The organism is Niabella yanshanensis (assembly GCF_034424215.1).
In the GTDB taxonomy this organism is placed as follows: domain Bacteria; phylum Bacteroidota; class Bacteroidia; order Chitinophagales; family Chitinophagaceae; genus Niabella; species Niabella yanshanensis.
The window spans coordinates 2,306,855-2,364,525 of the sequence record NZ_CP139960.1; the positions used below are offsets into that span (position 1 = coordinate 2,306,855).

Below are 57,671 nucleotides of genomic sequence, written 5' to 3' on the forward strand. Positions count from 1 at the left end.
GCCAGGGTGATATAGTTCCCAAAGGCTGAGCCAATAATACCAATAAAGGCACAAAAGCAAACATCAGCATAGCTTTCATGCGTGCTACGTAAGGATTCTGCCCGGTTTTTTTAATGATAATAGAAGGCAATTTCCCTCCGTAAATAGACAACATTGTTATAGCATACAAGGTAAAAATGAGCGCTACTCCTAACCCTTCGGAAGTTTTAATACCGAACTGTGTGCTCAAATAAGACGGCGTCCAAAACAGGAAGAACCACCATACCCCATCTGTCATAAACTTACCAAAAGCAAAAGCCCAGGTTTGCTTGTAATTGAAGCATTTAAGAAACGAGATCTTTTCTGTTTCAACTGTAGCAGCTACGCGCTCCGGTTGCACTTCATTCTCTCTATCAGAAAGTATATAAGCCAGCTCCTCTTTACTTACCTTTGGGTGCTCTTCAGGCTTTTTATACATGAAAACCCAGAAGCCCATCCATATGAAGCCTAACGCGCCAATAATAATAAACGACATTTCCCATCCGAATACGGCTGCTAAAGGTGGAATTGTTAAGGGCGCCAGCAATGCACCTACTGATGCACCTGCGTTAAAAATACTTGTAGCATAAGCGCGATCCTTTTTAGGGAAGTATTCGGCTGTAACTTTAATGGCAGCAGGAAAGTTACCTGCTTCACCTACTGCGAGCACAATACGGGCCACTATAAAAGCATACATACTCACGGTAGAGATGACTACAGCGGTATCGCCTGTAGCCTGCACTAATTCAGCTGCAGAACGAAGACCCACATACTGCTCAGTAATAACTCCGCACAGTGCATGTAAACAAGCACCTACCGACCAAACACCAATCGCCCACAAAAAGCCTTTCTTAGTGCCTAACCAGTCAACAAACCTTCCGGCAAAAAGCATCGATATCGCATATACGATAGAAAAGATCGAGGTAATGGTTCCATAGTGGTCCTCGTTCCAGTGAAACTCCGGTTTGATGAATTCGTCCCATGTGAGAGATAATACCTGCCTGTCGAGATAATTGATGGTAGTGGCTACAAAAAGGAGTATGACCATCGTCCATCGGTAATTGGTCATTTTTCCATTTCCATTGGCTTGCTGCATATCGTTAGTTTATTTTTTAATTGATTGAATAGTGGCAAAAACTTCTTTGGTAGCGCTTTCAATGGCAGCATAATCTTTGTTCGCCATCAGCTCTTTACTGATCAGCTTACTTCCCATACCTACAGCGCTTACACCCGCCTTAAACCAGCTTTCAATATTTTCTTTGGTTGTATCTACACCTCCTGTTGGCATAAAGATCAGATTAGGAAATACAGGCTTGATAGCTGATAAGTATTTAGCGCCTAATGTATCGCCCGGGAACAACTTGATAAATCTAACACCTGCAGTTTCAGCTGCAATGATCTCAGTCGGTGTCATACAACCCGGAGCATATAATACATCGTTGGCAACCGCATACTCGGCAACCTCTGCTACATAGCCGGGACTAACTAAAAAGTCTGCACCAACCGCCAGGTATTCTTTTACCTGTGTCAGATTTTTAACTGTTCCAATACCCAGTAAAAGGCCGGGCATTTCTGCATTACGCACTTCTACCATTTTGGTAAAGTTATTTAAAGCAGTTGCTCCGCGGCTGGTATATTCAATTGCTTTTACGCCCGCTTTATATACCGCACGTAAAATTTCTACGCTTACGGTTTCATCTGCATTAAAATACAGGGGCAGCATACCCTGCTCTACTATTGCGTCAATTGCCTGTTGTGTTGTAGCCATTTAAATTTAAGATTTAAGACCTGTCTGCCGACAGGCGGGTTTAAAGTTTAAGATTGTTCAAACCTTAAATGATGATTATTTTATTGTGTGCCTCTTACCAGTCAACTAATTTTTACTTTTATCACCATTTTCTTGATATTACCCTCGCCTACACCAATCATTGGAGCATGTACATCTTCGGGAAATAATATCACAAACTGGTTGTCGGTTAAGTTAAAGTACATATCTGGTTTTTCATCCCAGAACTGTACATCTTTCTCGTCGTTATACCCACCCTTATCCGTGTCGCACTTTTCAATAGGCTTCCAACCTATTTCTTCCACCCCGCTGATGCATACCTGGATATCGATATGCTTGCGGTGGCATTCAAACTTTTCCAAAGACTCTTCGCGGCTTTTGCCTTCTTTGTCAGATACGATGGCTTTTAGCTCATCACCCTGAATTTCGTACGTGCCTGGTTGCATAGTTGCCAAATCAGTGGTGGCAATATACTCAAATGCCTTAGCAAACAATGGATGAACACTGCTATATTTTGGTGCGTTCTTTAATGAATCAATGATCATGATTATATGTTTGATGTACCATTTAAGGTGTACTATGTCAGATGTACGCTGTAGGATGTACGAAATAATTTACTCCTTTCGTACATCCCGCACCTGATATCGTACATAATTATAATTAACGTTGCACTCTTCCGCTGGCGTCGCCTTTCATCAGCGTTTTTACATCGCTTAATGTAGCGTGGTTTAAGTCGCCCGGAATGGTGTGTTTTAGTGCAGAAGCAGCTACGCCAAACTCCGCAGCATCAGCCATGCTCATGCCGGTAACCAGACCATAGATAAGGCCGCTGGCAAAGCTATCACCACTACCTACACGGTCAACAATACGCACGTCATACTTACGGGTATGATAGAACTCGTTGCCATCGCTTACCAATGCGCTCCAGCCATTATCGCTTGCGCTATAGCTTTCGCGTAAAGAGGAGGCAATATATTTAAAACCGAATTTTTCTTTCATCTGGCGGATCACATCTTTATATCCATCCAGGTTCAACTCACCTTTGGTGATATCGCTATGTGCTGCTTTAAAACCCAAAGTTGTTTCAGCATCTTCTTCGTTACCGATGCACACGTCTACGTATTTGCACAGCTCAGTCATTACGGATTGCGCCTTTTCTTTGCTCCACAATTTTTTACGGTAGTTTAAGTCGATAGAAGTGGTAATGCCTCTTTCTTTAGCCGCTTTTAAAGCAGCTTCAGTAAGTGCAGCAGCTTTATCACTTAATGCAGGTGTGATACCTGTTGTATGGAACCAGTCTGCACCTTCGAAAATTGCATCCCAGTTAAACTCGCTGGCATCAACATCGGCGATTGAAGCACCTGCACGGTCGTAGATTACCTGCGAAGCACGCATAGAAGCACCCGTTTCCAAAAAGTAGATACCCAGTCTTTCGCCACCCAATGCCACATGTTGTGTATCAACACCATAACGACGTAAATGATTAATAGCAGATTGTCCTATCGCATTATCAGGCACTTTCGATACGAAAACACCATTTAAACCATAGTTGGATAAAGCTACCGCTACGTTGGCTTCTCCCCCACCATAGGTAACATCAAATGAATCTGACTGAACAAAACGTTGAAAGCCTGGTGTTGAAAGGCGCAACATTATTTCTCCGAGTGTAACAACTTTTTTTGACATGACTTCTTATTGAAAATTGAATATTGAAATTGAGTATCGATGCTTATTTTACTGTAGGTACGGGCGCAGGATCCATATCGCTGTAGACCAGGTTTTCGCCAGCCATACCCCATATAAAACCATAGTTAGTGGTACCGCATCCGAAGTGTGTGCTCCAGGGTGGAGAGATCACGGCTTCGTTATTGGCCATTACCATGTGGCGTGACTCTGCAGGATTGCCCATGAAATGGAACAGGCGCTGATCTGTTGGCAGGTCAAAGTAAAAATAGGCTTCCATACGACGGGTATGCGTATGTGGCGGAACTGAGTTCCATACGCTACCCGGAGCCAAAATGGTCAAGCCCATTACTAACTGACAACTTTGAAGACCTTCGAGATGAATATACTTATAAACGGTTCTTTTGTTTGATGTTTCTGCTGCGCCTAAATCTACCGGAGAAGCCTGCTCTTTAGTAAACACTGCATTGGGATATGTTGCATGTGCAGGAGCCGATAAAATATAGAAAACAGCCGGCGCTTTTTTGCTGGCTGAGGAGAAGCTTATTTTCTTAGTGCCTTTCCCTAAGTACAGGCAGGAAAGCTTTTCCAGGTCGAACTTCTGACCGTCTGCTGTTACCGTTCCTTTTCCACCTACATTAATAATTCCCATTTCGCGGCGCTCGAGGAAATACGCAGCACGCAACTCAGGATGATTACCCAAGGTTAATGTTTTGGTTGCCGGAACGGCGCCACCAATAATCACGCGGTCATAGTGAGAGTATACCAGTTTAATGGTATCGGCTACCATCAGGTCTTTCACCAGGAAATTATCGATCAGCTTCTGCGTGTCCATTGTCTTCGTTTCCTCAGGACCTACCGCAAAACGTATTTCCATATCACCATCCACAAAAGTGTTGGTTTTATAATCCTTGAGTGCAGGTGCCGCACTTATTTTTTTTGCCATCAATTATTATTTTTATGTAAGTGTCAGGCCTCGACATCCCAATCGCTATCGGGACAGCCTGATATTAAATCGTTACTGCTTATCGTCCCATCCAGCCACCATCTACAACCAGGATCTCTCCATTTACATAGTTACTGGCCTGCGACGCCAGGAAGACAGCAGGACCGGCAAAGTCTTCAGGAGTTCCCCATCTGCCTGCGGGGATACGACTTAAGATAGATTGACTACGATCCGGATCGTCGCGTAATGCCTGTGTATTGTCAGTAGCAATATAGCCTGGTGCAATACCATTTACATTAACGCCTTTGGAAGCCCATTCGTTGGACATGGCCTTGATAACACTGGCCAACGCCCCCTTGCTTGCAGCATAGCCAGGAACCGTAATACCCCCCTGAAACGTCAATAATGAGCAGGTAAAGATAATTTTACCACTCCCCTGCTCAATCATTTTCCGGCCAAACTCGCGAGCCAGGATAAAAGGCGTGTCCAGGTTGATGGCTAATACATTATCCCACCACTCATCCGGGTGTTCCGCAACCGGCTTGCGCATGATGGTACCGGCATTGTTTACCAATATATCGATACGCTCGTTTTCGCTCTGCACTTTTTTAATGAAAGCATATACGCTGTCCCTGTCAGAAGCATCGAGCTTGTAAAATTTAAAGCTGCGTCCAAGGGCTGTAACCTGTCGTTCAATTTCAGAACCTGCTTCAACTGTTCTGGAAGCAACAATAATATCAGCGCCAGCCTGCGCGAGGCCTAAAGCCATACCAGCCCCGATGCCTTTATTACCACCTGTTACCAACGCCGTTTTACCGGATAGATCGAAGAAATTTAAGCTCATTTATTTTGTTTTGAGAAGAGCGGCAATCGCCATTCCGCCGAAGCTACTATTTTAATTGTAAGTTGAAATAATTGTTGGCATTATTGAAACAGATATCCTGAATAACCTGACCAATCCATTCCATATTTACCGGCAACTCTCCATTTTCTACATCGTTACCAAAAAGGTTGCACAAAATTCTCCTGAAGTATTCATGCCTTGGGAAAGACAGGAAGCTTCTCGAATCTGTTAACATGCCCACAAACTTACTAAGCAATCCCATATTGGATAAAGCATTCATTTGTCTGATCATGCCATCTTTCTGATCGAGGAACCACCAGCCCGATCCCCACTGAATTTTACCAGGAGCAGAGCCGTCGTTGAAGTTGCCGATCATGGTAGCCATGAGCTCATTATCAGCAGGATTCAGGTTGTATAAAATAGTTTTGGTAAGCTTGTCCCTATCTATCAGGCCACCCAGGAATTTGGAAATAGCCCGTGCCTGCGGGAAGTCGCCGATAGAATCCCAGCCCGTATCCGGTCCTAATTCGCGCATAGCTTTTAAATTATTGTTCCTGATAGCGCCCAGGTGGAATTGCTGTACCCAGCCTTTTTCATGATCCCACTCTGCAAAATATACCAGCATGGCCGAACGGAACTTATTTTGTTCTTCCATATTCAGTTCATGGCCTCCATATACTTTATCGAAGATCTCGTGAATTTCATGCTCGGTGTAATCTTCCGCGTAGATCTGCTCTAATCCATGATCGGATACCGAACAGCCCATGGTTGCAAAAAAATCGTGACGCTTTTTTAGCGCATCCAGGAAATCTTTAAAGAAGACAATATGTACGCCGGAAGCGGCTTCCAGTTTTTTTGTATAGGTAACGAAGTTAGCCGCATTGGCTACGTTCATTGCATTGTCTGGTCTCCAGGCAGGAATAATCGGAATTTCAAAGCCGTCGTCTTTCACTTTTTGATGATGCTCTAACGAATCAACAGGATCATCGGTAGTACAAACCGTTTTTACATTCATTTTCCGTAAAAGATTCCTTACGCTGTATTCGGGCGTTTGCAACTTTGCAGTACATTCATCATATATCTTACGCGCTGTTGAAGCATCCAGGATATCATGCACATCAAAGTAGCGCTGCAACTCCATATGCGTCCAATGGTATAAAGGATTGCGCATCGTATAAGGTACCGTCTCTGCCCACTTTTCAAATTTTTCGTAATCACTTTTATTACCTGTGCAATAAGCTTCGTCTACACCATTCGTACGCATCGCACGCCATTTATAATGATCGCCATACAGCCAGATCTGTGTAAGATTTTCAAATTGCTTATCGTTTGCTATCTGGTCCGGAGGAAGATGACAATGATAATCGATAATGGGCATTTGCTTCGCATACTCATGATAGAGTGTTTGCGCCGTTTTAGTTTCCAGTAAAAAATTCTCGTCTAAAAATTGTTTTGCCATATTGCCTGTGTCAATTTTTTTTGATTTTACGAATACGCGGAAATATTTTTAATTGATTGCATCGTTTGAAAATATCGCGGAACCTGAAAAATAATTAGAAAATCTTGATTACTTTTAAGCGATCCTGCATATATCAATATTCAAACGTTTGAATTAAAAAACTATAAACTAACTCCACGTTTCCACGGAATAAAATCATCCTGGTTTAGTAATACCGCTTTAGGAATTACGTCGCCACTTGCTGCTTTGATACAATACTCCAGGATATCTTCACCCATTTCCTCAATTGTCTTCTCCCCTTCTACCACTGGTCCACAGTTGATATCGATGATATCATTCATTCTTTTAGTCAATATATTGTTCGTTGACACCTTAATAGTAGGACAAACCGGGTTACCGGTTGGCGTACCCAGGCCGGTGGTAAAAAGGATCAAAGTAGCTCCCGATGCCGCTTTACCTGTAGTTGCCTCTACATCATTACCAGGCGTACAAACCAGGCTCAGGCCCGGTTTAGTGGCTGGTTCTGTATAGTCCAACACATCTACTACCGGTGAGGTACCGCCCTTTTTAGCCGCACCTGTACTTTTGATCGCATCGGTGATAAGGCCATCCTTTATATTGCCCGGTGAAGGGTTCATATAAAAACCGGATCCTACCGCCTCTGCCTGGCTATTATAAGTAGTCATCAGGTGAATAAACTTCTTTGCTTTGTCTTCATCAATGGTCCTGTCGATGAGTTGTTGTTCCGCTCCGCAGAGCTCAGGAAATTCGGCCAGTAAAACCTTGCCGCCCAAAGCCGCTAACAAATCGCTGGTATAGCCAACCGACGGGTTGGCACTGATACCACTGAAACCATCGCTGCCACCACATTTTACTCCTAAAACCAGTTTCGACAGAGGTGCAGGCTGACGCTCCATTTTATTCGCTTCGATCAAACCGTTGAAGGTATCTTTAATGGCATCGCTGATCAATTGCTCCTCGCTCTGCGATTGTTGTTGTTCGTATACTAGTAAGGGCTTATCAAAATCCGGGTTGCGTAATCTGATTTCCTCCAATAATTGTTGGGTCTGCAGGTTTTGGCACCCCAGGCTTAATATGGTAACACCTGCTACATTTGGATGATCGGCGTAGGCTGCCAGTAATTTCCCTAAAACACCGGCATCCTGACGTGTACCACCGCAACCTCCCTGGTGATTTAAAAACTTAATACCATCAATGTTTTTAAATACCCTGTCGTTAGGGGTTGTTGGTGCAGCAGGCGCCAGATCCAGTGAGCCAATATCTTCTCCGTGCTTATACGCCTCTACCAGATGATGCGCATATCTCTTATACTTATCAGTAACGGCATAACCCAGTTCGTTGTGAAGCGCTTCACGGATCACATCCAGGTTACGGTTTTCACAAAATACGGTTGGCATAAACAGCCAGTAATTGGCCGTTCCCACGCGTCCGTCTTTACGATGATAGCCGTTAAAAGTCCGGCCTTCGAATTTAGACACATCAGGAGGCGTCCATTGATAATGATAAGGGCGATATTCGAAAGGATCAGCGGCATGTCTTGTGTTTTCCGTATTCATTACCCCACCTCTCGGGATAAAGTTTTGTGCTTTACCCACTAATACTCCATACATAATGATCTCATCTCCCGCCTGCATATCATTTGTAAAAAACTTATGCTTCGCATTCACATCATCCTGCAATACGAAATCCTCTCCTTTATATTGAACCGTTTGTCCCTTCTTGAGGTCTTTCAATGCAACGATCACATTATCGTCAGGGTGTACCTTTAAAACTAATTCAGCCATGGCAATATTTTTTTACAATGTTACACCCATTTTAAATATCGCGATTTCCTTAAATCCTGTAAGCTCATGTTTTAACTGTTTGCCACTGGCTACTTCTACGATAAAATCAGCAAATTCCTGTGTCACTTCGTCCTTATCTCTGCCTTCCAGCAAAACGCCGGCGTTAAAATCGATCCAGTTTTTCTTAAAATCGAACAAACGGGTGTTCGTAGAAATCTTCATAGTTGGAACAAAACTGCCAAACGGCGTACCACGACCTGTCGTAAATAATACGATCTGGCAACCCGATAGAGCCAGGGCTGTAGAAGCGACCAGGTCGTTACCTGGCGCATTCAACAGGTTGAGTCCTTTTACTTTCACAGGCTCTGCATAATCCAATACTGCTACTACCTCAGAGTTACCGCCTTTTTGCGTGCAGCCTAAAGATTTATCTTCCAGGGTGCTGATTCCGCCTTTTTTATTACCCGGTGACGGGTTCTCATAAATAGGCTGATCGTGCTTGCGGAAATAAGTTTTAAAATTATTGATCAATGCTACAGTGTCGTCGAATACCTGCTCGGTAGTGCAGCGATTCATTAAAATAGTTTCTGCGCCAAACATCTCGGGCACTTCAGTAAGAATGGTAGTTCCACCCTGTGCAATTAACCAATCGGAAAAACGACCCACCAGCGGATTGGCCGTGATACCGCTGAAACCGTCGCTACCACCGCATTTCAGGCCTACTTTCAAAAGAGATAATGGCAGATCTTCACGTTTGTCAGCCCTCATTTTCTCTACCAGCTCGCTCATCATTTCAAAGCCCGCTTCTACTTCATCAGCTACGTCCTGGGAGATCACAAATTTCACACGATCTTCATCGAAAGTGCCCATTGCTAATTTAAACTCATTTTGCTGGTTGTTTTCGCAGCCCAGGCTCATTACGAGTACACCACCAGCATTAGGATGCTTAGCCAAAGCCACCAATGCGTTTTTGGTATTCTCATGGTCATCCCCTAATTGAGAGCAACCATAATTATGAGAGAATACGCGGATATCATCGATATGACTCACATCCAACTCATTTTTAATACGGTTGATGATGGCCTGTGCCTGCCCGTTTACGCACCCTACAGTAGGTACAATCCACAGCTCATTTCTGATTCCTGCTTCGCCATTGTAACGCTTATATCCTTTAAAAGTCAGATTGCTTTGAGGGATATCCAGTTTGGCCCCTACCGGGTTATATTGGTATTCGAGATTATCGTGTAGGTTGGTTTTTACATTGTGTGTATGCACGTGCTCACCTGTTGCGATGTCAGACACTGCATGACCAATAGGATAACCGTACTTGATGATATCTTCACCTTCAGCAATTGGCCTGATAGCAAACTTGTGACCTGTTTCAATTGCATTCTTCGCAATGACAGCCTCTCCGTTTATAGCGAGTAAATCCCCTTCTGCAATAGCATCAATAGCTACGCAAACATTATCATGGGGGTGTATTTGCAGATATTTTTCCATTTCCGAATGTTTCCTTTTTTTGATTGTTTTCCGGGAGATCAACTGCTGTTGATTATTTATTGCAGCAAGTCTGTAACCGCTGCTTTCATTCCTTTACTTAAAATTGTTTCCACTAAAGCAGCCACTTCATCAGTAAAACCCGGCAAATTTTTTAATGGCGCTGTCCATATTTTATCGTTGCTAATAATACCGTTCACCCATCCTTTAATATCTTCCTTGTTGAAGGTAGATTGAATAAATTGAACAAATTCAGGGGTATCATTGGGTGTAAAGCTTACTTCAGACTGACCGCTGTATAATACCAACAATGCCGCTAACGAGAAAGTTGTCAATTTAGCCTGCTTGCCCAGTTTGTTGTAGTTATCTGCTACTGTGGGGAAGTCACGGGTTTCCCATTTAGACAGTGAGTTTAAAGAGATATCTTTCAGGTAGTGCTTCAGATAAGGATTATAAAAACGCTCCAGGATCTTAGCTGCAAAAGCTTTCAGCTCTTCAGGATCTTCTCCAATACCTGGCAATACTTCTTCAGCCACCATGCGGTTAATGAATTGCTCTACCTCCGGTGTGTTGAAAGCATCCATCACTGTCTCACAACCCAACTGTAAAGCAACAGGTACCATTGCAGTATGTGCACCATTCAATACCCTAACCTTCTTCGCTCTGAACGGGCGGATATCATCCATAAACAACACGTTTAAACCGGCTTTATCCAACGGCAATTTTTCTTTGATACTGCTGTCGCCGCCAATCGCCCAAACGTGAAAGTACTCTCCTTTTACCACCAGGTTATCTTCAAAACCGATTTCTTCCTGAATCTCTTTAATAGTTTCTTTAGGAAAGCCAGGAACAATACGGTCAACCAATGTATCGTAAAAATGATTGGCTGTTTTTACCCAGTTAATAAAGGCATCTCCCAGGTTATTGGCCTGTGCGTGTTTGATAACAAATTCTCTCAATGTAGATCCATTATCTTCAATCAGTTCGCAGCAAACAATTTGTAAGCCCTTTGCGGCGTCTCCATTAAATTTCTGAAAACGCTTATGCAACAAAGCCGTCATTTTTGCCGGGAAAGATTTAGGTGGTTCTGCATTCAGGTCATCGCCTTCTTCATAGCGGATACCGGCTTCAGTGGTATTAGAGAAGATGAGCTCTAATCCCTCATTTAAAAACAACTCCTCGTATTTCTTATACTCTGTGTAAGGATTGATAATATCTGTGATCGATTTGATTAAAGCCACTTCCTTTACCGGTTGCTTATCCTTAATCCCCTCCAGATACACATGGTACAAATTATCCTGTTTTTCGAAAATCTGCTTTACCACTTCACCTCCTCCGATCGGTTGAACCAGGGCAATACCATGATCCATAATGCCATCATTATTAGCTTTGTCTATCATCCAGTCTACAAAAGCTCTAAGGAAATTTCCTTCACCGAATTGCATAATCTTAACCGGGTATACCGGCTTTTCCACAGTGGTTTTATTTAACGGTTTCATATTCTATTTAGTATTCAGATTTTAGATAGTAGTATTCAGATGCGGGTACGATCTGTCAAACATAGTAGTTCGGCTATTTGCTGTTGTTTAACACCCATTTAACCAGGTCGCTCGCTGCATTGAAATTCTCGTATTTGGCTGGCAATTTTCTGCCGTCTACATATTCATTATAGATCCAGGGATCACCCAGTACAAACACTTTCCCCTTACCCAATTGAGCAACTGCCATTACATCAAAGTCTTTTGTTTTAACGATTGCTTTTGCCGGTGCTTTAACAGTCAATGAACTGATTTCTTTTATATATAAAGATTGTCCCGCTTTGAATATCGGATTACCTGCTTCCGTCTTTACTTCGCCCTGCTCATAGTTATTTCCTTTCACCATTAACTGATCATCGCCATTGAAGCGTACCCCAAATTTTTCGGCCAGCAGGTTGATATGCACCTGTTCTGCATTTACTGAGTTGTTACCTAATAAAACCAGAACACCACCCGCTTTCACCCAGTTGGCGATCGTAGTAGCATAAGCTTGGGTCATATAATTAGGCTTTGCTGTTTCTTTCTCTGTATCTGCATCTACAATAATGTATGCAGAGGCTTTTGAAAGATTAGAAACAGTAGGCGCTGCTTTCAAGGTCTGCAGTTTTGCGCCATATTGCTCAAATAAGTTTCCTAAAAACTGGTATCCGTTGTTGTCACGTTCTTCCCAAATATAGTGAAATGGGATCTGCGTGCCGGAAGGGCCCTTCTGCCACTCGTTATTAAAGAAGTTGTCCAATACTATCGCCTTACCTTTTCCGGTTGCCAGTTTAGGCATCATCTCAATTTCGTTAGCTGCCATTATGAATGCGCCCATTCCTTTAGGGTCATTTTTGATCACTTTTTCACGCATATAATAGTCGAAACTACCATCCCGGTAAGGCTTGCCGCCCAGGCCAGAAACAGAAACTGTTCCTTCCAGGTTCGTAAACCCGTCTTTATCTTTTGTCAATTGAAGCCTGGTTAATCCCTCAAAAGCCTTTTTGGCATTCGCCGCATAGCTGGGCGCGATATAGCCTTTCCTGGCACCTTTCGCCAAAGTATAGGAAAGCATAGCTGTGGCAGACGACTCCAGGTAATTAGGTTTCCTGTTAGGCAGGTCTACAATATCGTACCACATACCCGATTTTGCATCCTGTACTTTTACTACAGCTGTAGCAAAACGCTTTAAGATGTTAATGATCTGCTGACGGCCGGGGTGATTTGCTGGAAAATAATCCAGGGCATCTACCATAGCCACACCATACCAACCCAAAGCGCGCGCCCAGAAATGAGGAGACTTACCCGTCTTTTTATCCGCCCACTGTTGCACTCTTGACTCATCATAACCATGATATAACAGCCCCGTTCCAGGATCGCGGCTGTTTTTTTCCATCAGCACAAATTGTTTTGCCACATCGTTAAAAACGGTATCCTCACCAAATAGCTGTGCATATTCTGCATAAAAAGGCTGTCCCATATAAAGGCCATCCAGCCACATTTGCCAGGGATAAATCTGTTTATGCCAAAATCCACCTTCCTTAGTTCTCGGATGCACTAATAATTGCTTACGTAATAATTGCGCCGCTTTTTTATACTTCTCTTTACCCGTTACACGGTAAATAGTCAACAATACCTTACCGTTGTTTAAATGATCAATATTGTAATGACCCTGGTCATAATCTTTAATCGTTCCGTCTTCCCGCACAAAATGGTCCATACTATGCTCAATATATTCGAACCACTTCCCATCGCCGGTTGCCTGCCATATGCCCTCAATACCTTTTAATATCACTCCCTGGTCATAGCTCCATCTGGCTGCGCGCCCCGGTGTTACACTGAACGAATCAGGCCACATATGCATAGCAGTTAGCGCCATTTGCTGAGAATAGGGAATGTCCTGTGCCTGCGCCTGCAGCGATAAAAAACTAATAAAAACGTATAATATTTTCTTTATCATTTCGAACCCCGGTTTTTAGTGTTAATGATCAGGAAATAAGGATTACATTATTTGATCTGTACTGATTTTTCATTGGCCCCCAGTTCAGCCTTCGCCTTCACTTTGGTATTGCTGTAATTGGTTTGTTGCAACGTAACAGCTTTTGTTCTGTCTCCGGCAACCCGTATCAATAAATCTGTTTCTTTAGCATAATCAAATTTATTGATGAAGATATTATCACTATTAATGATATCAATAACAGGTTTCGTGTTTTTGCTGAACACTTTTACATTATTGAGTGTAATACCACTTGCCTCCTGTATATCTACTCCAATATCGGACTGAAATACAGAATTTTCTATTTTAATGTTTTTAACATGCATTTCCGGAAGGCCTCTTATGAAAATGGCTTTCTTGGCACCATTGCAGTATACATTGCTGATATTGATGTTCCTGAATTGCGGTGTTGTTTCATCTACCGGCAGCATTTGCACCTTAGGTAATTCTCTTTTTTCCCCTTCCATCGGCACGGGGTCATTGCCCATATAATACATATCGAATAAAACCGCATCGCCCGGTATATCTTTCATGTAGATGTCTTTAATGAAAATATTCTCTACGATACCGCCGCGGCCACGCGTTGTTTTAAAACGCAAACCAATATCTGAACCTACAAATGTACAATTGCTTACATAAATATTTTTAGCGCCGCCGCTCATTTCACTCCCTACCACAAAACCGCCGTGAGAAGCGTAAACTGTACAGCCCCGGATGATCACGTCCCGGGTGGGCATCGCACGGGCACGCCCGTCGGCATCACGGCCACTTTTGATACAAAGGCCATCATCTCCAACATCAAAAACGCTGTTTTCAATTAATACATTACGACAGCTCTCGAGGTCAATTCCATCCCCGTTTTGCGCATACCACGGGTTTTTCACCTGGATGTTTCTCACCGTGATATTACTGCTCATTAAAGGATGCAGGTTCCAGGCGGGTGAGTTTTGAAAAGTTACTCCTTCCAGTAATATTTTATCGCATTTAGTCAGAACCAGCAGGTTAGGACGCAGAAAGTCTTTGATCGATCGATAATGCGCTTCATCTCTATCCGGAGTGATCCTGCCCGGATCTTTCATATCCTGTCCTTTGGCAAAACCCTCGGAAGGCATCCATAAACGGCCATCTTTAGAAACGACGCCGCCTGAAGCCACCAGTTTCCTCCATTGAGATTCAGTTAATTTATCTTTTTTAACCATGCGCCATCCATCGCCATTCCCATCGATAATACCTTTACCCGTGATGGCAATATTGGTGGCACCCTCAGCCGAGATAGGTGATTGGTTGCGCATCTGGTCGTACCCTTCCCAATTGGCTTTTACCAATGGGTATTGCGTTTTATCTTTAGTAAATAATAAAGTAGCTCCAACAGACAGGTTCAGGTTTACATTACTTTTTAGCACAATCGGACCCGTTAACCACAATCCTGAGGGTACGAGAACAGTGCCTCCCCCCTTCTTACTACAATCGTCAATGGCATTCTGTATTGAACGGGTATTTAGCTGATGTCCGTCTGGAACAGCGCCATATTTAGTAATACTATAATTAACCGGCTTAAATTTTGTTGCTGCAACCCTGGGCAAGATCCAATTTGTTTGAGCAAAACCCACGCACGAACCAATAACAAGCAACAACGATACAACAAACTTTTTATACATCTGCAATCTATTAGAACGTACAAGGTACTCAGAATCCCTGTTGCCGAAACAATTACAATGTACTTTATTTACGCAAACGTTATCGGTTACAGGCATTTAGTAAAAAAAAACATCCCTGTTCAAAAAAAGTACATCAGGCTTCAAATAAAAAACCCGGCAAACAGTTTGCCGGGTTGATATATAGTTTACACCTGCGTATTACCAATCTTGCTTTGCAAGACCCGCTTTAATAGCCGCCAGTGCTTTTTCTTCTCCCAAAAGGGCTGTCAACTTATTGCCTTTGCCATCGTTGCCTTTTGCAATGTATCCGCCTTTTGCAGTTCTTGAAATCACGGCTTCCTGGATCGGTACATTCTTTTCTTTGGTTTTTACATTGTAAGCTGTAAGGGTTACATCTGCCATAGCTATTATTTTTTGATTAAGAAAAATTGAAATTAAGGGTTTTACTTAGAACTAATGCCATTTATTCGATGATTTACCTTTTTTTATAACTAATTTATTAGTTATATTGCAATTCTAAAAACCTTTGTAATGACCAAAAGACTACCACAACTTTTGCTTTTTTTATGCTGCTATTTCTCATCATTTTCTATGACCAGCAATGACAGTTTACAGTATTTCCTGCAAATAAGAGATTATGATAATGCTATTGAGTGGCTACTGGCTCATGAGCCGGAAGGTTACAGCCGTAATCATTATTTAACGCTGGGCTATTGTTACTATATGAACAACCAGGAGAGACAAGCGCTTCAGCCTTATCAAAAAGTTTACGACCAGGAGTCCCATGAACTGCAGGCCAATTTGTACCTAGGCCTTATTAACCAGCAAATAAGAGAATACGGCCGCGCACTATTATTCTTCAGAAATCTGACCATTCTCTACCCATCTAATTACAAATACTGGCTGTATACTGCTTCCGTATTTCAATCCCTGCAATTTAGTGATTCGTCATTCTTCTATTCCGAAAAGGCCTATATCATTAATCCCAAAGCTTCTGATGCAGCATTGCGTTATTGCCATGCCCTGCTATTATCCCAAAAACGAAATGAGGCAATAAAAGTTATTAATGATTTTCTCAAATCCGACTCTACTAAACCAGAAATCATCTCACAAAAAATAAACTTCAGTGACTACGATAAGAAACACAAAGAAGTTATCTTCTGGGGAGAGCGATTACTGCGGGATTCGGTAAAAAGCGCCCGCCCTTTAACCAGCCTGGCTTACGCATACCTGAATACGGAACAGCCAGATAAATGCCTGGAACTGTACAAATGGATGGAAAAAGAAAGTATCGGTAACGAATCGCTTACTTACTGTGCTTCCCAGGCCTACGCTCAAAGAAAGGATTATGTCGCCAGTAACCGTTTGCTGGACGAATGTCTCGCCCAGAATATTATGAGACCAGCCATAACTTATTTCAGGTCAAAAGCCGACAATTATGAAAACGTCAAACAATATAAAAAAGCTATCGCTCAATACGATAGCTCCTATTATATTTTTCACAGTCCCTTTGATCTGTATTATAAGGGCAGGGTCTATGATATATTTCTGAATGATAAAAAACAGGCTTCTGTCTTTTACAAAAAATTTCTTGCAGAAAAACAGAAGCCTGAAACACCTTTAGAGGAAAAACTATTTCATTATATCGGGGAATATCTCCAACCCTGATGTCCTTTAGATATCCAGTTTAGCGTATTTGGCATTGGTTTCGATAAATTCACGCCTGGGTGCTACTTCATCTCCCATCAGCATACTAAATATACGGTCAGCCTCAGCAGCGCTTTCAATAGTCACCTGCTTTAAAGTACGACGATCCGGATCCATGGTAGTTTCCCAAAGCTGCTCCGCATTCATCTCTCCCAAACCTTTGTACCGCTGAATATTTACCAAGTCTTCTTTACCGGCCCCTAATTTCGCAACTAACGCTTTTCTTTGTTCTTCGTTGTAAGCGTAAGCCGACTCTCTTCCCCTTTTTATCAGGTACAATGGTGGCTGGGCCAGATATACATAACCCTGTTCTACCAGCTCTTTCATGTAGCGATATACAAAAGTTAATATCAAAGTTGCAATATGGCTGCCATCCACATCGGCATCCGTCATGATAATCAGCTTGTGATAACGAAGTTTTGTAAGGTTCAATGCCTTAGGATCATCCGGCGTTCCAACAGTCACACCCAATGCCGTGTAAATATTGCGGATCTCCTCATTTTCGTAGATCTTGTGCTCCATAGCTTTCTCTACGTTGAGGATTTTACCCCTCAGCGGCAAAATAGCCTGGAAAGACCGGTCACGACCCGATTTTGCTGTACCTCCCGCCGAGTCCCCTTCCACCAGGTATAGTTCGCAACGCTCCGGATCACGATCAGAACAGTCGGCCAGCTTACCCGGTAAGCCGCCGCCGCTTAAAACCGATTTACGTTGAACCAGGTCGCGCGCTTTTCTCGCAGCCGCCCTGGCCTGCGCCGCCAGTATTACTTTATTGATGATGTTTCTGGCATCTTTCGGATTCTCTTCTAAAAATACTTCTAAAGCACGGGCCAGTGTGGTTTGCACCACGCCGCTTACCTCGCTGTTACCCAGCTTGGTTTTTGTTTGTCCCTCAAACTGAGGTTCTGGAACTTTCACCGAAATAATGGCGCTTAGCCCCTCGCGAAAATCATCGCCTTCTATACTCACTTTCGCTTTCTCAAACAAGCCGTTTTTATCGCCATAGGTTTTAAACACCCTGGTCAGAGCCTGTCTAAATCCGGTTACGTGCGTGCCTCCTTCAATGGTGTTGATGTTGTTTACGTAGGAATAAATATGCTCACTGTAAGAGTCGTTGTAAGTAAGGGCTACATCCACCGCCACGTTAGTGCCAGCATCATGTCCGTCAACGGTAATCACGTTAGGAATCAATGGCTTGCGCCCGGCAACCTCATCCAACATTTCAACAAACTCAGTAATACCACCTTCGCTGTAAAATACCTCCGAAAGTATTTCACCGTTATCATTCTTTTCACGTAAATCAGAAAGAGAAATGCGAATTCCTTTATTTAAATAAGAAAGCTCACGCAACCTGCTCTTCAGAATATCAAATTTATACTCAGTAACCGTAAAAATAGATTGGTCGGGCCAGAAATGCTGATGAGTACCGGTCTTATCGGATACTCCAATTTCTCTAACCGTGTATTGGGGTATACCGATATGATATTCCTGCTCAAATACTTTACCCTCACGGTGAACGGTAGTAATCATTTTAGTACTCAGTGCATTTACACAACTTACCCCTACACCGTGTAATCCCCCGGAAACCTTATAACTGTCTTTATCAAACTTACCTCCGGCGTGTAATACCGTCATTACGATTTCTAACGCCGACTTATTTTCCTTTTTGTTGATCCCCGTTGGAATACCCCGGCCATCATCCTGAACAGAGATGGAGTTATCCTCGTGAATATATACCTCGATATTCTTACAATGACCCGCCAGGGCCTCATCTATCGAGTTATCCACCACTTCATATACCAGGTGGTGCAAACCTTTGATACCAATATCGCCGATATACATCGCAGGACGTTTACGCACCGCTTCCAAACCTTCTAAAACCTGAATACTGTCGGCACCATAAGCGGGCTTTTCAACCGCTACCGCTTCGTTTATTTCTTCGCTCATAAATATTTAAAAAATGCATGAAAAACTTTAAAAGCTCCCGTTAATCCGGGGTCAAATAAAGAAGATCATGTGGCTAAAATCAATAATAGATTACACATTAACAGATGCCATGAGGCAACGGACAAATTTACGAAAAAATGAGCGTTTATTTGGCTTTTAATTGAAATGTGAATAGTTGGTGAACTATGGAAATTGCAGCACATTTTAAAGCCATAAATGGTCAGGCCGATTACCTGATTAGCTCAAAAAATCCCTACTGTTTATCAAAAGTAAGTGGATCAGCATTCGGCAATATCGTATGAAATTTTTTTATAGTAAGCGATTTCCCGCTACTGGCAAAGGTAATTTTATAAGGAGTATTCTTTGCACCCCCAGTGGATAGGTCAGAGATGTAAATTGAATCACCGGCATTATTGAAACGGTAATCAAAAAAATAAGTGGTTAATCCGTTATTTAGCCTCAGATTAGGCAGATTTTCGTCGCCGGCAGGCGGCGTGCTTACTACCAAAACAATTTCTTTAGCGCTATTTTCTATCCAGTTTCCCTGAAACCTCCCGTTTATACTATTATCATCATTCTCTTTTTTACAGGAAATAAAGCCGAATGCGATGGTCATGGCAACAAACACACTTGGTGATTTCAGATTCATAACAGTATTATTTCGAATATTACTAAATTAGCTAAAAATTTAAATGGCTGCACTTGGAACTAACGAACTTGTAATCATAGCGCTCCTATCAGTGATGTTCCTGATCCCCCTTTTAGCATTGATAGATATTTTGCGTAACCAGTTTAAAGATAGCTCTAATAAGATCATCTGGGCCCTGATTGTGCTTTTCTTTCCTATTCTGGGTGGTATTCTTTACTTTCTCTTCGGGGTAAAGCAAAAAGTGTCCAAAATTGATTTTTAACGTTTTACAATCTGGGCTACGAGGTCGGCTTCGCAACAAACCTTATTCCCCACATAGGTAGTTCCCTTCATTTCGCAAATCCCTCTCCTGATCGGTGCCGTCAGTTCCATTTTAAGAATCAGTGTATCTCCGGGCCTTACCATGTTTTTGAACTTACAATTATCTATTTTCAGGAAATAAGTATCGTATTGTCCCTCCGGACTCAGGTTGATGGCCAGCATTCCTCCACATTGGGCTAGCGCCTCTATTTGTAATACACCAGGGAAAACCGGGTTTTGGGGGAAATGTCCCTGGAAAAACCACTCATTAAAGGTTACATTTTTAATCCCTACAATTTTCTCATCCGTTAGCTCTATTACCTTATCTACCAGTAAAAAAGGAAAGCGGTGTGGCAATGTTTTTTCAATATGCTGGATATCGTAAACCGCAGGCGTGGTAGGATCGTAGCTGGGTACATCCTTGATATGCTTATTGGCCTTGATATGCTTTTTGATCATTTTTGCAAAAGCCACATTGGAGCTATGCCCCGGGCGATTTGCGATAACCCGTCCTTTTACGGGGTAGCCAATCAGCGCCAGATCGCCCACTATATCTAACAATTTATGCCTGGCCGGTTCATTGGGAAAGCGAAGTTCCAGGTTATTGAGGTACCCTTCACTTTTAACTTCGATGTCATCTTTCTTAAAAATTTTCTTCAGGCGATCTAACTCCGCATCGCCTACGGGTTTATCAACCACCACTATGGCATTGTTTACGTCACCTCCTTTAATGAGGTTGTGATCTAACAACATTTCCAGTTCATGCAGGAAACAGAAAGTACGGCAGGAAGAAATTTTATCTTTAAAATTCCGCATGGTTTTTAATTCTGCATGCTGGGTGCCTAAAACCGGTGAATTAAAATCGATCAACGTGGTTATCTGATATTCCCGGGCAGGCATGATCACCATTTCAACCCGCTTATCTTCATCAGTAAGATAAAGATTTTCGTCAATTGAATACCATGCTTTTGCTGCATTTTGCTCTTCCACTCCTGCTTCTTCAATAATTTCTATATAGGGCATAGAGCTGCCATCCATTATCGGCACTTCCGGACCATTTATTTCAATCAGGCAGTTATCAATTCCCATGCCTACCAAAGCCGCCAGCAGGTGTTCTACCGTACTCACTTTGGCGCCATTAGCCTCCAGGGTTGTACCCCGGCTTGTGTCTGTAACCAGATCACAATCCGCTTTAATAATGGGCTTATTGGGCAAATCAACCCTTTGAAACTGGAATCCAAAACCAGCATTGGCCGGTTTCAGCGTTACATCAGCCAATATACCGGTATGCAAACCCGTGCCACTTATATTCACTGATTTTTTTAACGTGTGTTGTTTATCAGGATTGAAATTACTGCCCATAGTCATTATTGAATTTGGCAAATATAATAATCTTGCTACATCTGCCATATTTATTAGATTAATAGCTCAAAAATCATCTCTCTGCATGCGCGCTTCCGTCATGTTTTTCTTCACCAGGCGGACTGAGATTTGTATTTTGATAACAATCTGTAATCAAAAAACTTTGTACATTTCGCTTGTATATTGATGCTTTGATCCATTCGCATTCCTCATCTGCATAATTTTGAACAAAAACAAATGGTACTGGCTGGAATTTTGACATTATGAATATTGAACTAAAAAATATAAAAGCCCCCTTTTTTATCGGAGTTGCGGGCGCGGGTATGAGCGCCATTGCCCAGTATTTACAGGGTACAGGCAAAAAAGTAAGTGGGAGTGACCGCTTTTTTAACGAAGGCAAAGCCGGCGACATTAAGGCTAAGCTGGAAAATGACGGCATACAATGTTTCCTGCAGGATGGCAGTGGCATTACCCCGGAAACCGACCTTATTGTTGCGTCAACGGCTATAGAGGATACTGTTGCAGAGATCAAAAAAGCCAAAGAACTGGGTATTCCGGTTATTAAAAGATCTGAATTATTAGCGCTTATCGCTGCCAGTAAAAAAACAATTGCGGTAGGTGGTACCAGTGGCAAAAGTACAACTACGGCGATGCTGTTTGATATACTCACCTATGCCGGTCTTTCTCCTTCCATTATTAGCGGAGCCGGCCTGGTTAGCCTGATTAAAAAAGGTAAAATAGGCAATGCTTTCGTTGGTAATAGCGAGTGGCTTGTGATAGAGGCTGATGAAAGCGATGGTTCTATTGTTCAATACCAGCCAAAAATCGGGCTACTGCTTAATATAGAGAAAGATCACAAAGAGTTGGACGAACTCATGCAGGTATTTGAAACCTTTAAGAACAACAGTGAGTTTTTTATTGTTAACCAATCCAACGAACATTCGAGAAAACTATCGGTTCACCTGGTCAATGACTTTGAAATTGAAGGCGAAAACCTGGGCGCAGGCTTCTTCGCCACCGGTTTCCAGCAAAAAGGGTTTAAAATTTCTTTTGACATTGAAGGGCAGCATTTTGAGCTCAACGTTGCAGGCCGGCATAATATGGAAAATGCCGTTGCAGCTGTAACAGCAGCCGTTCAAACCGGCGTACCTTTAAAGATTGCCAGTGAAGCCCTTGCTCACTACGAGGGAATTTACCGGCGTTGCCAGGTTTTAGGAAATAAATCGGGCATATGGGTAGTAGACGATTTCGCTCACAATCCCGTGAAATGTGCTGCTGCCATTAAAAGTTGCCAGCCGGTTGCAGAGAAAGTGGTGGCCTGGTTTCAACCTCATGGCTATACACCCACTAAATTTCTCAGAAGCGATTTCGCGAAAGAGATCTCCGAAGCGTTAAGACCCCAGGATGAAATATGGATGAGTGAGATCTTCTATGCAGGAGGAACAACCACCAAAGACATTTCTGCCAATGACCTCATCAATGATATCAGGGCATTAGGTAAAAATGCTTACTTCGTTGAAGATCGTAACCAACTCCTGGAAAACGTTCAACCCCACCTGCAGGAAGGCAATGTGCTGCTGCTAATGGGCGCCAGGGATCCGTCGCTGGAACAATTTTCTAAAGATATATACGAGAGGCTTTAAACGGCCATAGCGGGCTGCTCGCTTTTTTGCGGGTGGCCCAGTAAATAGTAGCATAGTACCATTAATAAGCCTTTTTTTGCTTCTGTAGTTGGATTCTCCAAATCGAGGCTGCACACAGTAAGGGGCTCCTGTGCATCTTCTGCAATTATTTCTACCTCTTTATTGTTCAGAAAGTTGAGATAGTATTTCTTGCCGTCGATCAAAATAAATTCCCGGCTGCCTTCTTTTTTCAATTTGCCAAGATTGGTTCCGTACTCATTTTCCAGTACGATCCTGTTTTTTAAAAGGCCTTTATTTCTACACTTAAAATGTCTTTTTTCTCCGTCTTCCGCTTCAATATATACCCGGTCTGATTGGCTTTGATAAGCAAGCGTCAATAATTTACGTCCGTTGCTCCACAAGCTAAACGCGGTATTACCGAGGTTGCTTGTTATAGTCTTCCATTGCATAATTTTCGATTTTGCTCCCCAAAGGTGGCAATTAAAATTAGGTTCCGGAGCCAGTTAACATTAAATTAATATTGAAAACAGCCTGTTTACGCTAAAAATAGTACTAGTTATCACCATTTTAAAGTAAGGCACAATTTTAGTGTTGCAACTTTGTTTTACCCTAGGGATACATCCGGCGATGCAGATAAAGATATACCAGTACAATGATTATCAAAAAGATAAGGATCGAAAAATAAAGCGTCCAATGAGTTTTTAGTTGCATTTTCCCCCGTAACTCACTTTTTTTTGAAACCCGCTTCTTAAGATCCCTGTTTAAGCCATCTACAATCAGCTCCAGTTTCTCCCTGTTCTGCAACTCCTGCAAACCGTCTAACGCATCGCTTTCAAAAGCATCATCTACAGCTTTACTTTCAAGATCATGCTTTTCCACCTGAGTCAACTCATCTTTCAGATACTTTAATAGCTGATCCTGGCTGGTGGTACCGCCCGCATTGGATAATATGTTTTTTAAATCATCTTGCATGGGTTGAATCCGCTGCTTTCATTTTTTTCTGAATACTGATCTTGAGATTCCTCTTTCCGTTCTGAATATGGCTTTTAACCTTTAACATGGGATAACCCGTGCTTTCGCTTATCTCCTGGTAACTTTTTTTCTGCAGGTAAAACAAAGTTACACATTTGTATTGCTCTTCGTTGAGTTCCTGTAAGGCCTCCCGAAGCACCTCGTCACTTACCAACAACATTCCCCCGTCCGCTGTACTCTCTACTTCCTCCACTATATGGCTGTTCGTATCATCCAGCTCAACGGAAATTTTCCCCTTCTTATCCCGCAATATGGTGAGACATTGGTTTTTGGCCACCATGTACAACCAGCTTTTAAAGTAATCAATCTTATATTTTCCTGCTTCCTGAATTACTTTTAAAAAGATCTGCTGCACGCAATCACGGGCGTCATTTTCCTCTTTTAAATACTTCATACAAACACCCAACAACAACAAGGTGTAACGTTGCAATAGAATACCCAGCCACTCATTGTTTTGAGTTTGCCAGAAACGCTGCAACAGCTCCTTATCGCTAATATCCTGGTATTTGTCTTTCCCCACCGGCTAAAGTTATAAATTAAAGATGCAAACCCTTCGTAATTCCATACGTTTTGCCAATTTATTAGCTGATGCGACGGGGAAGATAAATCAAGAGCGTATATATTTACATATATGAAGGCCGTATATGCAATAGTTACTGTACCTGCTGCGCCTGTACGTAAGGCGCCCAACCACAGAAGAGAGATGAGTAACCAGCTGTTTTTTGGAGAACCCGTACAAATTACGGGGCAAAAAGACAACCAATGGCTGAAAGTAAAAAGCTTATATGATGGTTATACAGGATGGTTAACGCCTCATCTTGTAAAGGGTATTGATGCTGCTACAGCCATGCAGGAGTCGCCGTTCCTGGCTTCACAGTTTTTAACAAAAATAGAGCTTGCCAATCAACTGATGCAGGTTCCGCTGGGATCAACGCTACCCGACTTCAAAAAAAAGGAAGGAGTAATAGCCGGAATTCCCTACAGCTGCGCCACTCAGGCTATCAACACGGCTACTATTAAAAACAAGCAGGCTCAATTACTCGAAAATGCACATCAATGGCTGAATGCGCCTTATTTATGGGGAGGCAAAACTATATTGGGTGTAGATTGTAGTGGTTTTGCCCAAACCCAGTACAAACTGGTAGGCCTGCCTATATTGAGGGACGCCTGGGAACAAGCCCTGCAGGGACGGCCGGTACCATCACTAAAAAAAGTCCAACCTGCCGATCTTGCTTTTTTTGAAGACAAAGGAAAAATTGTTCATGTTGGAATTTTACTGGATAGTACCACCATTATACATGCAGCCGGAAAAGTACGTATAGACCCAATAGATAACAAGGGTATTGTCAATAGCGACACGGGGATGCGAACGCATCAGCTAAAGTGCATAAGGCGATTTATTGAATAATTCCCCGACAAACTTATGGATGGTCATAAATGATTTGGCTTTAATACCTGCCATAAGCAATCCTGTTTTTATGATTAATAGGATACGCATAGTTATTATCCTGCTCCAATCTTAAAATAATTGTTAAGCCTAATTGTTTTGTTTTTGCCAGCGTTTGCCAGCTAACCACTACCGGTTCCAGCGTAGAACCCGAATCGTTAAAAGTAGTTATCTCACCATCTTCAATATTATTATACCCCTTTAAACTTTGCCTTTGCGTATCATACATGTCTTTCCTGATCTTTTTAACCAGTTTTTTATAATCCTTTGCTACAGCCCGCCTTGCCAATTCTGTGTCCGGGAAATACGTGGTTAACTGGTAAGTATAAAAACTAAAAAGAACCCGGTTTTTTGATTTATAAACATTTTCGTAAAATAGCATATCTACCTTATTGGCGTTGATACTATAGGGGTTAAAAACGTCATACTCCCCTTTCACAAAATACCCCGTAGTATCTGTTTGCCGGTAAATTTCCTTTTTCAACAACGAAGGATCGGTTGTTAACGCCTCAACAAAAGAAGAAAAATTACCCTGAAATGGATTGACACGATAATATTCTTTTACGGTGCGCGTAAAATTGCTCTGGGCCTGTATAAAGGAAACCGGCAATACGAAAATGGCTATAGCAAAGAAATATTTCAACATATCTGGATTGTTAGCTACCCCGTACGGACGTTTCTAATCATCAAAAGGTTGCATCTTCTATTTGATTATCAACATGTGGATAAGAAAAAAGGACCTGCTGTCAGGTCCTTCCTATTATTTACTATTTTCTGTACTTTTCTTTGTAGTAATCTATAGCTTCCGTAACAATGGGCAGTGCTGTTTCCTTATCCTGGAAGGTATCTATCACTACTTTTTTATCTTCCAACACTTTGTACTGCTCAAAAAAGTTGCGCATTTCCAGCAAAAAATGCTGTGGGAGTTCATCAATATTGTCATATTGTCTAACAGATGGATCGTTCAGCGCAACAGCAATAATCTTATCGTCGCGCTCGCCACTATCAATCATCTGCATATTGCCAATTACTTTAGCCTGCACCAGACAAAGTGAACGGATCGTTTGAGAACACAAAACCAGGATATCCAAAGGATCCATATCCTGCCCCAAAGTTTGGGGAATAAACCCGTAGTTAACCGGATAATGAAAAGAAGAATAAATAACCCTGTCTAACTTCAATAATCCTGTTTCTTTATCGATTTCGTACTTCGACCTCGAGCCTTCAGGAATTTCTATGATCGCATTCACATACTCGGGAGCATTTGCGCCGTAACTTACACCATGCCACGGATGTTGTATAGTTGACATAAGGTTCTATTGATTTTTTGAAAATTATTTAAAAGTCTGCAAAAATATGCTTTTAACAGTAGTTCTATTCATGGTCGAACAGGTATTTAAAATCTACCAGCCATTTGCCATCTTTTTTGACCACTTTCAAGGTATCCTGGTTTTCTTTATGAAATGAATTGGAATACACAATAATACTGGTAGAATCGTTAACCAGTTTACGGCTATGTATATTAATGCTCGCATCCCAAAGCCCCTGCTTTTCATCGGAAGACAGTTCCATACGGGACACGGCATCCAACCGTTCATCATTCAATGAATCATGCAGCATAAAGTCTGCAGCCCTGTCATATTTCCCCTTTAATGCCGCCTGAACAAATTCTTTCGCTGCAACCAGATCAGTCTCAGCTTCGTTTTGTTCACGGCCTCCTTTACAGCTTCCAAGGAATAGCAGTACCATTATACCTAATCCCATCAATCTCATAATTACTATTTTAAATTGTCTAATTTTTTCTGGATATCATCCAGCACTTTAGGATCCATATTCTTCAAAACGCTATCAGCCATCTTCATTCCTTTTTGTATTTCTTCGCTGTTCACATTAATCGAGTCTCTTATTTCATCGCCCTGGTTTTGCACACTCTTCATGCCCATGCGCATCAGCGTGCTCATTGTAAAATCTACCTTCCAGCCATTGCTTTCTTTCAGCAACTTAAATTCAGCTTCGGGCCTTTGCTGGGTTTTACTTTTAACCAAAACAAATGCAGAGTCGCCCATTATGCGTGCCGGTTCAATAACAACATCCTGGAAATCTTTCATGGGATCTGACTGAGGCAGGGAATCTTTCATTTTTTCGGCCATATCCAGTCCCTTCTTCATCATTTGCATGGTAGGCTTACTATCTGAGGTTACATATTTGCTGGCGCCATCGATATCTTTTTTTGCCAGGTGTTCGAAAAACTCCTGCAACACCGCGTTAGGATCATTGCTGGTAACACTGCCACAGGATATCAACAAAATTGCAGCTACCAGGGCAGAGGCTACTGTCTTTACTATATTTCTCATAGTTCCTTTTTGCAAACAAATGTAAGGATGAGTTTCTATAAAAGATTAATAAAAAAACCGGGGCTCGCCTGAGCCCCGGTTTCCAGTATAAAGAATTCTCTTTAGGCCGAATTGCGCCCGGCATTAATAATTCCGAATGAGCAGCGCATTACCAGCTTTCCGTAGGTATCTTTTATGCCATCAGCATCATCTCCATTTGCCTCCAGCGCACGTATTTTCGACATCGCATACTGCTGGATGGTCAAAAGCGGCAGTACAATCCTTTCACGCATAGAGATCGAAAGCTTATCAACCGGGTAATTGCCCATTAGCTCCTCGTTGCCCGATAGCTTTACGATGTACTCGTATGTAAGCTGGTACTCTTCGTAAATCATATTCCAGAGCTCGCCATAAGTTTCATCCTGTGCCATATAAGCCGTCAGCGGAAAGTAAGACTTGGACATAGCCATCTCGCAATTATCGATCAGGGTTTTGAAGAACAATGACTCATCGTATAACTTCTTTACATCGTCGAAACGGCCGATGTATTCCATCTTTTTAAGTGCAGAACCTACCCCAAAGAAGCCTGGCACATTCTGCTTCAATTGGCTCCAGGCGCCTGCAAACGGGATCGCACGAAGATCTTTCAATGAAATACCGCCCTGCGTTTTTCCACGTTTGGCCGGACGGCTTCCGATATTGGTTTCACTGTAAAACCGCAACGGGCTTATTTCGTATAAATAGCTGGCCAATAAGGGATGCTCCTTCAGCTTCTTGTATTCGTCAAAACCATAAGAAGAAAGCTCCTGCAGCAACTCTTCCTGCTTGCCGGTTAAAGGAGCATGACGGTCTACATGTATATTATTGGTAATACCCGCATTCAACAACTGCTCGAGGTTGTACTGTGCAGAATCGATAATGCCGAAATTGGAACTGATGGTTTGCCCCTGAATAGTTAACTGGATCTCCCTGTTGGAAATATTGTTACCCATAGATGCATAAAATTTGTGGGTTTTACCGCCGCCTCTTGACGGGGGCCCTCCCCTTCCGTCGAAGAAGATAACCTCAAAACCATAGTAGCGGGTGATACGGGTCAACTCTTCTTTTGCACGGTAGATACTCCAGTTGGCCATCAAATAACCACCATCTTTGGTACCATCGCTGAAGCCCAGCATAATAGTCTGGGTATTCTTTCTACGTTTCAAATGTTCTTTATAAGCCGGAATGCTATACAGGGTTTTCATTATTTCGCCTGCATTGCTGAGATCATCTATGGTTTCGAATAAAGGAACAATATCTACATTGATCTCATCATTGGCAAAACCCTGCATTTTAAATAAGGCAAATACCTCGATAATATTTAAAGTGCTGTTACATTGGCTGATAATATAACGGTTACACCCCGCTTCTCCATTGTATTCCTGTATCGTTTTTACAGCCATTGGTATCTGCGCTGTATCTGCGGCTACTTCATCTTCAAAAATACCTGCATCTACCACTCCGTTTATCTGCAGCAGTGCTTTGATCTTCTCTGCTTCTGACAGCTCTTTATAATTACCTGGTATCATTCCGTCCGACTTATCGGCAACGGTTTCAAATAATTTCTGATGTATGGTACTCTCCTGCCTGATATCCAGAGAGGCAAAGTACAGGCCAAACAGGTCGATTTTATTAATCAGACTTTGTACCTGGGAAGTAAACAGAGAGTTATGTTTTTCTTCCAGGATCGCTTTCACACTTACAAGGGTATCTTTGATCTCCTGGGTTGTAACGTCTATTTTAAAGCCGGGAACAAATACATTATCGTATAATTTCAACTCTAATGCAGCAATCGGCTCTTCTACACCAGGGAAAGTAAGCCTGCGTTTGAGACGACGGATGTCCAGGTAATAGCATTTTAAAATGGCGCCACGTAAAGCATCTGCTACTTTTAAAGTGGTATCGCATTTCACAAACGGATTGCCATCGCGGTCTCCACCCGGCCAAAAACCCATTTGCAAAACAGGGTTTAGGTCGGTTACCGCTTCAGGGAACTGGCTCTTCAACTCGTTTACAATTCTTCCTGCAGCCGTATAAAACACATTCTCTAAAAACCAAACAAGGCTAATAGCTTCATCGTAAGGTGTTGGCTTTTTCTTATTTAAGAAGGGGGTTTTACCCAGCTGTTGTAAATAAGTATTGATCTCAATGGAATCGTTCTTAATAAGCGCACTGCTCAAGTCGTGTATAATACCTAATACAGAACCCGGGTAAAACTGCGTAGGATGCGCGGTCAATACCAGGCGTACACAAAACGTTTTGAGTATTTCGGCCAGTGACTCTTCGTTGTTGTTCTGCAGCACATCGCTCATCACCTGCTTTAAGGTGCCGGCCCCGCTCAGGTCATGCGTATTTTTATAAGCAGCATCTTCCAGCGCATCAAATAGTACCACCTGGCGCTCGACATATTGCGTAAATCGAAACAAGAGGTCGAGTTTTTCCTTTTCGGTAGTTAAGCTTGTATGCTTATTAAAAAAATCATTGATAATATCTATAGGGCTTTGAGCTTTCCCATAACCTTCTTCGCAAATACTTGAAAAAAGCGACAACAGAATACCGGTCTTCTCCATTTTATGAAAAGGCAAAGAGGTAAAGAGACTGTTGTAAAGTTGAAACCTGGTTCCAACTTCTGTTCTGAAATGATGTAAGCTCCTGCTAACGGCAATATCCATTATTCTTAAATTATATTTTTCCTTTTAATCTTCAACAGCAGGCAATGAAGCCGTTAAGATAATATTTTTTAGATAGATGGGGCCAACTTTTTGCTTGGAAACCTCTACATCGCCGCAGGAAAATCATCGCCGTCTAATTCAAACAGGCCCCCTTCTAACTGAATAGGATGCCCGCATGATGCCCGATCAGCCAGCCCTCCTCTTACCAGTCGCCGGTAAGCCCGGACAAATACAAGTTCAAAAGCTTTTCCAATCATGATCTACTGTATTTAGCGACTATTTCGAGCTCTTGGACATCATTCAATTTAACAACACAAAATATTGTAATTCAGTATATTAAACCATTTTCGTCAAATTTCAACCTCCTAAAAACCAGTAAACATTGGTTTGTACCTGCTTGTCTGGCGTTCTATCTTTGTGTCATTATTACATAATCGAATACAAAATACCGGTATAGATTATAAGAGCTCATAACCAACTTTCGCTTGTCTCGTTTTGTTTGCCGCCCGGCGATTAAGGTCATATTGACGAGAAATAATTTTTTAAGACTTTAAAAAAGGAGACAATTATGAAAACAGTTCTTTTAAAAGCAAAACAAATAGCCTTTCAATTAGGATTATTATTTGCAAACACGCTGACAACCGGATCGGTGTCAAACAAACAAAGCAAATGGCTTCCCAGATAATGGTAAACCATTTTAAACAATGATCAATTTTTAAAACATATAAAACTTTATACGATGAAAACATTTATTTCTAAAACAAAAACTTTCGCTTTCGCTTTAGTTACCCTTTTTGCAACATCTTTCACTGCTCCTGCTTTTGCAGCTGATGAAGATGAGAAAAAAGCTGAGATCAGTTATGTTGGTAATGTGAATGACTTACCTGTTTACAGATTGTCTTTAAACAACAAGACCAATGAGATTTACTTTGTATCGGTTACCGATAACGATGGTAACGTTATATACAACGAAAAAGTAAGCGGTTCTAAAATTGTACGTAATTATCAGTTTGATGCTGATTTATACAGCGAGTATGACCTTACTTTTACTATTTCTAACTTAAAAGGTAAAACTGTTAGCGCTTACAGCGTAAGCAAAAGCAAAAAAGTAATCAACGAAGTAGCAGTTAACAAGGTGAAATAATTCATACAAATTACTCCCTATAGAAAGAGCCCCTGCAAATTGCGGGGGTTTCTTTTTGTCAGAAAACTTTGGGGAGCCGGTTCCAACAGCGTTGAGGGCGTTGGGCGTCATCAAAAAATACATCGTCAACCTTTGAAAATCAATAAAATAAAAGAAAAAGCCCTCATTTAGTCTTCCAGAATCCCATGAAAACATGGCTTAACCATTGCGCATAACCACAGTATCTTTGCACTCCCAATTACAAAATCCATACACCATATCCTGTAATTCGGGCAAACACTATTTCAATGAAGCCTTTGATGCTTTACCCGGCGTTCACGCCAAAATGGTAAAACTCTTAAAAACAAAGGTTTTTTTCAGAGATCATTTTCAACAGCAAAGCCAGGCTTTACCTGCTTCGGTTGAAAAGCATATACCCGGCTGATAAAGCTGTATCACTTAAAATGATCCGGACCATTGCAGGTGACACAGGATTGTCGGCGGTATACATTATTTAATACTAAAACTTATTTAAAATGAAATCGTATTTATCAAAAAGCAAAGTTGTTCTCCTGGCCTTATTAGCTATTGTAGGTACTACGCTCGCGGCCTCTGCCCTTACAGCAAAGTTTAACGACAACACCAGCAAGGCAGGTATCAGCTACCTGGGTGTTCAGGATAATTTATCTGTATACAGACTGGCGCTGAAAAACAAAACCAACGAAACTTATTTTGTTTCTATCAGTAATGTGGCAGGCGATGTTATTTTTTGTGATGAAGTAAACGGAGCAGCAATTGTTCGCAATTACCAATTCGACAATAAAATCTATAATACAGCCGACAATCTCACTTTTACCGTATCTGATTTAAAGGGTAAGACAGTGGGTGTTTACGAAGTAAACAGAGCTCAGAAAACGGCTTATTCGGTTGACTCAACTCAGATCAAATAGTAGTCGAAACTAACAAGACTTAAAAAAAATACCCTTCGAAAATCGAGGGGTATTTTTTAATGGGGACACACTATTTATTTTCTTTCCGCCATATCGGGAATTGCATTGGTTTTGTAGCTACCCGCGTCTAACTTTTCTTTTACGGCCGTGAATGCTTCCAATGTTAATTGTATATCTTCATCGGTATGCGCAGCAGTGGGTATCAACCTGTAGATGATATGTCCACGGGGAATTACCGGGTAAACCACAATGGAGCAGAAAATCTTATAATTTTCGCGCAGGTCCATTACCATTGCGGTCGCTTCTTCTACCCCCCCCTTCATATAAATAGGTGTAACTACCGAATCGGTTTTGCCGATATCAAACCCCCTTTCTTTTAATCCCTGCTGTAGTTTTAATGCATTTTCCCAAAGCTTTTCTTTCAATGCCGGCTGGTTTCTTAAAAGCTCCAGCCGCTTCAAATTACCAATTACCAAAGGCATCGGCAAACTCTTAGCAAAGATCTGGCTGCGGATATTATAACGGATATAGTCTATAATTTTTCTTTCGCCGGCAATAAACGCGCCTATTGAAGCCATTGATTTAGCAAAGGTAGAAAAGTAAATATCGATCTGATCCTGAACGCCCTGCTCTTCACCTGCACCTGCGCCTGTCTTCCCTAAAGTTCCAAAGCCATGGGCATCGTCAACCAGCAGCCTGAATTCATATTTATTTTTCAGGTTTGCAATTTCTTTCAGCTTTCCCTGGTCGCCGGCCATTCCAAATACTCCTTCAGTGATCACCAGGATGCCTCCTGCTTTTTGCTTTTCAATTAAAGAACTAGCCCTCTGCAATTGTTTTTCGAGGTCTTCCAGATCATTATGTTTAAAGACATAACGATGACCGGCGTGCATACGCAAACCGTCAATTATACATGCATGGCTTTCCGCGTCATACACAATAATATCGTGGCGGCTGCACAACACGTCGATAAGGCTTGCCATTCCCTGGTAACCGAAATTCACCAGGATAGAATCTTCTTTTTGCACAAATTCGGCCAGTTCTGCTTCTAATTGCTCGTGATGATTACTATTTCCGCTCATCATACGGGCTCCCATAGGCAGCGCCAGACCAAAATCCCTCGCGCCATCGGCATCAGCCTGTCTTACTTCAGGATGATTAGCTAAACCCAGGTAATTATTCAAACTCCAGACAATCATCTCCTGACCACGAAACTTCATTCTGCTGCCTATTTCACCTTCCAGCTTGGGAAAAGCAAAATATCCATGCGCCCTTTCGCGGTGCTGCCCTATTGGTCCATAATTTTTCAGTAACCTGTCGAAAATATCTGCCATATACTACAACGTAATTTAATATGAGTAAAAAATTCGTGCAAATATAACATGCAAGTTGCAAAGACTGCGGGTATCATTTGTAGCTCCCCGATTTTTAACGTAAAAAAGTCATTCCTCTACCACTGATATCAGTTGATCAAATGCTGAATAATGGAGTCCTGTCCCCGGCTAAAAGGGAATCAACTTAGTGACAATATAGTTTGTTGCGATACCTGTAGGCGCATAAACAACGCTAAATCAATGATTTTTGTGCAATGGTCTTTCAAAGCCAACAATTTTTTGCTGAAATGCAGGCATTTGAGGTCATGATCTGGTTACCTGTATAGTTGAAGTATACAGTTTTCCAAACATTAAATAGGCTACTGAAAGTACGGCCAGGGCAATTAAAGCATCGCCGGTTGCGGAGAAACCGAGAACCAATAATTTTGAAAAAAATGCAAACAGAATATCAAAAAACATTCCCGCAAACACCCATTCTTTTAGTTTTAGTAACCTGTCCGGAACCAGCAAAACGATGATTCCCGCCAATTTAAATACACCGAGGATGTAAATGAAATGTGGGGGATAGCCCAGGCGCAATGTAATATCCCATACGAGCGGATTTTTGGTAAGCTCAAAAAAGCCGCTTGCCCCAAACCATAAGGCCATAAAAATAATGCCTGACCAATAGATAATTTTTGTTGTTTTTGTTTTCATTTTTTAAATTTTAATTTGATCCGTATTTTGATTCATTAAAAGGCAATTTTACAGCGCCGATGATTTCTCCGGTCTTTGTGTGCTGAACCATTCCGACCAGTTCCCAGTTATTACTATCAAAATTTCGGGGCAGTTTAAAACTTACCATCCCATCTGAAGAGTTAGTTAACGGTATTTGCTTTTGTTGATGCACGATCTGCCAGTGCACCAGGTCAAGTCCTTTATTCTCCCCTCTCTTTATATACGAGTTTGATTTTTTCTCAATTAAACTAATAAGCAGGTCTTGCTTCAAACCGGTACTTGTTGCTTTATACATCACATCAGCCTTAGCCGGGGATAGTTTCACTGATAGATCGATGCTACTGTTACTGGAAGCAGCTAAAGCGGTTTGAACAGCATGTTCCACTGCCCTGCCATCACTACCTGCCATTTCCACTTTACCATTTACAATCAGCTGGGGCGTATAAATCTGTGAGTGCAGCATATTACTGTATTGCTGCTGGCGCAGGGAATATTGAGAATTACTGTATTTATCTTTCCAGCCCTGATGATCCCAGTAGTCAACATGATAAGCCAACAGGTATACGGGCTGATTTTTGTACTTTTCAGCGATTGCTCCTATCAATCGATCTGCGGGAGGACAACTTGAACATCCTTCAGAAGTGAACAATTCAACAACAGCAAATCCACCGGTAACGCCTGCAAGTGGTTGCTGTTCGCCGGTTTCTTTTTTACAGACAAAAGCAGAGATTATTAGTATCACCGCTACATATACAAGGGCTTTAGCTATGCGTTTCAGTATCATTTTTTTGTTTTAACCAAAAGTAGATACCAGCCAATGCAGCAGCAATACAAAAAGGGCTTACCTAGACAAAATGAAAGTTGAACCCTGAAATATCAGGTTTGAAATTTTTCAGCTGTTAGCGATTCTCAAGCCAATTGAAGAAACTATGCGTTTTTTCTTTATTGATTAAAAGCTTTTCGGCTGTTTCAATGGTTAGCTTTATAATGATCTTACGCTGAAAATAATGTTCCATTTCTTTAAAGGCCTTGAAGTTGATGAGGTATTGCCGGTTGATCCTGAAAAATTGTTTTTCAGAAACCTGCTCCGCTATTTGTCCAAGAGATTGGCTCATCAAAAACTGCTCCTTCTCAAAAGTAACCAGGTGGGTGAGCTCATTATGTATATAGAAATAGGCAATACTTTCGGTTGGGATTGCTTTATACTTTTGATTCTTAAACACCAGGAAGCTGGTCTTGCCGGCAGGTTGCGGCTGATTGATTTTCTGCAGAATTGATTCCAGTTGTGGCACTGTGATTTTGCTAAAAAATTGCCTTAATTCATCTACTTTCTTTAGTGCTTTGGTCAAATCATCTTTTGAAAATGGCTTTAATAAATAATCGACGCCCTGGCTTTTGAACGCCTCTAACATGTATTGGTCAAAAGCTGTACAAAATACAACGGGACAAGTGATTGGAACCTGGCGGAAAATCTCAAACGAAAGGCCGTCCGATAACTGGATATCCATAAATACCAGGTCAGGCTCCTGGCTTGCCAAAGCCTCCACACTTTTTTCAATACTATCATAAACACCCAAAATCACAGATCCGGGTCTTAACTCTAATAGCAAGTTCTGAAGCGATCTGGCGGCCCTGAATTCATCTTCAATGATAATGATGTTCATGAATGAATGGTAATTTGATTTGAAAAACACATCCGTCAGCGTTCACTTCAATTTCCTGCTCCAGCAAATGCCTGTAGCGCATCTTTACGTTGTTGAGTCCAACTCCCAGCGAGTCTTCTTTCACCATTTTTGCCTGGATGGGATTTTCCACAATAATCTTATTTTCTAAACTGTAAATTTTGATATGCAGTGGTTTGCTTTGAGAAACAATATTATGTTTTATACAGTTTTCAACCAACAGCTGCAATGTAAAAGGAGGAAGCAATGTATTCAACGCTTCGGTGCTTAACTGGTTACTAAATGTTATACCCTCGCCGAAACGGGCTTTTTGAAGAAACAGATAAGATTCCACAATTTTCATTTCCTCCTCCACCTTTATCAGGTCGAGTTTCCGGCTTTCTAAAGTATACCTGTAAAAATCTGAGAGTTTTATAACAAAATCAACAGTTTCAACATCATTGGTTTCGGCCATCGATTTTAATGTATTGAGGCTGTTAAACAGGAAGTGGGGATTTATTTGTTGTTTTAAAAGCTCATACTGGGCTTCAAGGTTATCGCTTTTTACTTTTTCCAACTCCAGCTTTATCTGCTGGCCGGTGTAATTATTTTGAAGCAAAGTCAGAAACATGTAGCAAACCAGGTTAATCAAAATACCCCGAACCTCTACCATCAGCATTACCGGGCCAAAGTTGATATGGGATAATATGAGCTGCTGAATCCATGCAAGACCTAACATCACCAACATTCCCAAAGCCAGCACTACCATTAATCTTGAATAGGAGATTTGTTGCCTCTTCTTTTCGGGGATATGATTCAGCAGGTAAATATTAAGATACCACATCATTACAGAAAACGACGCTGTCAGGCCCGCATTTACCAATGCTTCCTTCATATTGAAAGCATGAGATGCCAGCTGAGGCACTGAAGACAGCGCCCCCAGAACCAGCGAACTAACCCAGATTATACCCTGAGAAATTTTTACTTTTTTGTGCTGCAAAGCCGCTGCCATTGATTCATGTTATTCGTGCTGTAAAAAATGAAAAAAATAATCCGAAGCAGGTGTTCCTGCCCCGGATATCCAGTTCAAATTTAGTATTATTAAGGTCTGTTTACTGGTTTATAGCCCAGTATGTATTTTATACGCTCTTCTTTAGGTAGAGGTCCTTTCTCAGATCCCGAACTGTCTCTATAATGATAAAATAAATTTCCTTCTTTGTCAGCTTGAAGGGTTTCTACGCTTATCAACTCCCCGGTTATCGTGCCCCCGATGTATTGCGGGTTTTCATGGTATTTAAATGTGGCCAGTTTAAACTCAGCCTTTGCATCGGATTGTTTATTTTCTTCCGACAATAGTGAAACCGCCTCCTGATTTCCGTAAAGCGCAGCCATGGTTTCCTTTCCCGGATTGAATGAAGTGGAAATAAAATTAAGATCGCCTGCATCAAATACAATGCGTTTAAGCTGATGACCTGCCTCCCAGGAAGTACAAGCTGTAAGTAAAGCGGAAACTATTGTTGTCAGGTAAAATATTCTTTTCATTATTTCTGAAGATTTTTAATGGAGATTGCTGTATTAACTTTCATGGGCACGTCGAAAAGGTAGCCTGTCTTCTCAGCTAACTGCCTGTGGCAGGAAATGCAGGACTTCTCTGCGAAATAGGCGTTCTTTCCGGTGGGGTGGAGATCACTTCCGGAAAACTTGGCAAATCCCCACCCTTCGGTAGTAGTATACTTTTTAGCATCTTTTACCATGAACTGCGCGTTAACAAATGCGCCCGGCCTTATTTCCCCGTTGCCTATTACCCCCTGTTTCCAAACCGATTTTACTACTATGCTGCCATCAGGCCAGGGATGAAAATCTTCAGCTTCTATGGCTTTTACAGCAATGTCATTTCCGTAAATAACCCTGATGGTGTGATCAAAAAGCGTACTCATACTTATCACTTTCCATTTTTTAAACTCATTTGTATATTGAACCCCATTGGGCGAAACCGGCAACGTGGCTGGAATACTAACTTCTGACAATGCTTTAACAGGGGCTATATCTGGCACAGCAGTTTTTGCTTCCTGTTGTGCCAATGAGCGGGTGTAGCTTTTTATGATATCTATTTCATTGGGGGTAATTTTGGCAGCAGGATGAAGCAGTGTATAATTGCTAAGTGGCATCTTTCCGCTCTGCATCATGTTAAGAATAGCGTACATCTTGCCCAGGTGTTCACCTGCTGAAAAATCCCATTCTGAAAAGTTTAAAACCTCCCGTGCCCTCATCACATCTTTGTTTACCAACCAGGAGACAGGAGCCAGCTTATCGTACCAGCTTAATTTTTGCTGGTTGGAATGACAGTTGAAACACGAGTTTTCCAGGATAGCAATTACCTCCTGAGGTGCATCGATTTGCCTGGTTACGGGTTTCTTTTCTAAAGACGAGCTTAAGATCTGTAAGGCGCAGAAAATCGTTACAATTGCCAGGGCTACAATCAGGATCCGTTTCTTTTTTACATGAGCCATAGTAATAATTGTTTTAATTCTATAGCCGAAATTAAATGGAGCACGAATGCCCGCCAATCAAAAAAACCGTGAACCGGACAAATCAGGGGCGGAACCGGACTACTTCAATCCGGATTGCAGGAACAAAGCACTACAGATCCAAAAAACCGGTATCCTCCCGTTTAGGTGCACTGCAATGCGAGATCGTCCGGCACAACACACAAATTGCAAACGAAAGATTTCAATCTGATGATAGAGTTGATTTCAGTAGTATCCGATAAATGACTTTTAATTCTTATCGTCTTTTTTCCCGAATATTTTTTTGAAGAGTCCCTTCTTTTTTTTAGGTTCTTCCTGTGTGCCAATTGGTTTTTCCTTTTTAGCACTTGTATCCTTTACAGGTTGTTTCTTTTTATTAGGATCGTCGGGTAAAGGCGCGGATTCGGGCCCTATATACTCGTTGTTGTTCTGCATATAATCTTCTTCAGTACCTACACCCATATCCTCACCTGCTGCAGCAGGTCCGCCGCCCGAGTCATCTCTTACGTATAAAGAAGGATCTGCGCTTACCGCCTCATTACTCATGGTGGGCGGCTCAACAAATTTTTCATCTTTTAAAATCCCCAGGTCCTTATTGGCATATACTTTTTTAAAGAAACTCTCCCATATAGGTCGCGCCGCCTGACCGCCAAAACCACCAGACCCTTCATTTCTGATGAAGCGGTCGTCACTTCCCACCCAAACACCAGCCAGCAATTGAGGCACAAAACCCATATACCAGGCATCACTGTTATCATTAGTGGTACCGGTTTTACCCGCCATTTCTGAAGCACCCAATCGCGCCATGAGACCAGCAGCGGTGCCTTTCACTACTGCCCCCTGCATCATTCTTGACATCGTATAAGCAGTAGCTTCACTAATCGCTTCCCTCCTGTTAGCGCTATAATCAAATCTTTTGATCACATTGCCATTCCGGTCTTCTATGCGGCTTATAAAATAGGGTTTGGTTGAAAAACCACGGCCGCCAAACATAGAGTAGGCCCACATCATTTCGAATAAAGAAAGCTCGCAGGACCCCAATGCTATTGAAGGAAAGGGTTGTACTTTTGTTGGCACACCTATTCTTTGCAGAAAATCTGTAAAACGTTTGGGCCCCACCTGCTTCATAATGTAAGCAGTTGCACAGTTTTTTGACCAGGCCAGGGCGTTAGCCATAGTCATCGTACCGCCCCCGCACGCCTTTCCCGCCGGTACCCATCCGTTGCCCGGGAAAAACTGGGCCACATCCTGTACCGGTGTTTCCGGCGTGTAATTTAGCTCTTCAACTGCTTCACCATAAAGCAAAGGCTTTATAGTAGATCCTACCTGTCTTTTAGTGTTAATATTAACGTGATCGTATTTAAATGTTTTAAAATCAATTCCACCCACCCATGCTCTCACTTCCCCTGTCAGTGGATCCATGGCCATAAAACCGGCCTGCGTAAATAACCGGTGGTATTTGATAGAATCATAAGGTGTCATGATGGTATCCCTTGAGCGTTCTGCATTCCATGCAAAAACCTTCATGGGCGTCTTTTCAAAAAAAGTAGCTCTTATTTCTTTATCGCTTAACCCATCTTCGGCTGAGTTTTTCCAGCGGTCGCTGGCTTTCATAGCTGCGTCCAGTATATTATCCCGCTTATTCCAGACATTGCCGTTTCTTACAAAACCCTGCCGGATCACGTTCCGGTACAACTGGGGCGCCTGCGCAGCAACCGCTTCTTCTGCATACACCTGCATCACCGGGTTGATGGTCGTATAGATCTTCAATCCGTCGTTATAAATATTATAGGAAGACCCGTCGGGTTTAGTAATATCTTTTAATAATTTCTTTAACTCATCGCGTAACACCTCCCTGAAATAAGGAGCATAGCCTACATCTTCAGAAGGCTTTTTGTAACGGCTCATATCTATGGGCTGAGCTTTTAACTGACTTGCCTCCGTAGAAGAAATACTTCCGTTTTCGGACATTCTTTCGAGTACAAGATTACGTCTATCCATGGAGGCTTTTGGATTACGACGCGGATTGTAAATACCCGGCCCGTTAATACTACCCACTAAAAGAGCCGCTTCAGACACACTTAGTGTACTGGGTTCTTTCTGAAAAAATATTTTAGAAGCATTCCTTATTCCGAAAACATTGTCAGGGTAAGCTACTGCATTGAGGTACAAAGCCAGTATCTCTTCTTTTGTAAAGTTTCTTTCCAGTTTTACGGCAATGATCCATTCTTTTAATTTCTGTATCACTCTTTTTACCGGGTTATTGGCCCTCTTATTAAACAAGGCCAACGCCAGCTGCTGGGTAATAGTACTACCGCCACCTTGTGAGCCCCCCGAAAAAATAGCTCTCAGGGTACCCTTGATATCAATACCCGAATGTTCGTAAAACCTTTTATCTTCGGTAGAAACCAATGCATTGATAACATTGGGAGAAATTTCTTTATACTTGACAATACTCCTGTTTCCCGATGGCAGGTAATACCTACCCATTAATGTACCATCACTGGCATACACTTCAGAGGCCTGGGCAATAGTAGGATTCTCTAATTCTTCAATGGAAGGCATTTTACCAAATACGCCATAATTGGCCATGAGAATCACCGCTATAAATAATACAAACCCAATAAAAAATAACCGCCAAAATATTCGTACCGATTTCTTCATTCAATATCTTATTTAAAATTCGTCTTTATATGAAGCAAAATTGCAGTAAATCTACATTTTAAATTAATTATTTATTTCCTAAAGTTCAAAACCACTTTCTGATGTCCTGATTTGCTGCATTTACTCCGATTCAGGTAGCTTTTCCTGAAATTTATTATTGTTTTTTGCCAGGAAGAGCCGCCATTAAATTTTCACCCGCCCCTACTACATTGGCGGATAAAAAATTTAATGTACGTTTATCAGCAAATATCATTCCTTGTGCAACAAAAAAAGTACAGCCCCTGGTTCCGTTACCTGGGAATTACAGCCCAACTGCTGGTTTTGATCGGCCTGGCCGTTTACGGCGGAATAAACCTTGACGAGCGATTTGATATAGCGCCTTTATTTACAGTAGCCTTACCTTTGCTGGTATTGGCTATTACATTTTACAAACTAATTAAAGAAACAGGGAAAAAAGGAAAATAACAATGGACGCAGGTAAAAAAGGATTTAATCCGGTTAAATTGATGATATTGATTTTTGTGTTGCTAAGTGCTTTCTTTCTTATTTTCAGGGAAACGCTGACGAAGGCGGGCGCAGATGTTAATGTATTGATCGTATCCAATATCATTTTATTTTTGATCGGGATTTTTACGGTACGAAACGCTTTGAAAGCAATCAGCAACCCTAACCCGCATGTATTTGTACGGGTTTTCTATACCGGTTTTATTGTTCGCCTTTTCGCCTGCGCTATTGCTGCGTTCGTTTATATTTACTGGACGGACGGAAAAGTAAATAAGGTTTCGCTATTTGCCAGCCTCGGAATTTATATATTATATAATGTAATAGAAGTTTCTTCATTACAAAAAGCTTTAAGGAATAATAAGAATGGCTAAAAAGGAAGTTCCTTTACAGCAACTGGCCGATTACCTTCCTGAGCATACCTTCGAACCGGTTGTTGCGTATCTGAATTTTTACAAAGTACATTTAACTATTGCCAAAAGCAGGAAATCGGTTTTAGGCGATTACCGGCATAGTATTGATACCCAACATCACCGGATCAGTGTAAACGGAAATCTGAATAAATATGCATTCCTGATTACTTTGTTACATGAACTGGCGCACCTGGTTACCTTTGAAAAATATGGCAACCGGGTGCAGGCACATGGAAAAGAATGGAAAACCATGTATGGCCAGATACTGGCCCAGTTTATCGAGAAAAAAATATTCCCGGAAGATATTGAAAATGAGCTCCTCGCTACCCTGCATAACCCAGGGGCATCTACCTGCTCGGAAGAAAGCCTTCAGCGCATCCTTTACCGCTATGATACCCGAAAGGAGGGCTATGCACTTGTAGAAGCTATTCCGGAAGGAGAATTCTTCCGGCTTAAAGACGGCCGTATATTTCAAAAAGGCGGGAAACGTACCAAAAGATATAGCTGTGTGGAGATAGCGACCAATAAAACCTACCTGTTCAGCCCGGTTTATGAGGTACAGCATGTACCATTCACTCCATAATTATGTTCCCTGTAAAAAGCTGTTGCTGATATATTTCGCCACCTGTGCCAGGTCTTTGGTTTCTTCAAAAATAGCCAGCTGCCGGTCTGCCCCTGTGCCATTCTCTAATATTTTATGAACATAATCGATCCGGTGTCTGCTACCCAAATGGGGTATAACGGGGTCTACAAAATCAAGCAATTCGTATATAAGCGCACGGGTATTCACTTCTTCTTCTTTACCAAAATCAATCAAATAGCCATCCAGCCCATACCGGCTGGCGCGCCATTTATTCTCATTGATCAACGCACGTGAATATTGTATATAGTTGAGGTTTTTGCTGCGCAGCATGTAAATGCGTGCACATATAGCCTGGAATAAGGCTGCAATCGCAATGGTTTCATCAACCGTCATCGGGATATCACAGATTCTGAATTCTACCGTGTTGAAGAAGGGGTGCACCCTCAAATCCCACCAGATCTTTTTAGCATTATCAATACAATTGGTCTTGATCAGCATTTTCACATAATTGTCGTAAGCTTCAATACTCTCAAAAGCATCCGGAATACCGGTACGCGGAAACTTGTCAAAAACCTTGGTCCGGTAAGATTTATACCCCGTTGTACGACCTTCCCAAAAAGGAGAGTTGGTGCTCAAGGCAAAAATATGGGGCAGGAAGTAACGGGTAGAATTAGCAATGTGATTGGCCAGCTCCCTGCTTTCCATTCCTACATGTACATGTAGACCAAAAATGAGATTGCTACGCGCCGCTTCCTGTAATTCGGCAATAATTTCATTATAGCGCTGATGATCCGTGATCAGCTGTTTTTCCCAATGACTAAAAGGATGCGTTCCTGATGCACCTAAGGTTAATCCGAGGTCTCCTGCGATATCGTGTATCGTTTTACGCAGCAAGGAAACATCTTTGTGCGCCTCATCAATGTCCTGGCAAATATCCGTGCCCACTTCCACTACAGCCTGGTGCATCTCCGCCTTTACTTTATCCTTGATGGTTTTTTGGCCTTCCTGAACGATACGTTGCTCATGGCTTTTCAGCTCAAAAGTTTCAGGGTCCAACACCATGTACTCTTCCTCTACACCCAGTGTAAATGTTTTATAATTTAAGACCATTTGAAGAATTTGCTAATGTGATAATTAGCTAATATGCTAATGTGAAAATGTTGATTATCGCGTACAAGGGTACCGCATATAAAGCGCTTTTACCAAGTCAGCAGTAGCACATCATCAAATTAGCAGATTGGCATTTATTTTCCTGCACTCTGTTTTACGTATTCACCCCAGGTAAGATTATCGCCGCCATTATTGGCCAATGCTTTTTCAATAGCGAAACTGGCGGCGGTCTCTACTACCCACTCGAAGTTTTCGGCACCTACGCTGGCTATATCCGCGTCGGGAGCAGGGTTGCAGAAATCGATGGCGTAAGGAACACCATCACGCAAAGCCAGTTCAACTGTATTGAAATCGTAGCCCAGGTATTTATTAATCTTCAAAACGATATCTGTCATTTCTTTCAGCTTCTCTTCTGTTGGTGCAAAGTCTGCCTTATAACGCAAATGATGCGGATTGCGTGGTTCATAAGGCATAATACGCACATGCTTACCACCGATGCAATAACAGCGATAATACTCTTCAAAAACGATCTCTTCCTGCAGCAACATTACCAACTGTCCCGTTTCGTTGTGTTTTTCAAAAAACTCATCCATGGTATTCAGCTTGTACACGTTCTTCCAGCCACCACCGGCAAAGGGTTTCATATAAGCGGGAAACCCAACCTCTTCAAAAATTCCCTGCCAATCTAAAGGATAAGACAGGTTGCTGAACGAGTCTGCACTGGTATCATCCGGCATTTCGTTAGAAGGCAAAATGGCTGTTTTAGGTACAGGCACACCTATCCGGGTCATCAGGCAGTTATTGAAATATTTGTCATCGGCGCTCCACCAGAAAGGGTTATTGATAACAGCAGTTCCCGTTAAAGCCGCATTCTTCAACCAGGTGCGGTAAAATGGCACGTCCTGCGATATACGGTCGATGATTACAGAGTAACCACTACCCACGCCCTGCAGGGCCTTATCAATTTTTACGGGTTCGGCAATAACGCCTTCAACGTTCTTACTATTCACCCTACTCACAAAAGCTTCGGGAAACGATCTCTCCTTTCCGTGCAGAATACCGATTTTTTTCATGTTTAAATTAGTTTGTTGGTACAATAATTATGGTGCGGTTATTTATATGGTCTTCAAAATGTTGGTGATTAAAAATACTTTGCTATCAAATATATTTTTTTAAATGATATAAACAAAAATTGTTTCTGATCAAATATTAAACATTAATTAAAACAGAAATTAATAATTAAATAATATTAAAAATACATTTTACTATTTTTGATTGAATGGAAACTGCAGCCGAATTAGAATTGGTTACCGATACCCTAATCACATCATCAACATATTTAAAAAGAGAAGTTACACTTAGCTTATTTCTTCCCAAAAATGTTGTCAACCCGGCAACAATCAGTTTGCTGCTGATCAATGACGGACAGGATATGCCCGCTATGGGATATGACAAAATTCTTCACGATCTATACCATGAAAATGTCATTCATCCGGTACTGTCTGTGGCAATCGCAGCCGGCAATGAGAGAGCTCAGGAATACGGCGTAGCCAAAAGGAAAGATTATCTTGGTCGTGGCGCAAAAGCCGGCGCCTACAGCAAGTTTATCCTGAAAGAATTACTCCCCCTTATTAAAGAAACCTACCAGGTTCCTGAATTCAAAGAAATTGCTTTTGCCGGGTTTTCTTTAGGGGGACTAAGCGCTTTTGACATGGTTTGGAATCATCCGGATGTATTCTCCAGGGTAGGCGTTTTCTCCGGCTCGCTCTGGTGGCGAAGCGTGGACCAGCATGATAAAAAATACGATGATAACAAGCATCGTATTATGCAGCAGCAAATACGGAAGGGCAGCTATGCGCCCGGCCTGAAATTCTTCTTCGAATGCGGCAAACTGGATGAAAGCGGAGACCGCAATAATAATGGCATCATTGATTCAATTGATGATACGCAGGACCACATCAAAGAGCTGTTTGCCAAAGGTTATGGCCCCGAAGATATTACTTACCTGGAGCTAGATGAAGGCAAACATGATGTAGCAACCTGGGGCCTGGCGATGCCTGCTTTTTTAAAATGGGGATGGGGCAAGTAGATTTAAAGTTTAAGATTCAAGGTTCAAGATTCAAGGTTTAAGGTTTAAAATTTATGATTGAAGGATTATGGTTTAAAGTTTGAGGTTTGAAGCTGTTTATAGAACTTTGAACTTCTAAACATTGAACTTTAAACTTCAGACATGCCCAACGCACTTATCAATGAAACCAGCCCTTACCTCCTGCAACATGCGCACAACCCGGTAAACTGGTACCCCTGGGGAGAGGAAGCGTTGCAGAAAGCCATAGCCGAGGACAAACCGATTTTGGTTAGCATTGGTTATGCAGCCTGCCACTGGTGTCATGTAATGGAAAGGGAAAGCTTTGAGGACGAAGCAACAGCAGCGTTGATGAATGAACATTTCATCAATATCAAAATCGACCGGGAAGAAAGACCAGACCTTGATCATATTTATATGGACGCTGTACAGGCCATGGCGGGTAGCGGAGGCTGGCCCTTAAACGCATTTCTTACCCCCGGTAAAAAGCCTTTTTATGGAGGCACTTATTTTCCTCCCAAAGCAGTAATGAACCGGCCTTCCTGGAAAGAGGTATTAACGGCAGTATCAGATGCCTTTAAAAACCAGAGAGCCGACATCGAGGACCAGGCTAACGGACTTACACAACATTTATTCCAGGCCAACAGCTTCGGCATTAACGCCAACGAAGGGGCTATGAAAACAGATCAGATAGATATGGCCTGCGAAAACCTTTTGAAGCAGGCAGATCAGCAATGGGGCGGATTTGGAGCAGCGCCTAAATTTCCACAAACATTCTCCATTCAATTCTTATTACGCTATTACACATTTGAAAAAGAAAGAAATACCCAGCTGGCGGAAGACGCGTTAAAACAGGCTTTACTCAGCCTGGATAAAATGATCGAAGGGGGCATTTATGACCAGATCGGCGGAGGTTTTGCCCGCTACTCAACCGATCCTGAATGGCTGGCGCCCCATTTTGAAAAAATGCTCTATGATAACGCGCTGCTTGTAACCACCCTAAGTGAAGCTTATGCCATTACCAAAAATGAATACTACAAGAGAACCATTGAACATACATTAACATTCGTTGAGCGTGAGCTATTAGACCCCTCCAATGGTTTTTATGCAGCACTCGACGCAGACAGCGAGGGTGAAGAAGGCAAATATTATGTTTGGCAGCTGGAAGAGGTTCAGGAGTTACTGGGACCTGATGCAGCTGTGTACTGCGACTATTATAATATATCAGCAAACGGTAATTGGTCCGAAGGGACTTCATCGGAGGAGCATAAAAATATCCTGCGCATACTGGAGCCTCTCCCTGTATTTGCTGCTAATCGTCAATATAAAATAGAAGACTTACAGCTACTACTGGATCAATGCAATGCTAAACTGCTAAAGGCAAGAGAAGAACGCATTAAACCTGCTTTGGATGACAAGATTATTTTGAGCTGGAACGCTTTAATGAACACAGCTTACAGCAAGGCTTACGCAGCAACAGGCAACAAACAATACAGGCAAAAAGCCATCAGCAATATGGAGTTTTTACTATCTGCTTTTCAAACACCAGAGGGTAACTGGCAACACGTATGGAAAAACGGAACGGCGAAGTACACTGCTTTTCTCGACGACCATGCCTACCTTATCCAGGCGCTGCTACAGTTGCATAAGATTACAACTAACAGGGATTACCTGGTTCGCGCGAAAGAGCTTTGCGAAAAAGTGATTGCCGGCTTTTCAGAGCCAGACGGCTATTTTTATTATACACCTGAACAGCAAACCGATGTTATTGTACGCAAAAAAGAGGTATACGACGGCGCTACCCCCAGCGGCAACTCGGTGATGGCTCAAAACCTGCTGGAACTAGGACTTCTTTTAGATCAAAGAGAATGGCGGGAACGTTCTTTTCAAATGACGAAGGGCTTAAGTACTGTTGCGGTTAAATACCCCACCTCCTTTGGGGTATGGCTGGCGGCTGCTTACCAGCAAATAACAGGAACCAAAGAAATAGTGCTAATGGGTAACTTTGAAAGCGCACTACGTGAATTGCTGGCACAGCCTTTATTTCACAGCGTTATCATGGCCGCACGCCAACCTGACGAGAGCTTCCCGCTTTTAAAAGATAAAACAACAGACCAGGAACTCGCACTGTTTTTATGCGAGAACTACGCCTGTCAACGTCCTGTATTCTCGGTTAACGATTTATTGAAACAATTGTACCAGGATGGCTAATAAACTTTTTTATTTATTACTGGGATGCACACCGGCAGGAAGACATACTGAGCAGCATGATGTCTTTTTTTGTATTGGAAGAGATTTAAAAGACATCATCCCCGATATCAAAGTTTTCTGGCCCGAGTCGGGCAAAATACATATCGATAGCTGGCGCGAAGTGACCGCAGTTGACGGATTTCGGATTTCCATAACAGAAAAGCAAGCAATACCAGGGAAACACCAACAGCTGTTCTTTATTAACCTCGGTGGCTATTTGCCGGGTTCTTTTGAAGAGCACCATTATAAACTGTTAACCGTTGCTGCGGATATGTCGCAAGCAATCAGAAACGCCAAACAAACTTCCTTCTATAAGGATTATAATACCGAAAACAAAAGTGGCGTAAGCCATGTGGACGACAAGTATGGCGTAGATGTGGATGAGATATTGAATGTAGCGGATATTTTACCTGCGTATCAAAAAGAACGATTTTCAATTATATTAGAACCTGGAAAAGGATTGGTAGAAGATGCGCTACATATAGGCTATCTGAAACTGGATAAAATCTGATTGCATTATTTCTTATCAGGTTCCGAACTGCCATTAAAGTAATCGAACACCACTTTAGCCTTAGCAGCTCCTGCTATTGCAGCCAGTTCATCCAAAGTTCTTTCCCGGATATTTTTTACGGATCGAAACTCTTTTAACAACTGATCGGCTGTAGCTTTGCCAATACCTTTGATATCTTCCAGCTCATTCTTAAAAGTACCTTTGCTTCTTTTTTGCCGGTGAAAAGTTACACCAAACCGGTGCACCTGGTCGCGGATAAAACGGATAAACTTTAAGCTGCCGCCGTTGTAAGGCAGCTTCAACGATTCTTTGTCACCCGCATAAAACAACTCTTCCTCATTTTTTGCCAGACCAACCAGTGTGATCATTCCATGCAATTCTAATTCCTCTATAGCTTCCATTGCAGCGCCCAATTGACCTTTACCACCGTCAATGATCACCAGCTGCGGAAAATCCTGCTGCTCTTCCTTTAATCTTTTATAACGGCGATAAACTGCTTCCTTCATAGAGGCAAAATCATTAATGCCCTCTACCGTCTTCACATTAAAATGGCGATAATCTTTTTTACTGGGCACTCCATTCTTAAAACAAACCATCGCACTCACCGGATAGCTGCCCTGGAAATTAGAGTTATCAAAGCATTCTATATGCGTAGGCAGGTCTTGTAGCTGAAGATCCGTTTGCAACTCCTCCAATACCTTGATTTGATCGACATTCCTACTTATTTTCAACCGCTCTTTATTCTTCAGCTCTTCAATAAAGTAGCCCGCGTTTTTTTCCGAAAGCTCTACCAGTTTTTTCCGGTCACCGCCTTTGGGTACTATTACCTCTGTATTTACATCGGGATATTCGATCTCAAACGGAACCACAATTTCCCTTGTATCGCTGTGAAAGGTAGAACGTAAATGTTGAATGGCATACACCAGTATTTCTTCTACAGGCTCGTCCAGGTGTGTTTCCAGTTTATTGGTTTGCGTTTGCACAATCGTACCGCCTCTTACCATCAGGTAGTTAACATAGGCAATATCCTTTTCCTTCAGAATACTGAACACATCTTTATCTCCGCCTTTCATACCCGTTACTACAGATCGTGACTGGTAATAGTCTTCCAGGTAAGCAATCTTCTTACGGATATACTCGGCTTTTTCGAATTGAAGATCTGCAGCCAGCGCTTTCATTTCATCTTTAAAATGCCTGATTACGGGCGAAAGATTGCCTTTTAACAGATCCCGCACCTGTCTTATATTTTCGTCGTAGTCTTCTTTGGTTTGATGAGCTTCACAAGGTCCCTTGCAGTTTCCAAGATGATACTCCAGGCACACTTTAAATTTACCTTTTGCGATATTATTTTTTGTAAGGTTCAGTGTGCAGGTCCTTAAAGGAATAGCTCTTCTGATAAATTCCAGCAATTCTCTTACTCTAAAAACAGAAGTGTAAGGGCCCAGGTATTCAGACCCGTCATTTACCGGTTGCCGGGTTAAATACACCCTGGGAAAAGGCTCGTTTTTTATAACAATGTAGGGATAAGACTTATCATCTTTAAGGTTGATATTATAACGAGGCTGAAATTGCTTAATAAGCGAGTTTTCTAAAAAGAAAGCATCCTGCTCGCTGTTTACGATGGTGAATTCAATCTTTTGAATCCGCTGAACCAGCTCATGTGTCTTGTAGTTCGTAAACGTCTTATTAAAATAGGAACTTACCCGTTTACGCAGGCTTTTAGCTTTACCCACATAGATAATCTTACCAGTTGCATCAAAGTACTTGTAAATGCCTGGCTGCAAGGGGATAGTGGACGCTATTTTCGAGAATTCTTCCTGGGTCATATCAATCACTCGTCTTATTAAAACACAATGATAAGCATGATTATGCTAAACTTAATACTGGGGTAATAGTGAACTTATACATTTGCCACCATTCTAAGCTAAAATTACAAAGCAGATTACCAGCAATTAAAAAAATAATTGAAATCATGTTAAAGCAACTTTTTGTAACAACAGGCCTGGCTTTTTGTTTAGCCGCTGCTGCTCAAAACAATGTAAAAGGTTATGTTTATATCGACCAAAACAATAACGGTCATTTGGATAAAAAAGAGACTGGCCTGGCGGGCATCCCTGTATCCAATGGAAAAGATATTACCGTAACTGACGAAAACGGGCTTTACCAGCTTCCTGTTGGCAACGATAACATCATTTTTGTTATTAAACCTGCTGGCTATCAGTTTAAAAAGAACCAGTATAACCAATCTGAGTTTTTTTACATCCATAAACCACAAGGCTCTCCCACCTCTACAAAATACAATGGTGTAGACCCTACTCAGCCCCTTCCCGCGAACCTGAACTTTGCATTGCACCAACAGGAGGAACCGGCAGACTTCAGCGTATTGGTATTTGGTGATCCGCAACCTTATAACGAGCAGGAGCTCGGCTATTTCGCCAAAAGTATCGTAGCCGATGTTCGCACAGGCAGCCATGTAAAATTTGGGATCAGCCTGGGAGATATCGTAGGCGACAATCTCAACCTGCATTTACCTTACAAAGAAATAATGACCAAACTGAACCTGCCCTGGTACAATGTAATGGGCAACCATGACATGAATTATGAGGCCATTACTGATTCTTTATCAGACGAGACTTTTGAAAGAAATTTCGGCCCTAACAATTACTCCTGGAATTATGCTAATACACACTTTATAATTTTAGACAATATTCTTTACCCCGATCCACGGGATGGAAAAGGCTACTGGGGTGGATTACGTTCGGACCAGATGGAGTTTTTAAAAAATGACCTGGCCCTGGTTGACAAAAACAAACTGGTGGTTATTTCCTTTCATATCCCTTTCAGCAATGAAGGCGGCGACGCAATACGGCTGGAAGACAGGCAAGCCATGTTTGACCTGTTGAAAGATTTTGATAACTGCCTGTTGATGTCAGCGCATACCCATTTCCAAAAGCAGATCTATTACAAAACCATTGATGGCTGGCAGGGTAAAAGCGAGGGGCTACATGAATATAATGTGGGTACCACTTCCGGGGATTGGTATTCTGGTGAATTAGATGCAGCTGGAATCCCTGATGGCACTATGAGAGATGGTACGCCGCGGGGTTATGCATTTTTAAACATACAAAACAATAAATACAACCTGCGTTATAAAGTGGCAGGGAGAGATAGCACTTACCAGATCAGGATATATGCCCCAAAGATTGTAGCACATAACAGCCGCGGCGCAGCGCCGTTTTATGCCAATTTTTTTATGGGATCTGACAAAGACCTGGTAGAATACAAAATCGATAGTGGTAAATGGACTGCTATGCTACGTGATTCTACGTTCGACTATACCTATCTTGATATGGTAACGAGGTGGGACAAGACAACAACCTTATTGCAGGGCAGACGCCCCTCGGCACCGGCCGCAACAGGTCATCTATGGTCTGCGCCGGTTAATAAAAAACTAGCGCCGGGCGAACACACGATTCATGTGAGAGTAAAAGATGTGTATGGCAATATACATGAAGAGCAACAAGCTTACACGATTCAATAGCGTCATAATAATCCATTTAATAACAGCCCGGTATCTGCCGGGCATTTTTTATATTTATGAATGATTATCTCTCTCAATGAAAATACAGCGTTGATTTTTAACCAGGCCAGCCATGCAGCAGAACTGTTTGCTTTGGTAGACAGTAACCGTTCGCATTTATCGAGGTTCCTGCCCTGGGTACCTCACATGCTATCTGTAAAAGATATGGAGCGCTACCTGTTGAATTGTGAAAAATTAAACCGCGAAGGTTTAGATACCAGTTTTAATATCCTTCAGCAGCGCCGGATTGTTGGCAGAATCGGGTTGAGCTATATCAATAAGGCTAACAAAACAGCGAATATCGGCTACTGGCTGGCCCAAAAAGCACAGGGAGCTGGCCTGATCAGCAAGGCAGTGAAAGCGTTATTGGGTTTTGGGTTTGAGGAGCTGGATCTAAACAGGATCGAAATAAAAGCCGCCACCACCAACTTGCGCAGTAAAGCTATTCCAGAAAAGCTTGGCTTTCATTTCGAAGGTATCTTAAGAGAGGCCGAATGGGTAAATAACGAACCGCTTGATTTAATGCTCTATTCCATGTTAGGTTCCGAATGGACTAAAGGACAAGAAAAAACCTCGTAGTTTTTTAAAGCTACGAGGCTGTAAATGTGTTTGTAATTTTTTATAACGAAGCCGTGTCCACCAACACATTTCCGGTCATTTGTGCGGGTATCGGCAGTTTCATGAAGCTCAGGATGGTTGGGGCAATATCGCCCAGCTTGCCTTCTTTTATTTCGCCACGCCAGTTATTGTCAATAATAAACAAAGGCACCAGGTTCAGCGTATGCGCCGTATTCGGACTACCATCGTCATTGATCATAAAGTCCGAATTACCGTGGTCAGCAGTTAAAAACACTACATAGTCCTGCGCCAAAGCTTCTGTAACCACACGTTCTACGCAATGATCAACAGTTTCAACCGCCTTGATTGCAGCAGAAAAAACACCTGTATGACCTACCATATCGGCGTTAGCAAAGTTCAGACAGATAAAATCTGCAGACTGGTTTTTAATTTCAGGCAACAATGCTTCAGTCAATTCATTAGCGCTCATCTCCGGCTGCAGGTCATAGGTGGCCACTTTAGGAGAAGCTTTCAGTATCCTGCTTTCCCCCTCGAAAGGCAATTCGCGCCCTCCGTTAAAGAAGAAGGTCACGTGCGGATATTTTTCGGTTTCCGCAATACGTATCTGCTTTAAACCATTGTCTGCTATTACCTCGCCCAAAGTTTTGGTCAGATCTTCATTTCTGAAAATTGAATAAACCGCTGTGTATTTATGATCATACACGGTCATAGTAGTATAATCCAGGTCCAGGCGCTTCATACCGAATTCGGAATTGTCGGACTGGGTCAGCACTTCTGTAATTTCCCGGCAACGATCGGTGCGGAAATTAAAACATAATACATGGTCGCCCTCCTGAATGGTTGCTACCGGCTTATTGTCAGCATCAACAATTACGGTGGGGTTAATAAACTCATCGGTAATATTTTCTTCATAGCTCTGCTTTACAGCCTCTACCCCGCTGGTGGCCGTATCGCCGGCCCCATTTACCAGGGCGTCGTAAGCTTTGCAAACTCTTTCCCAGCGCTTGTCCCTGTCCATTGCATAATAACGGCCACTAACTGTGGCTATTTTACCCAGCCCGATAGCATCGATATGATTTTGCAGGTCTTCAATAAAGTGCAACCCGCTTTTAGGATCCGTATCACGTCCATCTGTGAAGGCATGCACATACACCTCTTTCAGACCGTGGTCTTTACAAATATCCAGCAGCGCTTTCAGGTGGTTAATGTGCGAGTGTACGCCCCCGTCGCTTACCAGTCCCATTAAATGCATAGGCTTATTGCTGGCTTTTGCTGCTTCCAGGGTTCTTACTAATTCAGCATTTCTTGCCAGTTCCCCGGTTTTAATAGCAACATTGATACGCTGTAACTCCTGGTAAACGATACGGCCTGCGCCTAAATTGAGGTGTCCCACTTCTGAGTTCCCCATCTGCCCTTCCGGCAAACCCACTAATTCGCCAAAAGTGGTTAAAGTTGTATGCGGGTATTTATCGTATAAAGATCTGGTAAAAGGCGTGTTGGAGTTTTGAATGGCATCAGCCGATGCAACTTTTCCTAATCCCCAGCCGTCCATTATAATTAAAATAGCTTTTTTTTGTACGGTTGACATTTTTTTGACAGTTGATTATCAGTTAATTAATATATTTAATAAAATTATTAACGCGCGTAAAGTTAAAGAATGCCGGGAGAACAAAGGTTGCAGTCTGGCATATTTTTAGCACTTTTGAAAAAGATTACAATAATTAAACATGAAATAAAGCATAAAAAATACTCATTCATCTATTTGTAATGAATATTTTTCCTGCCGAATCAATAAAAAATATACATATGAGAAAGTTTATTGGTATTGCGTTGGTTGCCGGTTCAATTTTATTGACTTCAACATTATATGCCCAAAGCATTGATGGGGTGGTAACCGGCATCAAAAATGGCAATGCAGTACAGGTAACAGATAATGCCGGGGCTAATTTCTCTCTTACGATCATGGATAAAAGCAATAATTACAGTAAGACAGAAGCGCAGCAAGCCATAAAAAATTTCTTTGCTAAAAACAGCGTAAAAGGTTTTGAAGTAAAGCACAAAGGTAATTCGCCAAACGGGCAGTATGCTATTGGCACCCTGTCTACCGGCAGTGGTAACTATCGCGTGAACATCTTTATGAAAAAAGAAGGCGCTAAAGAAGTGATCAAAGAATTACGTTTTCAATTGATTGAGTAATAAAGATCATTTTTAAATAATTGAAAAAGCCTCCCGCCGGAGGTTTTTTTTATCACTATCTTGAACCACTATAATGCGGGCCATACAGTTAAAGAATTGCTTGAATTGAAGTGCAGCATGTCGATTTAAAAAGCATCATTTATCTTGCATTCATTATGACCCAGGAATTTCAACAAAAATTAAAACATCTGGTAGAAGAGGCGTTATCAGAAGACATAGGCAATGGCGACCATTCTACACTTTCGAGTATCGATGCCGGGGAGGAAGGCAGCGCTGTTTTAAAGATCAAACAGGATGGCGTTTTGGCCGGTGTAGATGTAGCCCGGTTCATTTTTGATTATAAAGAACCCGGATGCAGTTTTGAAGTGTTTAAAAGAGATGGCGAGCCGATGTTCGCGGGTGAAAAAGCTTTTGAAGTAGCCGCACATGAACATACTATCCTGCAGTGTGAAAGATTAGTATTAAACTGCATGCAGCGAATGAGTGGTATTGCTACTTTGACTAAACAATACACAGATAAGCTACTGGGTTATAAAACAAAACTGCTGGACACCCGTAAAACCACTCCTAATTTCAGGTTATTAGAGAAGGATGCGGTGCGTATCGGTGGTGGCGTCAATCACCGGTTTGGTTTATATGATATGATTATGTTGAAGGATAACCATATTGACTATGCAGGGGGTATTGAAAAAGCCATTAATAAAGCTCATGACTATGTTGTAAAAAACGATCTTGACATAAAAATAGAAGTAGAGACCCGTTCGATAGAAGATGTAAAAAAAGTAATCGAAGTTGGCGAGGGAAAAGTATTCAGAGTAATGCTTGACAATTATACACCGGAACAAATCACCGAAGCGCTGGAGCTGATCGCAGGCCGTTTTGAAACCGAAGCCAGCGGCGGTATCAATCTGGAAACCATCGAAAGCTATGCAGCAACAGGTGTTGACTATGTAAGCGTGGGTGGATTGATACACCAGGCCCAAAGCCTAGATTTGAGTTTAAAAGCTGTGCTGTAGTGAATGGAAAATAGTGAGTAATGATGAGGCAATAGAAGCAGCATTATCCAGTCAACTAGTCAACTTATCAACCAGTCAACCACACCCCATGTCCAAAAATAAATCAAATAGCCCCTTTGTTTTCAGTACCAATCCTGATTTTAAATTTGAGCAGGATCCAGAACAGGTATCCACACTTGCTCCTGCTGCGCAAAAGCTAAGGCTGCAGTTGGAAACCAAACATCGTGGTGGTAAAACAGCTACTGTATTATTAGGTTTTATGGGTACCGAAAAAGACCTTGAGGACCTGGGCAAAAAGCTTAAATCATTTTGCGGCACTGGTGGATCGGCTAAAAACGGAGAGATCATTATACAGGGCGACCACCGTGATAAATTATTGCAGTGGTTTTTGAAAAACGGTTATACTAACACTAAAAAAAGTGGCGGTTAATCATCACTACACGTCAGCTTTTGCAACAAATATTAGTTAGGAAAAGATAAGGCTTATCAAAAAAATTAAAGTAAAAATGACTATTTTTACTAAAACGCACTTTTCATGAGCAGCATGATTTCAGCAGGCATAATGGTGAATGTTGAGGTTTTTTATCAACCTGAATACAGCAATCCGTTGCAGCATGAGTATATGTTTGCCTATCGCATTACATTAGAAAACTATAACTCCCACCCCGTAAAACTCCTGCGCCGCCACTGGAATATATTTGACAGCAATGGTGTATACAGGGAAGTTGAAGGCGAAGGCGTTGTAGGCGTACAACCTGTATTACAAGCTGGAGAAAGTTATCAATATATGAGTGGCTGTAATCTTAGCACTGATATGGGCAAAATGAAAGGTGTTTATGAAATGGAGAACCTCGATCTCCGTAAGAAATTCCAGGTGCTGATTCCTGAGTTCGAAATGATTGTACCTGCAAAAGCTAACTAGCAGGGCGATAAGAGAGTTATTTCTTCGCATAGCGCTTTTTAAAAAAGTTTTTCGTTTGTTCTATTTTTTTCAAAGCATTTAATGCCGTGTTGAAAAGTAATTTTTCGATTTACTAATATTTTTAGTATTATTGTACTAATATTTTTAGTTATAAACATTCATTATGTCTGCAGCTATTACAACACCGGCCGTTGCTGAATACCTATTATTAATTGAACCCCGTAAAGATCTGAGCGATGCCATCACCGAAATCAAAAAGGCTTTCTATAATCGATATAAAACCCAGGAAGCGCTGAAGGGAAAACCTCACCTCACCCTTGTCAACTATAAGCAATACACCAGTTTTGAAAGCCGGATTGTTCAAAAGTTGCGCACCATTTCGGTGCGGCTCTCTCCCATCGCCATCGACCTTCAGGATTATGGCTCCTTTCCATCCCACACAATTTACATTAACGTGGTTTCGAGAAGCACCGTGCAAAACCTTGTAAAGAATATCCGTACCCATTTACAGGGTTTGATGAAAATGGATAAAGACAATAAACCCCATTTTATCATGGAGCCTCATATAACCATTGCCCGGAGGTTAAAACCCTGGCAGTACGAACAA

The 57,671-nt window shown here is 41.9% G+C and carries 57 protein-coding genes (2 of these 57 running past the window's edge); 20 read left to right on the top strand and 37 right to left on the bottom strand.

Annotated elements, in window-relative coordinates; all coding sequences use genetic code 11:
• From U0035_RS09315 to U0035_RS09375, 13 genes are all read right to left on the bottom strand, one after another.
• Window positions 1-1,114, bottom strand: the 5' portion of a protein-coding gene (locus U0035_RS09315; RefSeq protein ID WP_114792040.1) for an MFS transporter. 332 nt of this gene lie to the left of the window's left edge; 1,114 of the gene's 1,446 nt are visible here — the first part of the coding sequence; its start codon is at window positions 1,112-1,114; its stop codon lies beyond the left edge, outside the window.
• 9 nt (window positions 1,115-1,123) lie between these two features.
• Window positions 1,124-1,786 carry a bifunctional 4-hydroxy-2-oxoglutarate aldolase/2-dehydro-3-deoxy-phosphogluconate aldolase gene (locus tag U0035_RS09320; protein ID WP_114792041.1) on the bottom strand — a complete coding sequence of 221 codons (663 nt, stop codon included), beginning with the start codon at window positions 1,784-1,786 and terminating at the stop codon, window positions 1,124-1,126.
• A gap of 101 nt (window positions 1,787-1,887) precedes the next feature.
• Window positions 1,888-2,349, bottom strand: coding sequence for a NanQ anomerase/TabA/YiaL family protein (locus U0035_RS09325; RefSeq protein ID WP_114792042.1), 462 nt, complete (start codon window positions 2,347-2,349; stop codon window positions 1,888-1,890).
• A gap of 115 nt (window positions 2,350-2,464) precedes the next feature.
• Window positions 2,465-3,490, bottom strand: coding sequence for a sugar kinase (locus tag U0035_RS09330; RefSeq protein WP_114792043.1), 1,026 nt, complete (start codon window positions 3,488-3,490; stop codon window positions 2,465-2,467).
• 43 nt (window positions 3,491-3,533) lie between these two features.
• Complete coding sequence (gene kduI / locus U0035_RS09335; protein WP_245957783.1) at window positions 3,534-4,433, bottom strand: 5-dehydro-4-deoxy-D-glucuronate isomerase; 900 nt, start codon at window positions 4,431-4,433, stop codon at window positions 3,534-3,536.
• A 79-nt stretch (window positions 4,434-4,512) separates the two neighbouring features.
• Window positions 4,513-5,277, bottom strand: coding sequence for an SDR family oxidoreductase (locus U0035_RS09340; protein WP_114792044.1), 765 nt, complete (start codon window positions 5,275-5,277; stop codon window positions 4,513-4,515).
• Window positions 5,278-5,323: 46 nt separating this feature from the next.
• Window positions 5,324-6,736 carry a glucuronate isomerase gene (uxaC, locus tag U0035_RS09345; protein WP_114792045.1) on the bottom strand — a complete coding sequence of 471 codons (1,413 nt, stop codon included), beginning with the start codon at window positions 6,734-6,736 and terminating at the stop codon, window positions 5,324-5,326.
• Window positions 6,737-6,897: 161 nt separating this feature from the next.
• Complete coding sequence (locus U0035_RS09350; RefSeq protein ID WP_114792046.1) at window positions 6,898-8,541, bottom strand: UxaA family hydrolase; 1,644 nt, start codon at window positions 8,539-8,541, stop codon at window positions 6,898-6,900.
• A gap of 12 nt (window positions 8,542-8,553) precedes the next feature.
• The gene (locus U0035_RS09355; RefSeq protein ID WP_114792047.1) at window positions 8,554-10,041 is read right to left on the bottom strand and encodes a UxaA family hydrolase; all 1,488 of its coding nucleotides are present in this window, start codon (window positions 10,039-10,041) and stop codon (window positions 8,554-8,556) included.
• Window positions 10,042-10,097: 56 nt separating this feature from the next.
• On the bottom strand, window positions 10,098-11,537 hold the full coding sequence (locus tag U0035_RS09360) for a tagaturonate reductase (RefSeq protein WP_114792048.1): 1,440 nt from the start codon (window positions 11,535-11,537) through the stop codon (window positions 10,098-10,100).
• Between the two features lie 73 nt (window positions 11,538-11,610).
• Window positions 11,611-13,515: a glycoside hydrolase family 88/105 protein gene (locus tag U0035_RS09365; RefSeq protein ID WP_114792049.1), complete on the bottom strand. Its 1,905-nt coding sequence runs from the start codon at window positions 13,513-13,515 to the stop codon at window positions 11,611-11,613.
• A gap of 47 nt (window positions 13,516-13,562) precedes the next feature.
• On the bottom strand, window positions 13,563-15,209 hold the full coding sequence (locus tag U0035_RS09370; RefSeq protein WP_114792050.1) for a glycoside hydrolase family 28 protein: 1,647 nt from the start codon (window positions 15,207-15,209) through the stop codon (window positions 13,563-13,565).
• A 198-nt stretch (window positions 15,210-15,407) separates the two neighbouring features.
• Window positions 15,408-15,611: a hypothetical protein gene (locus U0035_RS09375; RefSeq protein WP_114792051.1), complete on the bottom strand. Its 204-nt coding sequence runs from the start codon at window positions 15,609-15,611 to the stop codon at window positions 15,408-15,410.
• 129 nt (window positions 15,612-15,740) lie between these two features.
• On the opposite strand from U0035_RS09375, the gene U0035_RS09380 reads away from it, so the two are divergent.
• Complete coding sequence (locus U0035_RS09380) at window positions 15,741-16,877, top strand: tetratricopeptide repeat protein (protein WP_114792052.1); 1,137 nt, start codon at window positions 15,741-15,743, stop codon at window positions 16,875-16,877.
• 6 nt (window positions 16,878-16,883) lie between these two features.
• Here the strand turns inward: U0035_RS09380 and gyrB are convergent, their stop codons facing one another.
• Both gyrB and U0035_RS09390 read right to left on the bottom strand, forming a co-directional pair.
• Window positions 16,884-18,863 (bottom strand): DNA topoisomerase (ATP-hydrolyzing) subunit B, encoded by a 1,980-nt coding sequence (gene gyrB / locus U0035_RS09385; RefSeq protein ID WP_114792053.1) that lies wholly within the window; start codon window positions 18,861-18,863, stop codon window positions 16,884-16,886.
• Between the two features lie 253 nt (window positions 18,864-19,116).
• Window positions 19,117-19,512, bottom strand: coding sequence for a hypothetical protein (locus tag U0035_RS09390; protein ID WP_114792054.1), 396 nt, complete (start codon window positions 19,510-19,512; stop codon window positions 19,117-19,119).
• A gap of 43 nt (window positions 19,513-19,555) precedes the next feature.
• Here U0035_RS09390 and U0035_RS09395 point away from each other — a divergent pair, with 43 nt between their 5' ends.
• On the top strand, window positions 19,556-19,774 hold the full coding sequence (locus tag U0035_RS09395; RefSeq protein WP_114792055.1) for a PLD nuclease N-terminal domain-containing protein: 219 nt from the start codon (window positions 19,556-19,558) through the stop codon (window positions 19,772-19,774).
• Here the strand turns inward: U0035_RS09395 and U0035_RS09400 are convergent.
• The gene (locus tag U0035_RS09400; protein WP_114792056.1) at window positions 19,771-21,174 is read right to left on the bottom strand and encodes a bifunctional UDP-3-O-[3-hydroxymyristoyl] N-acetylglucosamine deacetylase/3-hydroxyacyl-ACP dehydratase; all 1,404 of its coding nucleotides are present in this window, start codon (window positions 21,172-21,174) and stop codon (window positions 19,771-19,773) included. The two genes, U0035_RS09395 and U0035_RS09400, sit on opposite strands and share 4 nt — an antisense overlap.
• Window positions 21,175-21,437: 263 nt before the next feature.
• Between U0035_RS09400 and U0035_RS09405 the strand changes: the two genes are divergently transcribed.
• A complete protein-coding gene (locus U0035_RS09405) occupies window positions 21,438-22,817 on the top strand; it encodes a UDP-N-acetylmuramate--L-alanine ligase (RefSeq protein WP_114792058.1) in 1,380 nt (459 codons plus the stop codon).
• Here the strand turns inward: U0035_RS09405 and U0035_RS09410 are convergent.
• The 3 genes from U0035_RS09410 to U0035_RS09420 all read right to left on the bottom strand — a co-directional run bounded on the left by U0035_RS09410 (window position 22,814) and on the right by U0035_RS09420 (window position 24,369).
• Window positions 22,814-23,266, bottom strand: a complete 453-nt coding sequence (locus U0035_RS09410; protein ID WP_114792059.1) for a hypothetical protein — start codon at window positions 23,264-23,266, stop codon at window positions 22,814-22,816. The genes U0035_RS09405 and U0035_RS09410 overlap by 4 nt on opposite strands.
• Window positions 23,267-23,426: 160 nt before the next feature.
• Window positions 23,427-23,789: a hypothetical protein gene (locus tag U0035_RS09415; protein ID WP_114792060.1), complete on the bottom strand. Its 363-nt coding sequence runs from the start codon at window positions 23,787-23,789 to the stop codon at window positions 23,427-23,429.
• A complete protein-coding gene (locus U0035_RS09420) occupies window positions 23,779-24,369 on the bottom strand; it encodes an RNA polymerase sigma factor (RefSeq protein ID WP_114792061.1) in 591 nt (196 codons plus the stop codon). The genes U0035_RS09415 and U0035_RS09420 overlap by 11 nt, the downstream gene beginning before the upstream one ends.
• A 111-nt stretch (window positions 24,370-24,480) precedes the next feature.
• Here U0035_RS09420 and U0035_RS09425 point away from each other — a divergent pair, with 111 nt between their 5' ends.
• Window positions 24,481-25,257 carry a C40 family peptidase gene (locus U0035_RS09425; protein WP_114792062.1) on the top strand — a complete coding sequence of 259 codons (777 nt, stop codon included), beginning with the start codon at window positions 24,481-24,483 and terminating at the stop codon, window positions 25,255-25,257.
• Between the two features lie 40 nt (window positions 25,258-25,297).
• Here U0035_RS09425 and U0035_RS09430 read toward each other — a convergent pair whose 3' ends face one another.
• The 6 genes from U0035_RS09430 to U0035_RS09455 all read right to left on the bottom strand — a co-directional run bounded on the left by U0035_RS09430 (window position 25,298) and on the right by U0035_RS09455 (window position 30,597).
• Window positions 25,298-25,942 carry a hypothetical protein gene (locus U0035_RS09430; RefSeq protein ID WP_114792063.1) on the bottom strand — a complete coding sequence of 215 codons (645 nt, stop codon included), beginning with the start codon at window positions 25,940-25,942 and terminating at the stop codon, window positions 25,298-25,300.
• 121 nt (window positions 25,943-26,063) lie between these two features.
• On the bottom strand, window positions 26,064-26,606 hold the full coding sequence (locus tag U0035_RS09435; protein ID WP_114792064.1) for an inorganic diphosphatase: 543 nt from the start codon (window positions 26,604-26,606) through the stop codon (window positions 26,064-26,066).
• Window positions 26,607-26,670: 64 nt separating this feature from the next.
• Window positions 26,671-27,069 (bottom strand): DUF4878 domain-containing protein, encoded by a 399-nt coding sequence (locus U0035_RS09440; protein ID WP_114792065.1) that lies wholly within the window; start codon window positions 27,067-27,069, stop codon window positions 26,671-26,673.
• 5 nt (window positions 27,070-27,074) lie between these two features.
• Entirely contained in the window at window positions 27,075-27,650 is a 576-nt protein-coding gene (locus U0035_RS09445; protein ID WP_114792066.1) for a DUF4878 domain-containing protein, read from the bottom strand.
• 101 nt (window positions 27,651-27,751) lie between these two features.
• Window positions 27,752-30,340, bottom strand: coding sequence for a phosphoenolpyruvate carboxylase (locus U0035_RS09450; RefSeq protein ID WP_114792067.1), 2,589 nt, complete (start codon window positions 30,338-30,340; stop codon window positions 27,752-27,754).
• 104 nt (window positions 30,341-30,444) lie between these two features.
• Window positions 30,445-30,597, bottom strand: coding sequence for a hypothetical protein (locus U0035_RS09455; RefSeq protein ID WP_162817950.1), 153 nt, complete (start codon window positions 30,595-30,597; stop codon window positions 30,445-30,447).
• Window positions 30,598-31,079: 482 nt separating this feature from the next.
• Here U0035_RS09455 and U0035_RS09460 point away from each other — a divergent pair, with 482 nt between their 5' ends.
• From U0035_RS09460 to U0035_RS09470, 3 genes are all read left to right on the top strand, one after another.
• The gene (locus tag U0035_RS09460) at window positions 31,080-31,484 is read left to right on the top strand and encodes a hypothetical protein (protein ID WP_114792068.1); all 405 of its coding nucleotides are present in this window, start codon (window positions 31,080-31,082) and stop codon (window positions 31,482-31,484) included.
• 205 nt (window positions 31,485-31,689) lie between these two features.
• The gene (locus U0035_RS09465; RefSeq protein WP_114792069.1) at window positions 31,690-31,908 is read left to right on the top strand and encodes a hypothetical protein; all 219 of its coding nucleotides are present in this window, start codon (window positions 31,690-31,692) and stop codon (window positions 31,906-31,908) included.
• A 91-nt stretch (window positions 31,909-31,999) separates the two neighbouring features.
• Window positions 32,000-32,413 (top strand): hypothetical protein, encoded by a 414-nt coding sequence (locus U0035_RS09470; protein WP_114792070.1) that lies wholly within the window; start codon window positions 32,000-32,002, stop codon window positions 32,411-32,413.
• A gap of 74 nt (window positions 32,414-32,487) precedes the next feature.
• Here U0035_RS09470 and U0035_RS09475 read toward each other — a convergent pair whose 3' ends face one another.
• The 8 genes from U0035_RS09475 to U0035_RS09510 all read right to left on the bottom strand — a co-directional run bounded on the left by U0035_RS09475 (window position 32,488) and on the right by U0035_RS09510 (window position 41,317).
• Complete coding sequence (locus tag U0035_RS09475; RefSeq protein WP_114792071.1) at window positions 32,488-33,747, bottom strand: aminotransferase class I/II-fold pyridoxal phosphate-dependent enzyme; 1,260 nt, start codon at window positions 33,745-33,747, stop codon at window positions 32,488-32,490.
• A 303-nt stretch (window positions 33,748-34,050) separates the two neighbouring features.
• Window positions 34,051-34,443, bottom strand: a complete 393-nt coding sequence (locus U0035_RS09480) for a DoxX family protein (protein WP_114792072.1) — start codon at window positions 34,441-34,443, stop codon at window positions 34,051-34,053.
• A 10-nt stretch (window positions 34,444-34,453) separates the two neighbouring features.
• Window positions 34,454-35,248, bottom strand: coding sequence for a DUF1223 domain-containing protein (locus U0035_RS09485; RefSeq protein WP_114792073.1), 795 nt, complete (start codon window positions 35,246-35,248; stop codon window positions 34,454-34,456).
• Window positions 35,249-35,363: 115 nt separating this feature from the next.
• Complete coding sequence (locus U0035_RS09490; RefSeq protein ID WP_114792074.1) at window positions 35,364-36,128, bottom strand: LytR/AlgR family response regulator transcription factor; 765 nt, start codon at window positions 36,126-36,128, stop codon at window positions 35,364-35,366.
• A complete protein-coding gene (locus tag U0035_RS09495; RefSeq protein WP_211316494.1) occupies window positions 36,109-37,137 on the bottom strand; it encodes a sensor histidine kinase in 1,029 nt (342 codons plus the stop codon). Before U0035_RS09495 ends, U0035_RS09490 begins: the two co-directional genes overlap by 20 nt.
• An 89-nt stretch (window positions 37,138-37,226) precedes the next feature.
• Window positions 37,227-37,667 (bottom strand): hypothetical protein, encoded by a 441-nt coding sequence (locus U0035_RS09500; protein WP_114792075.1) that lies wholly within the window; start codon window positions 37,665-37,667, stop codon window positions 37,227-37,229.
• Window positions 37,667-38,635, bottom strand: coding sequence for a heme-binding domain-containing protein (locus tag U0035_RS09505; RefSeq protein ID WP_114792076.1), 969 nt, complete (start codon window positions 38,633-38,635; stop codon window positions 37,667-37,669). Before U0035_RS09505 ends, U0035_RS09500 begins: the two co-directional genes overlap by 1 nt.
• A 267-nt stretch (window positions 38,636-38,902) precedes the next feature.
• Window positions 38,903-41,317, bottom strand: coding sequence for a penicillin-binding protein 1A (locus tag U0035_RS09510; RefSeq protein WP_114792077.1), 2,415 nt, complete (start codon window positions 41,315-41,317; stop codon window positions 38,903-38,905).
• Between the two features lie 258 nt (window positions 41,318-41,575).
• Here U0035_RS09510 and U0035_RS09515 point away from each other — a divergent pair, with 258 nt between their 5' ends.
• From U0035_RS09515 to U0035_RS09525, 3 genes are read left to right on the top strand one after another with little or no spacing between them, the layout of a single operon-like run.
• On the top strand, window positions 41,576-41,782 hold the full coding sequence (locus U0035_RS09515) for an AtpZ/AtpI family protein (RefSeq protein ID WP_245957784.1): 207 nt from the start codon (window positions 41,576-41,578) through the stop codon (window positions 41,780-41,782).
• A gap of 2 nt (window positions 41,783-41,784) precedes the next feature.
• Window positions 41,785-42,192, top strand: a complete 408-nt coding sequence (locus U0035_RS09520; protein ID WP_114792079.1) for a hypothetical protein — start codon at window positions 41,785-41,787, stop codon at window positions 42,190-42,192.
• Window positions 42,185-42,814, top strand: coding sequence for a SprT-like domain-containing protein (locus U0035_RS09525; protein WP_114792080.1), 630 nt, complete (start codon window positions 42,185-42,187; stop codon window positions 42,812-42,814). Before U0035_RS09520 ends, U0035_RS09525 begins: the two co-directional genes overlap by 8 nt.
• Here U0035_RS09525 and U0035_RS09530 read toward each other — a convergent pair whose 3' ends face one another.
• The gene (locus tag U0035_RS09530; protein WP_114792081.1) at window positions 42,815-43,924 is read right to left on the bottom strand and encodes a carboxylate-amine ligase; all 1,110 of its coding nucleotides are present in this window, start codon (window positions 43,922-43,924) and stop codon (window positions 42,815-42,817) included.
• Between the two features lie 134 nt (window positions 43,925-44,058).
• Window positions 44,059-44,997 (bottom strand): ATP-grasp domain-containing protein, encoded by a 939-nt coding sequence (locus U0035_RS09535; protein ID WP_114792082.1) that lies wholly within the window; start codon window positions 44,995-44,997, stop codon window positions 44,059-44,061.
• A gap of 206 nt (window positions 44,998-45,203) precedes the next feature.
• On the opposite strand from U0035_RS09535, the gene U0035_RS09540 reads away from it, so the two are divergent.
• The 3 genes from U0035_RS09540 (at window position 45,204) to U0035_RS09550 (ending at window position 48,771) form a co-directional block, all read left to right on the top strand.
• On the top strand, window positions 45,204-46,013 hold the full coding sequence (locus U0035_RS09540; protein ID WP_114792083.1) for an alpha/beta hydrolase: 810 nt from the start codon (window positions 45,204-45,206) through the stop codon (window positions 46,011-46,013).
• Between the two features lie 141 nt (window positions 46,014-46,154).
• Window positions 46,155-48,221, top strand: a complete 2,067-nt coding sequence (locus U0035_RS09545; protein WP_114792084.1) for a thioredoxin domain-containing protein — start codon at window positions 46,155-46,157, stop codon at window positions 48,219-48,221.
• Window positions 48,214-48,771, top strand: a complete 558-nt coding sequence (locus U0035_RS09550; protein ID WP_114792085.1) for a DUF1543 domain-containing protein — start codon at window positions 48,214-48,216, stop codon at window positions 48,769-48,771. The genes U0035_RS09545 and U0035_RS09550 overlap by 8 nt, the downstream gene beginning before the upstream one ends.
• A 5-nt stretch (window positions 48,772-48,776) precedes the next feature.
• On the opposite strand, the gene uvrC is transcribed toward U0035_RS09550, so the two are convergent.
• Window positions 48,777-50,597: an excinuclease ABC subunit UvrC gene (gene uvrC, locus U0035_RS09555; RefSeq protein ID WP_114792086.1), complete on the bottom strand. Its 1,821-nt coding sequence runs from the start codon at window positions 50,595-50,597 to the stop codon at window positions 48,777-48,779.
• A 146-nt stretch (window positions 50,598-50,743) separates the two neighbouring features.
• On the opposite strand from uvrC, the gene U0035_RS09560 reads away from it, so the two are divergent.
• Window positions 50,744-52,312: a calcineurin-like phosphoesterase C-terminal domain-containing protein gene (locus U0035_RS09560; RefSeq protein ID WP_114792087.1), complete on the top strand. Its 1,569-nt coding sequence runs from the start codon at window positions 50,744-50,746 to the stop codon at window positions 52,310-52,312.
• A 60-nt stretch (window positions 52,313-52,372) separates the two neighbouring features.
• Complete coding sequence (locus U0035_RS09565) at window positions 52,373-52,930, top strand: GNAT family N-acetyltransferase (protein WP_114792088.1); 558 nt, start codon at window positions 52,373-52,375, stop codon at window positions 52,928-52,930.
• A gap of 40 nt (window positions 52,931-52,970) precedes the next feature.
• On the opposite strand, the gene gpmI is transcribed toward U0035_RS09565, so the two are convergent.
• The gene (gene gpmI, locus U0035_RS09570) at window positions 52,971-54,518 is read right to left on the bottom strand and encodes a 2,3-bisphosphoglycerate-independent phosphoglycerate mutase (RefSeq protein ID WP_114792089.1); all 1,548 of its coding nucleotides are present in this window, start codon (window positions 54,516-54,518) and stop codon (window positions 52,971-52,973) included.
• 218 nt (window positions 54,519-54,736) lie between these two features.
• Between gpmI and U0035_RS09575 the strand changes: the two genes are divergently transcribed.
• From U0035_RS09575 to U0035_RS09595, 5 genes are all read left to right on the top strand, one after another.
• Window positions 54,737-55,126: a DUF4783 domain-containing protein gene (locus tag U0035_RS09575; RefSeq protein ID WP_170138317.1), complete on the top strand. Its 390-nt coding sequence runs from the start codon at window positions 54,737-54,739 to the stop codon at window positions 55,124-55,126.
• Window positions 55,127-55,281: 155 nt separating this feature from the next.
• Entirely contained in the window at window positions 55,282-56,142 is an 861-nt protein-coding gene (nadC, locus tag U0035_RS09580) for a carboxylating nicotinate-nucleotide diphosphorylase (RefSeq protein ID WP_114792090.1), read from the top strand.
• 88 nt (window positions 56,143-56,230) lie between these two features.
• Window positions 56,231-56,572: a translation initiation factor gene (locus U0035_RS09585; RefSeq protein WP_114792091.1), complete on the top strand. Its 342-nt coding sequence runs from the start codon at window positions 56,231-56,233 to the stop codon at window positions 56,570-56,572.
• Window positions 56,573-56,677: 105 nt separating this feature from the next.
• Window positions 56,678-57,064: a Co2+/Mg2+ efflux protein ApaG gene (gene apaG / locus U0035_RS09590; RefSeq protein WP_114792092.1), complete on the top strand. Its 387-nt coding sequence runs from the start codon at window positions 56,678-56,680 to the stop codon at window positions 57,062-57,064.
• A gap of 163 nt (window positions 57,065-57,227) precedes the next feature.
• Window positions 57,228-57,671 carry the 5' portion of a 2'-5' RNA ligase family protein gene (locus tag U0035_RS09595; protein ID WP_114792093.1) on the top strand. 159 nt of this gene lie beyond the right edge of the window, so 444 of the gene's 603 nt are visible here — the first part of the coding sequence; it begins with the start codon at window positions 57,228-57,230; the stop codon falls past the right edge of the window.

What these genes read in the sequence shown, in the direction of transcription:
- gpmI (WP_114792089.1), bottom strand. Translation starts at nt 54,518, where the DNA reads ATGTCAACCGTACAAAAAAAAGCTATTTTAATTATAATGGACGGCTGG.
- U0035_RS09475 (WP_114792071.1), bottom strand. Translation starts at nt 33,747, where the DNA reads ATGGCAGATATTTTCGACAGGTTACTGAAAAATTATGGACCAATAGGG.
- U0035_RS09450 (WP_114792067.1), bottom strand. Translation starts at nt 30,340, where the DNA reads ATGGATATTGCCGTTAGCAGGAGCTTACATCATTTCAGAACAGAAGTT.
- U0035_RS09540 (WP_114792083.1), top strand. Translation starts at nt 45,204, where the DNA reads ATGGAAACTGCAGCCGAATTAGAATTGGTTACCGATACCCTAATCACA.
- U0035_RS09395 (WP_114792055.1), top strand. Translation starts at nt 19,556, where the DNA reads ATGGCTGCACTTGGAACTAACGAACTTGTAATCATAGCGCTCCTATCA.
- U0035_RS09560 (WP_114792087.1), top strand. Translation starts at nt 50,744, where the DNA reads ATGTTAAAGCAACTTTTTGTAACAACAGGCCTGGCTTTTTGTTTAGCC.
- U0035_RS09375 (WP_114792051.1), bottom strand. Translation starts at nt 15,611, where the DNA reads ATGGCAGATGTAACCCTTACAGCTTACAATGTAAAAACCAAAGAAAAG.
- U0035_RS09460 (WP_114792068.1), top strand. Translation starts at nt 31,080, where the DNA reads ATGAAAACATTTATTTCTAAAACAAAAACTTTCGCTTTCGCTTTAGTT.
- U0035_RS09330 (WP_114792043.1), bottom strand. Translation starts at nt 3,490, where the DNA reads ATGTCAAAAAAAGTTGTTACACTCGGAGAAATAATGTTGCGCCTTTCA.
- U0035_RS09430 (WP_114792063.1), bottom strand. Translation starts at nt 25,942, where the DNA reads ATGTTGAAATATTTCTTTGCTATAGCCATTTTCGTATTGCCGGTTTCC.
- U0035_RS09435 (WP_114792064.1), bottom strand. Translation starts at nt 26,606, where the DNA reads ATGTCAACTATACAACATCCGTGGCATGGTGTAAGTTACGGCGCAAAT.
- U0035_RS09545 (WP_114792084.1), top strand. Translation starts at nt 46,155, where the DNA reads ATGCCCAACGCACTTATCAATGAAACCAGCCCTTACCTCCTGCAACAT.
- U0035_RS09400 (WP_114792056.1), bottom strand. Translation starts at nt 21,174, where the DNA reads ATGGGCAGTAATTTCAATCCTGATAAACAACACACGTTAAAAAAATCA.
- U0035_RS09425 (WP_114792062.1), top strand. Translation starts at nt 24,481, where the DNA reads ATGAAGGCCGTATATGCAATAGTTACTGTACCTGCTGCGCCTGTACGT.
- U0035_RS09550 (WP_114792085.1), top strand. Translation starts at nt 48,214, where the DNA reads ATGGCTAATAAACTTTTTTATTTATTACTGGGATGCACACCGGCAGGA.
- U0035_RS09585 (WP_114792091.1), top strand. Translation starts at nt 56,231, where the DNA reads ATGTCCAAAAATAAATCAAATAGCCCCTTTGTTTTCAGTACCAATCCT.
- U0035_RS09530 (WP_114792081.1), bottom strand. Translation starts at nt 43,924, where the DNA reads ATGGTCTTAAATTATAAAACATTTACACTGGGTGTAGAGGAAGAGTAC.
- U0035_RS09370 (WP_114792050.1), bottom strand. Translation starts at nt 15,209, where the DNA reads ATGTATAAAAAGTTTGTTGTATCGTTGTTGCTTGTTATTGGTTCGTGC.
- kduI (WP_245957783.1), bottom strand. Translation starts at nt 4,433, where the DNA reads ATGGCAAAAAAAATAAGTGCGGCACCTGCACTCAAGGATTATAAAACC.
- U0035_RS09380 (WP_114792052.1), top strand. Translation starts at nt 15,741, where the DNA reads ATGACCAAAAGACTACCACAACTTTTGCTTTTTTTATGCTGCTATTTC.
- U0035_RS09410 (WP_114792059.1), bottom strand. Translation starts at nt 23,266, where the DNA reads ATGCAATGGAAGACTATAACAAGCAACCTCGGTAATACCGCGTTTAGC.
- U0035_RS09505 (WP_114792076.1), bottom strand. Translation starts at nt 38,635, where the DNA reads ATGGCTCATGTAAAAAAGAAACGGATCCTGATTGTAGCCCTGGCAATT.
- U0035_RS09525 (WP_114792080.1), top strand. Translation starts at nt 42,185, where the DNA reads ATGGCTAAAAAGGAAGTTCCTTTACAGCAACTGGCCGATTACCTTCCT.
- U0035_RS09340 (WP_114792044.1), bottom strand. Translation starts at nt 5,277, where the DNA reads ATGAGCTTAAATTTCTTCGATCTATCCGGTAAAACGGCGTTGGTAACA.
- U0035_RS09510 (WP_114792077.1), bottom strand. Translation starts at nt 41,317, where the DNA reads ATGAAGAAATCGGTACGAATATTTTGGCGGTTATTTTTTATTGGGTTT.
- U0035_RS09495 (WP_211316494.1), bottom strand. Translation starts at nt 37,137, where the DNA reads ATGGCAGCGGCTTTGCAGCACAAAAAAGTAAAAATTTCTCAGGGTATA.
- U0035_RS09565 (WP_114792088.1), top strand. Translation starts at nt 52,373, where the DNA reads ATGATTATCTCTCTCAATGAAAATACAGCGTTGATTTTTAACCAGGCC.
- gyrB (WP_114792053.1), bottom strand. Translation starts at nt 18,863, where the DNA reads ATGAGCGAAGAAATAAACGAAGCGGTAGCGGTTGAAAAGCCCGCTTAT.
- U0035_RS09415 (WP_114792060.1), bottom strand. Translation starts at nt 23,789, where the DNA reads ATGCAAGATGATTTAAAAAACATATTATCCAATGCGGGCGGTACCACC.
- U0035_RS09445 (WP_114792066.1), bottom strand. Translation starts at nt 27,650, where the DNA reads ATGAGAAATATAGTAAAGACAGTAGCCTCTGCCCTGGTAGCTGCAATT.
- U0035_RS09535 (WP_114792082.1), bottom strand. Translation starts at nt 44,997, where the DNA reads ATGAAAAAAATCGGTATTCTGCACGGAAAGGAGAGATCGTTTCCCGAA.
- U0035_RS09390 (WP_114792054.1), bottom strand. Translation starts at nt 19,512, where the DNA reads ATGAATCTGAAATCACCAAGTGTGTTTGTTGCCATGACCATCGCATTC.
- U0035_RS09360 (WP_114792048.1), bottom strand. Translation starts at nt 11,537, where the DNA reads ATGAAACCGTTAAATAAAACCACTGTGGAAAAGCCGGTATACCCGGTT.
- U0035_RS09470 (WP_114792070.1), top strand. Translation starts at nt 32,000, where the DNA reads ATGAAATCGTATTTATCAAAAAGCAAAGTTGTTCTCCTGGCCTTATTA.
- U0035_RS09405 (WP_114792058.1), top strand. Translation starts at nt 21,438, where the DNA reads ATGAATATTGAACTAAAAAATATAAAAGCCCCCTTTTTTATCGGAGTT.
- U0035_RS09365 (WP_114792049.1), bottom strand. Translation starts at nt 13,515, where the DNA reads ATGATAAAGAAAATATTATACGTTTTTATTAGTTTTTTATCGCTGCAG.
- U0035_RS09455 (WP_162817950.1), bottom strand. Translation starts at nt 30,597, where the DNA reads ATGATTGGAAAAGCTTTTGAACTTGTATTTGTCCGGGCTTACCGGCGA.
- uxaC (WP_114792045.1), bottom strand. Translation starts at nt 6,736, where the DNA reads ATGGCAAAACAATTTTTAGACGAGAATTTTTTACTGGAAACTAAAACG.
- U0035_RS09325 (WP_114792042.1), bottom strand. Translation starts at nt 2,349, where the DNA reads ATGATCATTGATTCATTAAAGAACGCACCAAAATATAGCAGTGTTCAT.
- U0035_RS09320 (WP_114792041.1), bottom strand. Translation starts at nt 1,786, where the DNA reads ATGGCTACAACACAACAGGCAATTGACGCAATAGTAGAGCAGGGTATG.
- U0035_RS09440 (WP_114792065.1), bottom strand. Translation starts at nt 27,069, where the DNA reads ATGAGATTGATGGGATTAGGTATAATGGTACTGCTATTCCTTGGAAGC.
- nadC (WP_114792090.1), top strand. Translation starts at nt 55,282, where the DNA reads ATGACCCAGGAATTTCAACAAAAATTAAAACATCTGGTAGAAGAGGCG.
- apaG (WP_114792092.1), top strand. Translation starts at nt 56,678, where the DNA reads ATGAGCAGCATGATTTCAGCAGGCATAATGGTGAATGTTGAGGTTTTT.
- U0035_RS09490 (WP_114792074.1), bottom strand. Translation starts at nt 36,128, where the DNA reads ATGAACATCATTATCATTGAAGATGAATTCAGGGCCGCCAGATCGCTT.
- U0035_RS09500 (WP_114792075.1), bottom strand. Translation starts at nt 37,667, where the DNA reads ATGAAAAGAATATTTTACCTGACAACAATAGTTTCCGCTTTACTTACA.
- U0035_RS09485 (WP_114792073.1), bottom strand. Translation starts at nt 35,248, where the DNA reads ATGATACTGAAACGCATAGCTAAAGCCCTTGTATATGTAGCGGTGATA.
- U0035_RS09575 (WP_170138317.1), top strand. Translation starts at nt 54,737, where the DNA reads ATGAGAAAGTTTATTGGTATTGCGTTGGTTGCCGGTTCAATTTTATTG.
- U0035_RS09350 (WP_114792046.1), bottom strand. Translation starts at nt 8,541, where the DNA reads ATGGCTGAATTAGTTTTAAAGGTACACCCTGACGATAATGTGATCGTT.
- uvrC (WP_114792086.1), bottom strand. Translation starts at nt 50,597, where the DNA reads ATGACCCAGGAAGAATTCTCGAAAATAGCGTCCACTATCCCCTTGCAG.
- U0035_RS09480 (WP_114792072.1), bottom strand. Translation starts at nt 34,443, where the DNA reads ATGAAAACAAAAACAACAAAAATTATCTATTGGTCAGGCATTATTTTT.
- U0035_RS09520 (WP_114792079.1), top strand. Translation starts at nt 41,785, where the DNA reads ATGGACGCAGGTAAAAAAGGATTTAATCCGGTTAAATTGATGATATTG.
- U0035_RS09355 (WP_114792047.1), bottom strand. Translation starts at nt 10,041, where the DNA reads ATGGAAAAATATCTGCAAATACACCCCCATGATAATGTTTGCGTAGCT.